Raw genomic sequence first — 45,437 nt, forward strand, 5'->3', positions numbered from 1 at the left:
CTTTTATATATCATTCCCCTATTAATTCTTTTAACTTTCTGTTTTAAAAGAATTGTTTTATTATGCATTTAGATGTGGAAATTCAAAGATATCAATATTTTTTATCTTTTTTCCTACGAATAATATCAAAATTTATAGATAACCAACGGAAGGTGCCCAAAAAAATGACCAACATTAAAACGCTTAATTTATTACTCGTTATAATATTCTTATATGGCTGTGGAGGCTCTGCTGACAAAGCGTCATCAACAGCGCCAGATACTTCAATTCCTGCTAATACACCACCTACCGCTATCGCTGGCGATGACATTGAAACTTATGTATCTACAACAGTGTTCTTAGACGGAAGTGATAGTTTTGACTCAGAGAGCGCTGAGCTTACATATAGTTGGTCAATTATTACGTCGCCAGAAAACAGTAACGCTGATATATATTATGCAGAGACTACTAAACCCCAGTTTATCTCTAGTATGGATGGTGATTATATTATACAGCTTACGGTAACCGATGAAGAAGGTGCTTCAAGCCAAAGAGATATTGTGATCACCCTTAATGCTATAGGACAAAAGGATGTCACATTATTAACGCAAGAGTTAATTGATAATAAGGCTAAATGGGAATCACAAAATATTAAGCATTATCAAATTGACCAACGTGTTTCTTGCTTTTGTTTTACTCCTCCGGTAATTCTGCAAGTTAAAGACGAAGATAAAAGTTTGGTTTATTATACAAATAGAAGCATTTGGTATGAGGAAGAATCATTAATTGATCGTGATATGATGGTTTCAGAGGAGAATAAGCAATCATTTAGAACCATCAATGAAGCGTTTTCTCTTATCGAGTCAGGGCTCAAAGACGCTGACAGTGTAATAGTTAGTTATCATCCTGAATTAGGATATCCTCAAAAAGTATACATTGACTGGTCTTTGTCATCTGCAGATGAAGAATCTAGCTTTAGTATCGCTAACCTCATTAATTTGAGCGATACGAGCTGTGATGATATTGATAATAACTACCCTAATTTACAACTTAATATTGTTAATGAAGATACGGCTGAGCCTATAAGTTGTAATGTTATTGTTGATTTGAAAAATTCAGATGGTGAAGACCAACAAGTTGTGAATGATGAGTATGTCAGCGTTGGTGAGTTTAACATTGTAGGTCTAATAAATTGCTCGGACAACCTCCCTGTGATTCTCGAAACAGAAACAGGTGGAACCTCTTTAAAAATAGCAAAAGAGGGTTATATAACAAAAACTGTTGAGCTAAATATTCCAGAAGGTGAAAGTTGTGGCTTAATCCCAACAACGATTGAGGTAATGTTAGATCCAGTGAATTAAAGTTTTTTATTGTTCATTTATCCTTTTATCACCATCATTACAGCACAGTGCTAGTTAAATAATAGCCGTTACAATTAACGGCTAAAATGAACAACTAACAATGAAGAATAAAGCTTAACTGCTATTTTGTTTGATAAGGCAGGGCGTTTTCATATTTACCCCAATTTGCCACTATTTCTTGAACAACTTTATTCCCAACTACATACGCTGCATTGAGTGCTGGAAAACCATCATCAGGGTAAGGAGCGGTGATACTCCAGCTTGTTTCTTTATCTGCTGGCGCCATCGTGTAATTACTTACCGTTCTTAGCACCATAACTCGACTAGGATCAACTTTATCAATACGAGCAAGGCGCATTAAAGACGTTAATGTACCTGAATCTTCCATGTTACTAGTCATGAAATTTGCAGACTCACCACCGTAGAGTTTTAACCAATCATTTGCCCATTGATTCAAATGTTTACCATGCCAGTATTTACTCGCACTTAAGGTATCACCCATAGTAACAAACGGAGGTTTTTGTGCATTTGGGTAAGTTTTGTATAATTCTCTAAATTCTTTAATGGCTGCTGAATCATCAATTTTTACATCTTTTGTTTGTGCATAAGCCCAATCAGCTAATTCACTATTTAACGCGAAAGAAACGGTGTCTAAAGACCAGCCTGTTGAGATATCTTCGGGTTTTTCAGCTGGCGCTTTTGCACCAAGTGGGATAATACCATAAGGCCATGACGCTGGTATTTCTCGAGCATCGACTTGATAAATAAGATCACCATCAACAATATGTTTAGCCCAAGCCGCACTCGCTAAAGATATATCTTGCGGATCGCCACCAGCGATACCCGTAATTAACCAATACGATTTACTAAGATCAAAGCGAGTATCAAGACCAAGCGCCATAATTGAAGCTGTTGCATTAGGAATACCACCACCAACACAAATAACTAATACGCCGTCTTTATTAAGGTATAAATCATACATACCTAAAGGAAAATCTAATTTAGTAGAGAAATTTCCTCGCTCTAACCATAGTTGTAATTCACCAGGATCATCGCCCATTGCTTCACCATCTTCAAACATGGTGACAACCACTGTTTTAATAGGAATAATCTCCGTAGAAGCAGCATTAGCAATTTGATTACCAAAGACACTTAGAGACAACAACACCAACAATGCCTTTTTGGCATATTTTAAACACGACATACGTAACTTACCCACCTAATCATTAAAAAGTTGAACATAGTGTCAGCAAATATCATGCCTACCAATTTATGGTAATACTGATTGCAAAATTTGTAGCTAATAACTCCTTGCAAGTCTATGTAATATGGCATTTGCGTTTCAATAGTAAAGATTTAAGTAACTTGCCCTTATTTTTATTTTGTACCAATAAGTAGCAAATGTTAGCACTAGTTTAGGGCGATTCTACTTTTTAGCCCAAGTAATAAGAGGTAATAACCAATAATTATAGGTTTGAATAGAGTTGTAAAATTATTAACTAGGCTTTATGTAAGACGAGCTGTTTTTATTGATTTTTAATTAAAAAAGCTGTGACAGAGTGAGTTAAACCGGGTGTTGATAGCGAACTTAATTTGTTGGTTATCTTATTTAGTCGTATTTCAACTTAGACATTTACTATTTAGATAGTAAGTTTGAGAATATTGCTTTAACTTATTATAATTATAATCAATTCAAATAAGTGGAAGTTGCTTTTAGCTATGAGTAAATATCAAAAACCATTTTTGATCATGTGTTTTTTACTCGTTATCGTGTTTATTGCTAACTATGTATATAAACAAAGTAGCGCGCCATTAAATGTTGACGTTTTACAGGTGAATGCTGGTAAAGCAGAATTAGTATTAGCCGTAGTGGGACGTGTTCGTACTAAAGATGTGGTGAATGTTAGAGTTGAATTTCCTGGTAAAATTATCCGCTTGTTAGCTGATGAAGGCGATAAAGTAAAAAATGGAGAAATCATTGCGGAATTACGCTCTGCCTCTCAACAAGCGGTACTTGCCGAAGCAGAAGCTAACTTGCACATGCTTGAAGCGCAATTGGAATTTGCCCAACAAGACTTTGACCGTATTACTGAATTATCAAAAAAAGGCTTAGTTGCTAATTTATTACTTGATCAATCTCGCACTAACCTAGCCACCGCTAAATCAAAATTAATTGGCGCAAAAGAAGCGCGTAATCAAGCCTTTATTCGTGTTAATGATTACCTGATAAAAAGTCCGCTTGACGGTATTGTGTTGTCTCGCTCAATAGATCAAGGACAAGTGGTTAGCCTCAGTGATACGCTTTTTCAAATAGGGTCGCTTGGTCCTGTTGAAATTGAAGCTGAAATTGATGAAGTTTATGCTTCAGAGCTCTCATTACAAATGAAAGCATTACTTGCCCCTACAGGTAAACAACACATTGAGCATGGTTTTATTTCTGAAATATCACCAAGGGTAAATTCGTTAAATGGCTCAAGACTTACCCGCATAATGTTAGACAAAGCGAATGCTGACTTTGTACCTGGGCGTTCAATTGATGTAAATATTTTAGTAAAATCTTTTGATAAAGCGTTAAGTGTGCCAAGAAGTGCACTGAAAAAAGAGGGAGAAACTTGGCTTGTTTACACTGTTGTTGAGCAGAAGATAAAACCTACAGTTGTCACTTTTATTGACTGGCCAGGAAGCTCAGTGGTATTAAAAACAGGGCTGAATTCTAAAGCGCTCGTTGTGCTTGATGCCACTATTGCCGCTCAAGCGTTAGCTGAAAATAAGCGTGTTAATCCTCGTAAAACTAATCTTCCTGATGCTCATGCGTCTAATACTGCTACACCCGATATTAATACCGCTGAAATGAACCCTAGCAAAGATAATCACTAATGCCATTTTCACTGATAGTCGCGTGGCGTTATATCACAGCCAACAGCCTACAAACACTGTTATTAGTGCTTGGTGTATCGCTTAGCGTTGTGGTGTTTGTATTTATCACCGCGTTAATTAACGGCCTAAGTATCTTTTTAACACAAGAAACTACCAGTAAAATTGCCCACATAGAACTAGAGCCAGCAAATAAAATAGCAAGTGTATTAACCAACGACAACCGCTTTGTAGCGCAACCAGTCTCTACTTTACAACGAAAACAAATACGAAATTGGCAGCAAGTTATCGATATTGCACAATCAACGCCGGGCGTGAGTGTCATCAGCCCAATTGTTGATGGCAATGCGTTCTTAGTTCGCGGTGAAGCAACTCAACCAATCGCTATTCAAGGCGTTGAGCCGAGCAAGGTTGATGCTATTACTAACATTAGCCGTTACATCATAAAAGGGACTGCTGAGTTAACTACGGGCGGTTTAATTATTGGTGCTGATTTAGCTGATGAATTAGGGCTACTTGTTGGTACACCGGTATTGTTGAAGTCGGAACGTGGTCCAGAACGTTTGTTGCCTATTACGGGAATTTTTAGAGTGAATTTAGCCAGTTTAGACAAACGAGTTGGTTTCTTATCAATTAATGTCGCAAGGCCATTATTCGAGTTGCCAGATGGCATCACGTCATTAGGACTAAAAGTGGATAATCCCGCTGACGCACCAGCGATTGCCATGGTATTACAAAATTCGACTCAGTTAAAATCGACCCCTTGGCAAGAAAAAAACAAAAGCTTGCAAGACGCTACCGATGCACAAGGGCGCACAGGTAATTTTATACAAGGCTTTGCACTGTTAGCCATTGTTATTTCTATTGCTAGCGCGCTTTTATTATCGACTTATCGCCGCCGTGCTGAAATAGGCATTATGCGAGCAACAGGAATATCTCGACAATTTGTTGCTACTGTCTTTATTTTACAAGGTGTTTTTATTGGCGCGTTAGGTGCTTTTTTAGGCGCAGCGGCAGGTTATCAATTATGCGTTCAATTAGCCTCTATTACCAAGGCTGATGGCAGTGCAATGTTACCAATAGCGCCAAGTGAGGGCAGTTATATGTTAGTTATAATATTGACCATTGTTGGCTCTGCTTTGGCGGCTGTATTACCTGCAAGATCGGCGTCTTCGGTAGATCCTGTTGAGGCTATTCAACAATGACAAACACACTGCTGTTCGCAAACAATATTATAAAAACTTTCCGTAATGGTGAGCACGAAACTTGTGTGCTTAAGGGCATTAATTTATCTATCCCGCACGGAAAAATGATGGCATTGCAGGGTGCTTCAGGCTCAGGTAAGTCAACATTACTTAATATTCTTGGTTTGTTAATGCGGCCAACATCAGGCGAGCTAAGGCTGTTAGATCATTCATTAATCAATTTATCTGATGCGCAGTTGTCTACTTATCGTAATCAACATCTTGGCTTTGTTTTCCAATATCACAACTTATTACCTGATTTTACCGCGTTAGAAAATGTCGCTTTTCCTGCAGCAGCGCCAACAGGGCGGTTAACCAGTGAGATTAAAAAACGTGCTTTATTATTACTTGATAAAGTTGGCCTAAGCCACCGTAGTCATTTTTTGGCAAGTCAATTATCGGGAGGACAAAAACAACGTGTTGCTATTGCCCGATCGCTGATAAATAACCCCAAACTTGTTTTTGCCGATGAACCCACGGGCAATTTAGATCAAGACTCAGCAAAGCAAGTAATGAATTTACTTCGTGATATAAACCAAACAGATAACACCACGTTTTTAATTTCTACTCATGACAACAGCGTTGCCGCAAACTGTGATGACATTGTACGAATAGTAGATGGAAAAATAGCAGGCGTGTAATTGACGGGTTGTTTTTATAACTGCGTTATAGATTAGCGTTAGGTAAAAAATAGTTGATGGAGACATAGTAAGTGTTTATTCGAAAATTTGAACAAAGCGATTACCCTTTTGTAAAAGACATATATCAGCAAGGTATTGATACTGGCAATGCAACATTTCAGCTGAAAGCGAAAACGTGGGACGAATGGAATAACTCCATGCACAGTCACTCGCGTATTGTTGCAGTAGAAAATAATACAATTCTAGGGTGGGCTGCGCTTTCACCCATATCAAATCGAGAAGTTTATGCCGGTGTGGCTGAAGTTAGTGTTTATGTTGCCATGAACGCCCAAGGTAAAGGTGTTGGCCAGAAGCTACTGTCTGCATTAATTGTAGCGTCAGAAGCCAATAATATTTGGATGTTGCAATCGGCTATTTTTCCAGAAAATAAAGGGAGTATTAAGCTGCATAAAAATACTGGTTTTCGTCAAGTAGGACTGCGTGAAAAACTTGGTAAAATGCATGGTGTTTGGCGCGATGTGGTTTTAATGGAAAGACGAAGTAAAACGGTGGGCACCTCTGATACTCCTGAACTAAACTAATAAAGCATTTGAAAGAGGCATTGATACATGAAAATAGCGAATATTTCAAAATGCTTCAGGTCGTATTACGTATTTAATTTGAAGTATGGTTTAACGCATAGACTGTTGTAAAGTAACGAAAGACTAACAAATACTACGATATTTAAGCCGTTTAATAGCTTGTAACGAATAATTATTAGCCTGCCTAGTTACAATCATGATTTGTGTTTTATGCTCAATTAAATAATTGATTTTTACGAGCATAAAACCACGTTAATATAAATAATAACAAGGTAGTAATAACGGCTACTGGTTCGAATGCACTACCTAATATTTCTCGGTATTTTTTTGCCCAAAACAAAGCGAAAAAACAATGGCTAGTTAAAATAAATCCACACCAAAAAGTGATATATTGCGCCCATTTAACCTGCTTAAAACCATACCAAGCCAAGTTGCCAATAAATATAGTGATAACCAATAATATAGTAGGAATAATAAAGTGTCGTCCAATAATAAAGGTTTGTAATACGGCAACAGATGCTAATAGTGTAAAAATGGCCATTAACCAATTAAGACCATGAGTAAGATTGAAGTTTTTCATTGTTTATCCACTTGTTTAAATTTAATTGTTTTGTAAATGAAATACGCTGAAAAATATATTACATGTATTTTGTTAGTAAATCCGTAAGAAAAAATTAATAGTTAAGTTCGATGTACTCTCAATATTCTTATTTATTCTGTTCTTACTTTTAGAACATTTGTACACCTATAAAATTTGATTAAATCACAGCTCCTTATTAGGGTTGAATAATAATCAGTAAAGAGGTGCTCAACATGGCTTAAAACACACCGTAAACAAGTTTCTTCCTTCAATATAACAGTTATTATCATTTGATTACTTGTTGTATTCGCCGCGACTATCTTTACCGCAATGATACCAACATCAAACAAAGGTATGAATACCGCAGACAATGGGGGGGACCGTATTCGCTTTTACTATTTTTTTCTTATTTTTTTAGCTGTTATTTGTTGTGAGTTATTTGATGAGATAAAGATTAAACCGCCTTACTAAATATTTAATTTATTTATATTTTTTAAATTTGAAGTTCCCAATTAAATAAAATTGAAATATGATAGTTATTTAATGTGCCACAAAAATATAACTCAGGATGAGAAAGTGATACTTAAAGAAGTCTTAAGCGTTTTATCAAAATCATCGCCATATGCAGTGTCTACTGAGCGTAATGACTCAATTTCAGTGCATTTGGATGAAGTCAAAGACTATCTATATATTACAACTGATATAGAGAGTGATTTCAAACAAGCACTTACATCATTATCCCAAACAGATAAAAAAATAATATTTTTATGTGGTAGTAGTGGTGATGGAAAATCTGAAATCTTAACTAAATATTGTAATAAGTTTAGTACCAGAGCCAATTTTCATCTCGATGCAACTCACAGTTTTAAGCCTAATGACTCCGCAATAGAGACGCTTGATAAACTATTTCAAGACTTTACTGAAGGCAGCAAGCCACTTGTTGTTGGTATTAATATAGGTATGTTAGGTAACTATGTTGAAGAAGGGAAGCATGAGCAAGTTAAGCAATCGATCAAGTATTTCTTAAATGACGATATGATGGAAGATGAGCATATTTTCCTCAACTTTGAAAAATATCCTAAATTTGAGCTTCAGCAAAGTGGTCATTCATCTAAGTTTGCTAAACAGTTATTACAACGAATCTGCGCAGTTGATAATAATATAATTCGCCAGTATTACGATAAAGAACTTATTTCTCCAAATAAGGATAAAAAGCTTTGTGCAAATTACGAATTACTTAGTATAGATGAAGTACAAGATGTCATTGTTGATTTATTATTTAAAGCAAGACTTATAAAAGATCAGTTTTTAACGACAAGAGCATTACTTGACTTTATTTTTCATCTGTTAGCAGGGCCTGGTTATTTACAAGATAATTTGTTTATTGATTGTGACAATGAACTGGTAAGTAAAATTGCAGAATTTGACCCTGCTAATACGCGCTCTAAAGCTATAGATAAGTTTATCCTTTCATACAGCTTAAAATTATCTGATCCAAACTTCGAACAGTACCTTACAGATTTAACGGCAAAAGGAATACGTAAGGGCCAAAAGCCTGAAACCTATTTACGCTTATTTTATATTTTACGTAACGCCGACTTCTCGAACAATTATCATCTTGACTTTAAAGCTGACTTTCACGAGCAGCTTATTGATAAATATTCAACTGTGTGGCATTTACATACTGCTTATGAAGGTTTACCTGAGCAACGCGCTGCGATAAAAACTTTTTATAAAGAAACCGTTATTGCAGCGATTCATAAATACAACAATCGAAATGCGCCGCAGTTAAATAAAGGCGAGTTTTTCATTTGTGAACGAAATGGTTACCAATTGGCAGCACATATCGAACTGAAAGCTGATATTAAAAGTATTGCTGGTTTTATGGAAGATCATGTTTCTCAATTTCATATGTTCTTTAAAATTGGAGAGGAAACGTTAAAAATGCCAGCCAATATTAATTTATTAAACTTAATGCAACGGATAGTGGATGGTTACCGACCAAACAAACACGACAAAAATACAGTTGTTATACTTGATGAAATTGTTGATAAAATTGCAGATGTAGCTAATAGCTCTAATACCCTATATATCTTGAAAAAAGATCAGCGGATTAAAATTACCAGTGATGGTGAAGATTTTGAAGTAAGTGGATTATAATTATGACGCTTTTAAGACCAGATTTACCTAAAATTTCTGATGAAGTTAACAGTAAAAATACATTGAATAGCTTCTTTCCTATCCGTACAAAAGATAGGCCTGGTGTATTTGATTGGGATAGTGTTTTAGGGCATGTAGTTAAAACATCTTATCGTAAAGACCTTGGAAAAGGAGGCATCGATGAATTCAAACAACGTTGTCAAAATACTTTCGTAGCAAAGCTTGATGAAGATGACTTTTGGCCGATTGTCGAGAAAATGTATTTTGAAGGCGAAGACTTATTCAAAATTGCACCCGAGCTTTTATTGTTTAAAGCACAAAAAACTACGGGTAGTACTCCAAATGCAAGACTTGGAAGTATGTTTTCAAGTCTACTTCAAAATTTTTTCTTTACTGATAAACCTGAGATAAAGCTAAATTTCATTGAAAACGAAATATATCAAGAGTTTGATAAGTACTTAATATCAGCCAAAAATAAAAATACTATTGTTAAAACGGCTAATGAATCACCTTATTTACCTTTTATGGCTGAACATTTTCAACAAGACTTATCTTTCTTAGGTAAGCGCCCTAAATACCTTCTAAGTGTATTTAAAGACTTTCTTCGGTTATATGGCTTTCTTTTTACCTCACAACTTGCCATTAATATTAAAGATTGGCGATCTGGTGAGCCCAAAGCTAAGCCTATGTACTTCATTTTAGATAATGAAAAAGCAAGTGACGAAAGAGCTATGGTGCATGAGTTTGGCTACAAGCCAATGAAAAATGCACTGTGGAATATATTTCCTTACCTTTCAATGAATGAAGGGTTACAAGATCCCAAAGCCATTACTCAACCGATTTGGGCTGTTGCTCAATCGGTACTTAATTATCCTGAAACTAGTGAATGGCTTAATACTTATGCCCAAGCATTTAAAGATCAACGCGAGCTTAAGCTTGAAATACCAGAATCTAGTGACCCTTTATCTGGGTTAGGCGCTTTACTAACATTATCAAAAAAACAATTCTCGCGAGGTGAATCACGACATGAAATTAATGGTCACTATGTTCGTACCATTGAAGCTGAACTCTGTGAGCATTTTATTCAAAGCCGAGGCAGGTCCGGACGTGTACTTGTTTTTAATCAAGATTATTTGGTGTTGTTAACAAACTTGGCTATAGGGGAATTGGATCGCTTGAGATTTAATGAATTAATAAAAGCATTTGAATCTAGGGGGGTATTTTTTGATAAACAGAGTCAACAAGTGTTAATTGAATTTTACGAACGTATCGGAAATGTTGAACGTATGAGTGATAGTGGAGATGCAGTTTATGTTAACAAAACCATTTGAGACATTTTTAACTGAGCATTTCCTTAAAGAAAGTGCTGACACTATCAAAGCAGGTTATAGATACCAATTTCAGTCACCAGATAATGAAAATAGTAAAAAGCTCTATGATGCATTTATCAAACTATCTCAATCTAGCGTAAGTGTTAAAGATATAGAACTACGAGTATTAACCTGTGGTGACGTAATATTACTTCCCGTTTTACACAATGAAAATGGTGAAGGTTTTTCAGAAAACTTTATTTCTCATTTGCGTGACGAGGTAGCGGGGCAACAGGGTAGCTTAAAGGGTTCCGCTTTACTTGTCATACATAATAGTATGTTAGACACTCTTATTAATTCTGCAGAAGATGTAGCACAGCCTGGTTGTGTTTGGCATGCTGAAGTTATAAAAGAGTCAATGAAGTCATTAATTAATTATCACGATGATTCACACCAAGTGTCTGAATGTTTACTTGAGCACCGCTTTAAACAAATTCAAGAAGATGGCGCAACCATGTTCGGTTTTGTTGAATTATATAAAGCATTACTTGATGGTGACTTGCAGTTTGGTGAATTAGGTTTACTTGAAGATAAAGCGATCCTTAATTGGAGCGGCAAACAAGAACAAATAAATGAACGACTAGATAAGAACAAAAAGCTTTATGAAAAATTAGACTTCATTACCCATCATTTCCCTAATGAGCTTGATGAAAAGCTAGCTGAAATCAACTTCAGTGAAAAGTTCATTAATAAAAACTTCGGCGGAGAACATCCTGACAGCTGGAGAACAGAGTTAGAATTGAGTGAGTGTTTTCAAGAGCAAGCTAAAAACCTTAATAACTCCCTTGAACTTGAAACCGAAACTCTGGCCCAAGGTGAGTTAATTACTCGCAATAAATCTGACTCTAAAACAGGTATGCGCGATAGACAGCTGATTTTAGTATTAGAGCCTGAGCAAACATCTTTCACCCTGGAGTTCAGTTTTTTAGGCGGAAAAATAGAGAAGAAAGAATGTGCAATTCAACATAATAATGTTGATGAGATTAACATTGCTAACCCAGATAATACTGGTGGTAAAAGAAGTCGAGTTAAAGTTTCTGGCAGTTTTTCACAACAACCAATTTATTTTACTTTGTCGCTAAAGCGTGAAAAAACCGCAGAGCGTTATAAATTTAGAGTGTTAGTACTACCTGCCAATGAATATTATCTTGACGCATTTAGGCATAGCTTCTTAATTGAACCTAATAAAAATCGCATTACACTTCAAACCGAAGATAATAATTTTATTATTGCCGAGCAAGGCAGTAAAGCAACACTTGAAGAAGTAGGGCAGGTATTTGACGCTACAGAAATTAGTGAAATAGATTTTGAACAAGTAGCTAATGAGTCTGACCGATTACATTTTATTGTAAAAGGTAGTAACTCAAGTTTAATGTTTAATGTTGAAGGAGCTATTGCAACTGACTCATTAACCTTGCCATTGATGTTAGACCAAGATCGCTTTGTACGTTTATATCAAAATGATTATTTCGGCACTTTTAAACGCTCAGAAAATAAGCTATCTAAAATAGTATTAGATAATAAAGAAGTGGCACCCAAAGGTCGAAGACTAACCTTGTTACAATGGGAAGTTGAATTAATAGATAACCAATTACTGACAAGAAAGACAGAAGAAGATGCTTGCGTTTACCTAGATGATATTAAAGATGAATACACAGAGTTGTACTCAGCGTATCGTGAGTTTTTTGATTATTGTGTGGAAAACAAAACACTACCAAGTATTTCAGGTTGGGGAAGTGACTTCAGATCTTTAGTTGGTAATGTTGTAAATGCATATCTACAAGCCATTGAATCCATAGGTATAGATATTATGTTAAGTAAATCGCAAAAGCGTTTAGTTAACATTGGCTTTGCAACTTTCGAAGACGAAGAGCTCTTAACACCATTTCATCCTTTAAACTTAGCGTATTTCCTCAATTTAGCTAACAAAGTTGTTGATGATGAAGAGGGAAGCTTTAAAGGTTTACCCAAAGTCACAATTAACCGATTAAATGCGCAAGGTTTACTGCCGTTTGTTTATCATCCGGTTCATGGCTTTTCATATAACCAGTTAGAAAAAGATAATTGCTTCTGGTTGAAACTGGTACCACAGCAAGAAACAAGTTACACCTATGTTCGTAAACTTGTTAAAGAAAAAGTAGGCGAGTTTAAAGATGCTTTCTCTGCTTTATTTAATGCAGGTTCACGTTCAACTCTGATTATTAATTCTGTGAATAATCAGCAGAATCATGAAGTATTCTTAGGTTTAATTGATTACGTTAAAGTGCAAAAAGATAAAGTTTGTCAAATACACGTAAATTTATACGATGATCAATTAACATTTACCGAATTTGATAAATTCGCTGAAACCGCCAGTTATGATGAAATTAAATCTTTATATAACTTAGACAAAGGCGCTATTCGTGAACAAGCAGACGCAATAATTGATTTACTAAGAACACGACTAACTTATAGCAAGTTTGAAAACCGAAAAACGACTGAACAAGCTTATGCTCATTTAAGCTTTTTTAGAAACAATAACAAAGTAGAGCCTACAGATGTCAACGTTGCTGAGGAATTAAGCGGTGTGGTTTGTCATGGCTTATTAGCTGGTGAAGCTGCAGCAAATAAAGAAGACAGTTACTTTACTGGCTTTGGTCTTAAAGATGTTGATATAACAGAATTACCGCATTTACGTGTTGCTAAAAGCTTAGCAAGTTTAATTAAGCCTTCTAGAAAAACCAACGAACAGCACAGTTTGTCTAAATCAATGGCATTGGCGGTTAGCGATAGCTTTAAAACATTATTAGATCGCTCGTACCAAAGTTCCATTTGGACAACCATCATTGACCCCAAAGTAACCTTAGACTTTTTTGATAATGCGAAAGATTTAGTGCTTATTCATTATTCAGATAATTACACCAACTCTGTTAATTACGACGCAATTACCGTAAGTAAACAAACAGATCTATACAAAAAAGTTTTAGAGCAAGATGAAGGTGGAATTACCGAAGAATTTAATGCGTTTAATGGTGAATGGTTATTAAAAATGATCAAAGCTGACGGCGATGCGCGTAAAAATGCAAACGACCGTAAAGAGAAAAAAGGCATTATAGGTGCGTATAAGTTTGTAAGCTGTTTACTCGCTAAATCAGATATTACTTGGGTGCCTTTATCGGTAGCTGAAATGATAAGAGTCGCGGGTAATATCGGCTTAAAAATGAGTGACAGCGATTTCTCTAGGCATGTACAAGGCTATAAGTCAGGTTTGATTTCTGACGATGTATTGTTTGTAGGTTTTAAAAATCAACAAATGTATTTATTACCGCTAGAAGTAAAAACAGGTGTTAAACAAACTCACAATAAAGGCGTACAGCAAGCTAAAGAGCTTAAACGTTACCTAACTGAAGATATACTGGGCAGACAAGATTTTGCAGGTGGATTATATAGAGGTTTATTTATTCGCCAAGTACTTATGCAAGTTGATAAATATAAACTTTATAATTTATACCATGACGATTATTTTACCGACTTTATTAATCAACGTGAGTGGTGGCTACAAGGTGATTACAGCATAGCTGAAATTAATAACTACCCTGAAGGGTTTCTAGTATCACATGTAGAAAACGATACCTTCTTTGAAGCTGATTTTTTAGAAGTAGAAAACATCTTAAAAATTCAATTACCGATTAGTTATTTAAAAGGATTTGTAAGTACGCCACTACAAACATTAATGACCGAAGTTTGCCCTGAAAAGCTGTGTTATATCCCTGAAAAGTATCTGTTAAGTGAAACTACAAATAAAATTAAGTTAGTTGATACCAGTGAACAATCAACATCAAGCACTCTTAGTGAAAAATTGGTTGATAAGGACACTGAGTACAGCATAGAAAAGCCTAAACATGTAGAAGTAGCTGATGGTAATTTAGGCTCAACTTCAACTCTTGAGGGGCAAGCGGCCACTGATACGTTAAAAGTATTAATTGGTCATAACGTACAAAATGAACAGCCCATTTTATGGGAGCCAACCAATACCGCTAAGTTCATGAATACCAACTCAGGTATTATTGGCACTATGGGTACAGGTAAAACCCAATGTACTAAATCTGTAGTTACTCAGTTATATCGTAATCAACATAATAATGTTGATGGAAAACCCATCGGTATTTTAATTTTCGATTACAAGTCAGACTATGTTGACGATAAGTTTATTGATGCAACACAAGGTAAAAAGTTTAACTTACATAAGTTACCATACAACCCATTAAGTCTGTTTGGTGACACACCTATGTTACCAGTACACACAGCACGTGGTTTTTCTGAAACCATGGGTAAAGCTTTTGGCTTAGGACAAAAACAAACACTGAAATTACGAAAGCTAATTGGCGAAGCTTACGACCTAGCGGGTATTAAAAAAGCCGATCCAAGCACTTGGCATAAACCAGCACCAACTATTGCCGATGTTTGGGCATTGTTTGAAGAAAGCGAACCTACTGAAGACTCGCTATACGCAGCATTAGAAAGCTTGCATGAGCTTGAAATCTTTGAAACTGATATAACCAAGTGCACATCACTTTACGAGCTTGTTGACGGTATTACCGTGATAGAGCTAGCGGGTTACCCAAGCGAAATACAAAACCTAGTAGTCGCACTTACCCTTGATTTGTTTTACTCGCAAATGCAAAAACAAGGTAAGCCAGAAGTACAAGGTGATTTCAGACAGGTTACTAAATTACTATTAGTTGATGAAGCCGATAACTTCATGTCACAAAACTTCCCAAGCCTTCGTAAAGTCCTAAAAGAAGGCCGAGAATATGGCGTTGGCGTTATTCTTTCTACACAAGATATTACCCATTTCAAAACCAACGAGAATGACTATTCAGCCTATATTTTAAGCTGGATCGTTCATCGCGTAGGCCAGATAAAAAATCAAGATATTAAATCTATTTTCAATAAAGATGATAAAACAGATCAAGAGCAGTTAATGAAAACAATACGTGAGCTTGATAAGCATTTCAGTCTTTATGTGGATGGCGATAAAAAAGTACAAAAAATTAAAGATAAAGCGTTTTGGGAACTTACCTGAATTTATAAAGTTTTAAGAGAGAAATATATATGTATTCCAATTTTTTAAATGAAAAAGAAGTATTGATTGATGACATTTTTCTAGATCCCAATAACCCAAGATTCTTTGAGGAAGGTAAACGTGTTGCTCTTAGTAAATATACTAACGATAAAATACAGAAAGAGTCACTAAAATCGATACAACAATACAATATTGAAGAACTTGTTAATAGTATTTTAATTAATGGCTTTCTTCCTATGGATAGGGTTGTAGTAAAAAAAATTGAGGGACAAGATAATAAGTATTTTGTATTGGAAGGGAATAGAAGAATATCAGCTATTAAAACTTGTATTAGTCGACATGAGAATGGAGAAATTGATGAGACAGAGTTCGATGATGATTATCTAGATACATTGATTGGTACTTTAAAGAAATTAAAGGTTTTAGAATATTCAGGTTCAGAAGAAGATATTTCTTGGATGTTGCAAGGAATTAGACATATTTCGGGCATTAAAGACTGGTCACCAACTCAAAGAGCAAAATTAATTCTTGATCAAATAGAGTCTAAAGGTAAAAACTTTACTGGTGTTGGTAAACAATTTGGGTTATCAGCAAAAGCAGTGGGTAGCTTATACCGTGGTTATAAAGGATTACAGCAAATGGAGCGACACCCTGAGTTAGGCTATAAAGCAAAAAATGACTATTTCTCCCTATTTGAACAAGCATATAAAAATAAAGATGTAAGGGTTTGGATGCAATGGAATGACAGTACTTATGCATACGAAAACGAAGATAATTTTCGTCAATTCTGCGAATGGATTAGCCCTGATGAAGATAATGTTGAATCAGGAAGTAATGGCCGAAGAGTTCACGATCCTAAACACGTACGTTATGTAGGTAACTTGGTAAACAGAAAGCGTGATGATTTAATCTCTGAAGTTGATAATTTTGAAGTTTCAATAGAACAAGCATGGGGGCGAGCAGAGGAAACGAAAGAATATGATTGGAAAACAGAAGTTCTTAGGGCGGAGAAGGCGATTACAAATATTCCTTACGCAACTATTTTGAAATCTAAAGAAGATGTGTTTTCAAGTTTGAAAAAGCTTAGGGATGTAATTGAAAGCATGATAAGTATTTAACTGGTATGTTGTTAAAAGACGTTATCACCCATATTGATAAAAAAACTGATGGTTTTGAAGTTTGGAGCTTAAAATCGTTTTCACCCCAAAGTCTTGTTAGAAAAATATTAAAAGATGATTTCTCTATTAATGCACTAGAAGCTGAGAAAATAGCAGTCAAATGTGAAAGATATATCGTAGATATAATCAATAAGAAGATAATTGAGTATGATTTGTTAGGAGTACATCCCCCTGTATTTTGGCTTCAAGATGGGGCATTGATAGGCACATATAATCATAAACAAAGTGATATTAAATTCGATTGGGTTGAATCTAAGGACTTATATCAATATATTAGGTTAGCATGCCCTAATAAAATGTTATTAATATCTGTGCTGTATTTAATATCTCGAGGCTTCTGTATGCAACATATAGTTGATGGAGGAAATGATGGTGGTATTGATATTATTGCTAAGTCGAAAGATAGGACTAAAGGGATCTATCTTGAAGAAAGAGTTTTATTCGTTCAATCGAAAAAATGTTCTAAAACACTTGATAAAAAAATTCTTATTTACGAAGATGCTTTCTTCAAAGATAATTTGAAAAAAGGAAGTGATTTTAGAAATGAATATCTAGAAAAATTAGGCATGAATACAAAGTCACCAACTTTAGACATCTCATACATATTTATTACAAACGGATTGATAACCTCGACTATAAGAGATTACTCTATTAGAAATAATATTCAATTACTAAACCCCCATGTACTGTCCCATACATTAATGTCTGTTTATAGTAAAGGTACTGTCATTGATAAAATAGAAAGATGGTTCAATCAAGAAAAATATAAAAGAGGGACATCTTTGTTTACGTAATATATTTACAAGAGAGTATTAAATTTACTCTCTATCAAAGGCCACATACTAATTTTTAATTGATTTAATATGTTTAGTTTAATAACTAAAGAAGCCTATAATTGCTTATTTTCTATAAATATAATTTTCGAATCTTTCTGAAGATGAAATTGTACTAATACTCGACCAGGATTTTAAGTGTTGCATATTATATTCTGATTCAAGAATAGCTCTAACGTCTTCGAATTGGTATTTGTAAAAATTTCTATTTGTATTCTTTGATTCATCAATGAATGATTTTAGTGAAAAGTAAATTACACCATTAGGCTTTAGGGCTCTGTGGAGCTTGTATAATGCATCCTTAAAATCAGGCTCATCTAAGTGTAAGAGAGATGCACACGCCCATACTAAATCAAAAGTTGGAGGGTATTTGATAGTGCTAAAGCTTTCGTGCTCACAAAATGAAAATGGGTATTCATTGCACATCTCAACCATTTTTGTAGATGCATCAAATGACACGACTTTAAATCCGTGCTGAATAAAATATTTCGTATCTCTACCAACACCACAGCCAGCGTCTAAAATAGAAGAACCATTAACTACAAACTCTCTCACAAGATCATAAGTAAACTTCATTGTATTAGAAGCACTGGTTTGATTGTAATAGTCCAGATAGTTTTCTTCATAAAACCGTATAGTTTTGTTTATTATTATTGATGATTCTTTTTTTCTATTAATAATGTTTATTAATTTTGATATTTCGCTGTTGATAGCACCATTTATTTCAAGAGGAAAAACTATATCTTCTAAAAAGTTAGCTTGGTCTGTTAATTTTCCTTCACTAGCTGATTTGATAACTCGGTAATGTGCCGCTAACTTCCCTAACAACGTATGCAATGAAGGATTGTCTACATGGCCACTATTCTCTTCAATTAACTTGATTATCTGATCTGAGATATTCAAAATATGGTTGAGTAACTCTTGATCGTGAGGCTTAAACCTTTCAATTCCTTTAATTGAATTGTCAGGTTCATTAGTCAAAAAACGGAGAGTTCTAAAGTAGTTACCTTTATTTTTTAGGCTTTTCTTTTCTTCTTTTGCAAAGAGTTCGTAGATTAACCTCGACTCTTCTAAATAAGCATTTAAAGGACCGTAAAATTTTTCAATTTTTAATTTAGCTTTTTCTATATCTTGGCCTTCTTTCAAATCCTTCCTTTGTTTTAATTGTAATTTATAATCTTTAGAGTATTTTTTTACCGTTGAAATAGCAACTATTACAGATAAAAGAGCTGTTAAAACTGAGCCAGCTGCAGTGACTTCCGAAGAGGTTATCCCAAGTAAAGTTGAATTCGAATTAACTTTTTCTCTAGATTTATTATCTATATAAATAAAAGTATTATTATTTTCATTTTTATTTGAAGTGGCCGAATTGAGTGTATTTGCAATTTTATCAGGTGTTTTTTTACCTTCGGGTAATTTCTCAATATAGCTGATAGTATTTCTATCCGTTAAATTATTAGATGTACCCACTTTCTAAAGCCTACTTACTAAATTGTAAAGAGATTTATGATTTCTCAAGGCTGCAATGCCATCTTCAACATGTGCTGCCCATGCTGATTGTAATGCTTTACCTTCCAATTCAGGATATTTTAATTTTAACACTTGCTCGGTGATTAATTGAGTTTCCCCGAGCCAAGTGATTTTATCTAACACTAAGCTACCATCAAGCTTCTTTTCATCAGATTTAGTAAAGGTAAAACCTGATTCAACCGATCGGAAAAAAGCAATACGCGCGGATACGTTAGGTGTAATGTCAGTATAAGTTTTTAAACGTTTAAGTTGGTCTTCAACTGTTTTTGTTAATTGCATGCGATTAGGTAGCATTATATTGCCTCCACGTAATTTACTGCTTTGCTAATTGTCTCGTTAGCCTTCTGATCCCAAAAGTAACCTTCGGCCAATTTAGAGGCTTTAGTTTCGCCATTAAATTGTATTTCGTAAGCGTGTGAAATACTGTCGCCAAATTTACCTTGGGTAAAGTAATTCTCATCAACTTCAGTATCAGTAGAAAGAATAATGACTTGATGACTAGCATCAGGGAAGTAGCGCTCTATTAATTTGTCTCTGTGGTGCGAATCTAATCGCCCTAAAGGCGTATCAATAATGATAGGTAGCTTACGACCAGATGTTTTACCTAGCGCCTCTAAAATAGCGATAGCGTATATTTGCTTTTCACCAGCCGAAAGCTCTTTACGGTTAATTGTATTACTGTGCTCGTCGATGAGTTCAACATCAAACGTTGTGGTGTTTATTCTTGCTGATATTTTTAAATCATTCTTGCGGGCAAGTTTTTGGTAGCTTTTAATAAATTCTGCTTCAAGTTGTTTCACTCTAATTTCGGTTAGCTCTTTAGCAAACTTTTCTAGTAACGAATTAGTGTTTTGAGCATTTTGTACAGCATCTGAAACATTAGTTGCTGTTTTATATTTATCGTGAATTTTTTGAATGTTTTTGGCTAATTCTATGGCCTTTTCTACAGCTGTTTTTGCATCGGTTAATTTGTTATTACGTGCTAATACAGCTTTTGTTTTAGTATCATTTAAGTGTTCTATTTCTTTTAATTTATCTGCCACACGAGATTCATCAGGAGCACGAGCAATGTTAATCGCGGCACCGTCTAAAGCAAACTCAATACCATTAAGCTGAGACTTTAATTGTTCAAACTCGGTGTATGATTTTTTAGAAGCAACTTCTATTTGGTGATCAATTTGGCCACGCTCTCGTTCAGATAAATCAAGTAACAATGTTTCAGTGTTATTTGCATTGTCCTTAGATTGATAATTGCTCAAACATTGCTCAATTGCAGATTCAGCGCTTTGTTTTGCTGATTCATCACCGCTTAGGCTTTCAATGAGTTGTGTTTTGTATTTCGAAAATTCATTTACAAATGCTTGTTTCTGCTTAATCTCAGATTCTATATCTAGTTGTTTAAGTAAATTCGATAGGGTGCTTTTAGCTAACGCAAGTGGAAGAGTACCTTCCATTTCTTTACGAATGTTGGCTTCTATATTCGCCTTACTAAGTTGTAGCTCTTTAACTTTTGCTTCTTCTTGGGCCTTAGTTTTTGCCCAAGCACCACCTAAACTCATTACGTCGTTTTGTGCTTTTTGAATATCGTCGTTAATTCCGTTAATTTGTGGAATATATTCATCAGCTTTATTAACTAAAGTGTCGTAATTTTCTTCATGCGCTTTTCTTTGTTTTTCTAATTGCGCAATTTCATTTTTAACTTTGTCAGGCATCGATTGGCTTTGGTGCGGCTTTAGGAATATGTTTAAGTCATTCTTTAAGCGTTCGATAACATCAATACCTAGCAAGCGTCGAACTGCTGTTTGCAATACGGCACCTGATTGATCTTCTGCTAGGTCAGCAATTTTTTCGCCATCAAAAAAGAATAAGTCAGCAATACCAATAGGGATTAATTCATTTAAAAAAGCTTGGCATTGTTCGTAGCCTAAAGCTGATTCTGGTACTTCATTTTTATATAATGCGAGTTTGTCTTTTTGATCTTTTTTCCAACTGCGTATAATTTTATATTCGCTTTCTACGCCTTGTTGGCTGTAGGTAAATACAAGTTCGATTGAGGCACTATTATGTTGTACGCCATTACCTTTATGTATTAGAGCTGAAAGTTGTTGTTGGTATTCGGTTGTTGTCATATTGAAACCGAATGCCGCACGACCATATAAAGCTACACGTACGCCTGTAAGGATTGAGGTTTTACCTGCACCGTTTAACCCACCAAATAATACGATAGGTTTGTTGTTAGCGTTTGGCGCTAAGTTAATATTATTAACACCGTTGAATACACGAAAGTTATTTAAAGTAAGGCTTTTGATTATCATGCTAAAATTCCTTCTTTAGTAGTTTTTCAACAGTCGATAGTTTGTCATTTAATGTACTTATTTCTTCTTGAAATACATCGTAGCCAGCTTTTGATTGTTGGCCTTGCTGTTTGTCTTTAATTTCTTCTAAGGTGCCCCAGTCTTGTTTTAAAATGGTAGCGACTTTATTTTGAACTCCACTTCTGCGGCTTAGACCTTCCATCGATATTTCAAGATCTAGTAACTTCATAACCATTTGTGGTATTACTTTATATTCTTGGCTTAATTCGGTAAGAATATGCGCACCTTGTTTATCAAACGTTGAATTGTCGTTATATACCCAATTAAGATCTTGACCGTATACTTCACGATAAATACCGGGTAAAGAGTCATCCCAGTCAGGTTCGTTAGGATCATTTAACCATTCTTGTCGAATTGCATGTAGCTCTGGTTTTGTAACTAGCTCTATTTTATGACCGTCTTCGTTAAATTGCTTTTCTTGTAGCAATAACTCTTTTAACCATTTTTTACGATATTTTAGCCAATAAGGTCCAGGTACGTGTGCACGCTCGACACTTATGTCGTCACCATCTTTTGCGCGTTGGAAGTTAACGCGACCAATTCTACGTTTGTAATTTCTGTATTCGTCTTTATTTTCAGGTACGTTGGTATGAGCTAATAAATCTCTGAACTTAAGAAGAGGTAGCATCCAATCTTCGCCATTACTAATCAGGCTTTGCATGGCTCTGTCTTTGGTCACTACGGTACACGTCCAGCAACCAAAACGTGAGTTACCACATGATGGTGTGCTATCATCAATAACCATTGGACATTCGCCTTGGTCTGAAGCATCTTTGTATAAATTCCAAAGGGTCAGGTTTTTAGCTCCCCATGGGTTTTCCCATTCAAGCTCGTAATTATTAGACCACTTTTTACCAATACCTAATGGTGACGTTGTTACTTCGAGGCTACAGGCTCTAAGTATTTTCCATACGTCATCCATACTCCATGTATCTATAGGGGTATAAATATAAGCATTAGCTAATGTGGTATGGCGAGCGAAACGTGAGTTTTCAATTTTATGTTTTGCTATAACCTGTGCACGTGAGGCACTTTCTTCGCTACGTGATCCTAAGGTAACAATGACTTCATCGTGTTGTGATATTTTGCTTTTAATGAAGTCGCTTACTGGATTGATTTTCATACGCTCGGTACACCATCTAAAGCTTTTAGTTGGCGCAGGGTAGCCTTTACCTAATAAACACGCCCAAAATGATTGGTTAGCTTCTGGTAATACTTTATGTGTAGTAATGGGCAAACCATCACGCTGTGCTTGTTTATGAATAACAGCTAATGAGTGATCGATATGATCTACAACTTTGGGTGTTTCGACTAAGGTATCTGATGCGACTAAATAAATACTTTTAGTACGATTTTCTTTCTTCATTGCTAACAATGATAAATACACTAATGTTGCAACAGCAGATGAGTCTTTACCACCGCTGTAGCCAATTACCCAAGGGCGATTATCAACAGTATAAGCAGAATGAACACGATGAATAATATCAATGAGTTTTTGACTGCAATGAGGTTCGTAATCAGGAACTGAATCGTTATCAAACGTTTGTTGATTTAAATAGGCTTCGCATTCTTGAACACTTCTGATGAATTTAATTTGTTTAAATTCATCAACTTCTTTTAAATCTACTTTAGTTTCTTTCGCTTCTTTTTCAATCTCTGTTGCTGATTTTCTGATCTTTTTGTAGCTAATACCTTCATAATCATCAATATATTGATTTACTAAATTTGTACATAAACTTAAGGTGTTTTCTGCTTGCCTTAAATGAGCTTCAGTATTTTGTGCATTATGATATTGTACTGTTAAATCATTAAATACCGCTTCAATTGTCGTTAGCTCTTTATTATTGCGTGTAGTAACACTTTGTGAATAATTCGATATTGCTGCCAGTTGCTGTTCGTTAAGTTTATTTTCTTTTGGAAAAGCCTTATAAATGGCACTTAACTCTTGTATGCAATCGTCAACTTTATCGTTTTTAGCGATCGCTGAAAACAAAGCGTAAACAATATTAATTAACGACTTTAACTTCTGTGTGTTTTGCTCTACTTTATTTTTTAATGTGTTTTTGTCTTCAATATATTTGGGAATATAAAGCTTTAATTTTGGTGGTAATGTCTGCCAATTTTTATATCGTTTAAAACCAGAAAAGTACTCATTATTTACATAATCTAGTTGTTCTTCATCTAAGTATTCTTCGTTGAATAAGTTATTCATTTTTGTGCCTGTAATTCTAATGCGCGTTCTTCAGGAGATAATGCTAAACCAAGTTCTATTTTCAGAGCATTGGCGACTAATTGTATATTGATAGTCGCTTTTGATAAACGACCTTGTTGGTTAATACAGCGGCTAGAGAATGTTGCATTTGATTTACGCCAGTCAGTTTTTTCTAGTTTTTTTACTGTTTCTTTCCAGTTGTCTGGCTGCTCAGTTAATAGAGTATGTCCCATAACACCTAAAGCATGCAGACCAATACCATGAGCATGTATAAATTCTTGTCTAAATTGTGAAGGAGATAACTCTTTATTACAAACCATTTTCCATTCAGGGCTGACACTATAAATAGTTTGCCAAAACTCGGCTGCTATTTGTATTTCTTGTTCGGTATAGGGTTCTTTAGGGCTTTTACCCATTAAAGAGCGGGTCGCTTGTTTAATACCACTTAATGTAAATAGCTTACCGCTTGTTGAGCTAATGTTAGATTTTTCCATTTCGGTAAAACCTTTAAACGGTAATATATTGGCAGAAAGGTAACGTGCTATTTCTGAGCTAGGATCGCGTTTGTCATAACAATCAGAAAGCGATGTATTGGGTTTAACCGCATATTTATTAAGATCCACAAACATTTGTTGGCTACGAGTTAAGCCTTCATCAACAAAAAATAAAACGGGTATGTTATCGGATCCTAAATCAGGGTTTTGTTTTAGCGCTTCTTCAATTGCTTTGCGACGATGTTGACCGTCGTTAATTAGTATTTGTGCATCAAGAGGAACTTTAAGAATACCTAAATTAGGTGTGTTTTCAGGGTCATTATCAGTAAATGTAATTGTTGTATCTACAGAAACCGTTAAGGCAGAGAAAACATAATCGTTAGGGTTCTCTACTAAGTACTTTACCATGGCAGGAATTCTAGATTTGTTTAATGTGCGCTGTGCCCTTAATTCTGGTGGAACTTCTTCCTCATCAAAAACGAATATTTTAGGTATCGTTCGTAACGGGCAAGTTGCAATATAGAAAGGTCGTCCTGCTTGAGTGCCTCTAACAGCGGGAAATGAAAAACAATAGCCAGAATCTTGATTATTACTCATAGTTACATACCAAACGTTAAATTATTACGTTTTTTAATTGTAGTACGTAATAATTATTACGTTATATTGTTTTGAAATATAAAACCTACCGTTATTATTGTTGGGAATAATAACGTTTTACTGTGTGTAAAACCAGTGATTTTAAAAGAAGTCTATTTATATAACGTTAGTTTGATTAAGAGTTAGTCGACTTGTAAAACTTATTTCCCTTTAATTTTACTCCTTGGTACTCAAATATTTTTTGCAGTAACTCCCAATCAGGTAATTGTTTAAGTGGTAAATCTTTTAATTGTTTAATAACTCTATTTTCAAACCTTTTTTGTTTTTTGTATTCACTACTATTACTTGATAAATAAACTGATTTATCGTACAGCGGAGGGTAAGGATAGTTTTCACCATAAAAAAAGAAATCTATATCTAAATCATGTAAACGAATTTTAGTACGCTCAGTAAGCAGTGGTAGCGATTTTTTTTTAAAATCATCGTATTTGAGTAATGTTACTTTGCCGGAGCGAATATGTAATTTAATCATGTCAATGTCATCTATGTCGCCGTAAAGCTGAATTGCACAACCCACATACACACGAAGAATTGCAGGCATTTGATTAAGTAATGTTTGATTAAATGTATAAGACTTATCATTTACTAATTTTCCACACTGAAAATTTTGAAATGCTTGGTTACAAGCTTCGTTGATATTTTCGGGTGTTCCAACTGAAAACAATAATGATTGTGCTAGCTCTATCACTTGATTATATGATTGAAATAACGCTTTTATATCACGCTGCAGTCTTGCTGGCATGTGAGACTTTATTTTACGCTTTTCAAATAAGCTAAGCGCAAAATATACAAGTACATGGCTACGACGATGTTTTTGGGATTGCTCAAAACTTGTTATATTCATTATGGGCGCCATTAACTCGAATGCTTTTTTGTGACTTCCTATTACGCGCCGTATATCGTCACTGCATTCAAATTCGTCATTGGCAGGAATGCGACCTAAAACTAGACATTGTTGCCAGAATTCATCAAATAGTTGATTGTTTTTTTGGTAAAGTGACTTTGCTTGTATTTTTGATGGTGTTTTTTCTGGTTTGGGTTTTGTGGTTAGTTGTTGCCAAGTAGCATTGCTATATTCTGAATTAGTTTTGTATTGTCTACTTAGATAAAATACTTCTTCAAGTGATTTGTCTTTAAAAATACCAAAAATTCCTTGTCCTAATGCAACAGCCTTAGTTTTAAGTACTTGTTCAATGTAAGATCTAATTTCTGCTTGGTTATAGTATTTTTGAAAGGTGTTCCACTTGGTAATCACACCATCTTTATAACGAGTAAATTGCTCTAGCTTTGCTGAACCTGCCAACATAACTGAAACAACAAGTAATTGGTTACTGAGTTGCCAGGCATTCTTAAGTGTTTCGGTTCGCTCGTTTATATCTTCAATTACGTTTAAAACAAAACCTAAATTGACTATATCACTGTTAACTTTATCACTCTTCGGTTTATGAACAGGATCCCAGCTGTGTATATTTAAGCCATGAGCTTCAAGCTCTTTCGCGTCGTCACCTTTGCCACAACCGTAATCAAAAATACTGTAATCACCGTTTAAAAAATTATGGTGTGCGAGTTTTTGAAAAGGGCTTGATAGTTTGTCTCGGTTTATAGCGGTTAAATGCCTGGCAATAGGCTTATCTTCATTATGTTTTATAAGTGTGTCTTCGTTAGGCAGCGCTGTAAATATTGCTAGTGGGTGAAGCCTTCCTTCGGTATCTAATTGGTAACCTTTACGCTGGATTAGTTTTTGCCACTGCTGTTTAAAGCCAATTGTTTTGGTGTTTTTATATAGCTCAATTGCTTCACCTTCAGCGGTTATTGCTTTGAATGACTCAATCAATGGGTAGTTAGCTAATACAAAGGTTTCTTTACGATGAAGTATTGGTGGGTTTTCTGATTTTTGATAGTTAGCTTTTCGTTTTGTTTGTTCTTCTATATCTATCGTTATGCTTGTATGAAGTGCAGGGTAGGCGTATGTATCAAACTCAGGGTAGTCTAGTAAGGTAATTTTAAAGTCACGCTTATATAGCTTTAATAAATTCCATGGTTCAGTAATATTTAGTGTTTTTATACTGTCGAAAATTAAACTTACTAAGGTGTTCGGTAATACGGAATCAATCGCTGTGCGATGCAGGTAAATTGCTGTAGGGAGCTGTTTACCTTGTCTAAGTGATTTTACAAGTTCGCGATACTCAATAAATTTCATTGTTAGATGGTTTTGTTTGGTTAACTTGGTTTTGGCTTACAAGATAATAATAAGCGTTGCCCTGTTTTTTAAACTTTAACTTACCGCTCACCCTAAGGTGCATTAGCTCGCAACCGGAAATTTTAAGCAACTTTTGTGTTTCATTGCTGGTATGCCAAGTAGAATCCATAATGGTGAGTTTAATTATTTTTTTGGTAGTTTGAATATTTAAAATTGTGAAGTAGTTGTAAGCTTAATGCAATTTAATTTACTATTAAACCTCATGATTTTTATTTATTCTTAGTTTAACTATGCATAATAAATGTCTATGTACCTATAAAAGGAGCTCTATTACCATGAATGGTGAATCCACATATCAACCTGATTTTGTTGTAGTTGATGAAGATAATTTAGAATCAAAAAAAGAAAATCCCTCTGATGCAAATAAGATAAATTCTCAAGAGATCGTGGATAACGACTTTAATCAACGCGAAATAGATTTCGTAAATAAGCAACGCCACAAGCTTAGAGTTATTAATCCTAAAGGAGTCTATTTTTTTAGGCATATCACAATATCTTATTTTCATTCTGCCATTCACCTACTTAGCTTGCTTATATCATTACTGTTGATTTTTTTATTTTGTCGAAAGTTGAATATTCAGAGTGAACAATTAATTTCAGGGGTAGGATATGTTAGCGATTGGAATGTTTTAGATCAGTTATTTCTTACATTTATTGTTATTTTCACGTTAACGAAGTTAAGAACGTTAATGATTACTAAAATAAATGGCACTAGTAAACGTTATAAAATAGCATTATGCGCTAATGCATTTAATAGTATTGTTTTTAATTATTTAAAGTTTCTTGTTTTGATTTTTAGTTTGATTTTTAGTTTGTTTTTTTTTGCAATTGATTTTGAAACAGGATTTTTAATTGAAGATGTAGTTGCAAAACTTACTAATGGAGTATTTGTAGATACGGTTAGTCCTATTGTATGGTGCGTTACCCTTGCTATTGTCATTCGAGGGTTTAGGTTTTTTGGTAAAGGAGAGGAGTAGTGAAATGAAATTTTTAGTAGGATTACTTCTTTGTTTATTGTTTCAAAATAGCTATGCCAAAGAAACCTTAATTGAAGATTGTCGGCATTTAGAAAACGCAACCGAAGCTGATTTTGTGTTATTTAGCAAAAAAGAGTTTATTCAGTTAGGTGAGTGTCTTGCAGTTAGTTTTATAAAGAAAAGAATAGAACTAGATTTGATTGAATCTTGCAATGAAGTTGATGAAGATAAAAGAAATTTTCTAGGAGTTTTATCTTTATCAAAACTTGAGGCGATTAAAATTGGGCAATGTATTGGAGTTATAAATTTTATATACCAACATTATGACAATGAGCCTGTTAATAGTTGGGGTAGCTATAAATATAAAACTTATCACTGCTTAAAAGGTAATCGAGCCGTAGATCGGATTATAAGAAGTAGAGCAACATTATTAAACAAGCAAGACATACGCAAGCTACTATGTGAGGTCTATTAATGTATGGAAATTGAATATTATTCTTTTAATGAACTAGCTCGAAGGTTTTTAGATACAGAGACTTTACCCAAATCAATACATGATGCGTTAAATAATGTATTGACTAAAACTCATAAAACTCAAAATTTAGATAAAGTTAAATTTAGATCTGAAATTGTTAATAGAAAAGCTGCTGATGAAACAACCACTAAGTATCCTATTATTAAAGGCAGAACAAACTCTATTTATAATATATTGATATTGATATATTTAATTGGAACAAACGGCACGAAAGAACTTTTACAATCTTACTATTTGTATAAACATCAAATAGATGATCAATTTTTAAATAAGCTATTTGAGCAAACAAAAAAGCAGTACTTAGAATTTTTTTGTTTGGGAGTAGTAAGAGAAAATATCGATAAAATTATTGGGTGCTTTAAATCTTCTGATTTCAATTTATTTGAAGACAAACTTCCATCACCATTTTCTAGTGACCCTAGTAAATTTAATGATATCAGCCCAATGCTTAAGTTATTTAGCCAAGACATTCCTTGGGAATATTATATGGAAGAATATCAAAAAGCGGAAAATTTGTTTTTAGGAAAAAATTATATTGAAGCGAAAGCTATCCTTCAGAGCTTAAATAAAGAAGCTTTAATTAGGCTACCCGTAATAGAAGTTTTGATTAGAAAAATTAATGTAGAGGAGTCTGAATCAAAAGAGGCTTGGGATTATTTAAAAAAAATATTAAATTAATCCTTGGTTGTGCCGCGCACAAATTCATTATTGCTGTAGTTCATAAACAGGAGCAATAAGATGAAAACTAACACTACAATTTTTAAAGGTTATCCAGCATTAACTAATAGCTGTTATTTTATAAAAGCGTGCAAAATACAAAATAGCCTTGAGCAAGGTATAGAATATCAAAAACTAGGAGGTTTAAAACTTCGAAAAACTAAAGATTTAATTCGCTTTAAACTTGGTGAATATCGTTTGATATTTAAACGTGCTCAATATGGCTTTATACCTGAAACTTTAATTCAGCGTAAAAACTTGCCTTTATTTCTTAAACGCAGGTAACGCATTCAGCGTTACCGTATTTAAATTATTAAGGAAAAGTTATGAATTCAAAAATAAAGCCAGAAGATAATCAATCAAACCAAAAAAATTCCAATAAAGGTACATCGGGGACAAATCGTCAGTACGATCAAGTGCATGGAAATCGCAGTAAACAAAAACAACAAGGAGATAAATAAGATGAACTTACCTTCACAAATTTTAGAGCATACAGCTAATACCAAACATTTTAACCATCAAAGTTTACAGACGGTTGATATATCAATTCATCCGTTAGTAAAGTCAATTAACTTTGATAAACTTAAATGGAAATTAACAAAGTCTGCGGAAGCAACGTGGACTGACAAACTGTGTGATTTAGCTGAGCTGGAATATCAAAAGTTTCTGTCTTTAAAATTGCTCTATCCCAAAGTATCTCTAGTGCCGAGTAAATTAGTTGATAAATTTTGGCATGAACATATATTAGATACCAAGTCCTATGAAGATGATTGCAATAAAGTATTTGGTTACTTTGTTCATCATTATCCCTATTTTGGTATTTATGGGAAAGATGATCAAAACGCTTTACAAGTATCGTTTGATAAAACAATAGAACTTTACGAAATGCATTTTGGTAAATACCCTACAAAGGCATTATTTGGAAGTGAAGCTCAGCAAGCTTCCCGTTGTGGAGGGCATGCTTGTCATGTTCCATCTACTTGTGCTTGTCGTACGCCTAGTGCTTGTAAGTAATATCAGCAGAGTGAGTTATGTATTAAATTAATTCACTCTGTTACACATCTATGCTTGTTGTTAGATAATGTATTATTCTACAGTATGAAGTGACAGTTATCTTGTGTAGAGATAACCCTTATCTTAGGATAAAATATAATTCAGTGTTGTTAGTTATATGTTTAAAAACAATGCTGAATTATTCATACATAAATATTTAGTATCAAACGTAGTCCCTATAACTGATTCATATGTACAATCAATTGTTCTAATAGGTCATCATTGATCTACCATTGAATGCAGTGCAAATATAATTATTATTGTAGGGTGGTAACAAGCTATTGCTTAACTAACTAGAAATTACAGGCAATAAAAACCCGTAACATTATATCTCTATAATATTACGGGTTTCTTGGGTTCTTAATGAACCTGAATATGGTGCTCGCTACTGGACTCGAACCAGTGACACCTTGCATGTCATGCAAGTACTCTAACCAACTGAGCTAAGCGAGCAAAATGCTTGATTGAATTAATCAACGGGCGCTATGTTAGCCGTCAACTTATGTCCTTGCAAGCGCTTTTGCTTAAATTCGCTGAAATAAAGTTTAATTGATTGTTTTTAACGCAAGACGGCCTTGAACTACCTTTAAACGCCATGCAAGTAAGATGGCTGCAGTAGATAAACCGACGATAAAACCTATCCAAAAACCATAAGGACCCATTTTGTCAGTAACCCAATCTGTAATGCCTAATACTATCCCTACAGGTAAGCCAATTAACCAATAAGAAACAAACGTGATATATAAAATAGATTTGGTATCTTTATAGCCACGTAATGCACCGGCAGAAACCACTTGTACTGTGTCTGAAAATTGATACAGGGTTGCTAAAAGCATAATGTTTGCTGCAAGCTCTATAACAGGAAGTTCATCAGTATAAATGCCAACAATAGGTACTCTAAATACTAAGGTGATTATTGCGGTAAAAACAGCAAGTAGTAAGCCTAGAATAATTGCGTGTGTGGTATACGCTTTAGCTTGTTGATGATTTTTATCACCTAATGCGTTACCAACTTTTATCGTAGTCGCCATAGCTAAACTTAATGGCACCATAAAAATTAAGCCACTAAAGTTAAGCGCTATTTGATGACTTGCAACGGTTTCAGCACCAAAAGGAACTAAAATAATAGCAACAACGGCAAATAAGCTAACTTCAAATAATAAGGATAAAGCGATAGGTGTGCCTAAGCTTAAAATATTTTTAATTTTAGACCAGCTTGGCCAAAACCATTTATCGAAAAGCGATGATTTTTTTAATGTTTTTGAATAAAAGGCATATAAGAACATACCAAGAAACATTGCCCAGTATACAATTGCTGTGGCAACACCACAGCCAGCACCACCTAAAGCAGGCGCACCAAATTCTCCGTAAATAAAGATATAATTAGCCGGAATGTTTACCAACAAGCCAATAATACTAATTACCATGGTTGGTTTGGTATAAGAAAGTCCTTCGGCGTAATTTCTTAATACTAAATAAAGGCAATAACCAGGCGCGCCCCAAACAATGTATCGTAAATAATCAAACAATAATGGCTTTAAGTTACCTTCTAATTCAATGGCTGGCGCGATCATGGGGGCCAGTAGATAATACAACCCAATAAGTGATAGGCCTAATGCGAGTGCAATCCAAGCGGTTTGATAAGTTTGCTCACTAATGGCTAAATAGTCTTTTGCTCCTGCAAGCTGGGAAACAATGACTGCAAGCGCCATAACTAAACCATAAATGGTTAATATTAATGGTAACCAAATACTATTTGCTACAGCGACTGCTGCCATATCGATAGCGCTAACTCGACCAGCCATTACAATATCAATGAATCCCATTAAATTTTGAATAAGCTGTGCGATGAGAATAGGGTAAGAAAGTTTAGCTAAACTTTTAACATTTGTGTAAAAGGGAGTTAGGTTCATTAAATTTTGACTGTAGGCTATAAAATAAAAGGACTAAAGGTAGGCCATCATATTGAAGAAGCTAAACACAGGCAACCATTACAGCTAACTATTCAAAAAATGTTTACTGTTAGCTATATTATTAGTGAACAATTACTTAAATAGACACAATAATAGTCAGTTATCATTAACAATTATTTTTTATGCGCCAAGTTTCTGGCTTACCAATTCTACTAACTGTGCCTGTAGTCCGGCTAATTCAGCATTTAATATTTTGGCTTTTTCTTGTGAGCTTTCATCATTGGTATTAAGTTGGGCTATTTCTTGTGTTAATTCTACTATTTGCTCTTCTAATTCTTCTATCATTTGGTCTAACGGATCTTCTTTTTCTTCACCTTCTTCTGTTTTTAATATTTTTTGAAGTGCGGCAGAGTTTACTTCCTCTAATTGTTTGTCTTTTGCTTCTTGGGAAATAGTGACTTCATCCGTTTTGCTAATTTGAGTAGAAGCAAGGGGGTTAGTATCTAATGCTTCATCATCTTTTATTGTAGAAAACTTGTTTATTTGATTCGATTGATGATTTGGTGTTTTTATATTAACAGTCATGTTATCCATAACGACGTCCTATTTTATAACATTGATGAGCTGATAAGGTCTTTGTAATTTTTATCAGTGAGATTGCCTCAGTTATTTTATATCGGCCTTTACGTGGATATCTTGAATATATAAATATTTATTAATCTTCAATTTTTAAAAATTTTAATTTATTCTCAACACCATCCCATTCCTTTGCATCTTCAGGAGCAGGTTTAACGTCGGTAATTCTAGGCCAAATTTGTGAAAGCTCAGCATTTAGTTTAATAAATTCTTGTTGATCTTCGGGGACTTCATCTTCTTGATAAATAGCACCTGCAGGGCATTCAACTGGGCATAAATCACAGTCAATACAATCGTCTGGGTTAATAACAAGAAAGTTTGGACCTTCAAAAAAAGCGTCTGCCGGACATACCGCAACACAATCTGTGTATTTACAACGAATACAATTATCGGTAACAACAAAAGCCATAATTTATTTACTCTTTAATCAATTTTGTGTGGATCATACCTTGCTTTATTTTAAATTCAATCTCTTGTTTTAATTGGTATGCGTCTTACTATCAGGTAAAATGCCGCCATATTTATATACAGCCCTTATTTTTGGATCTCAGACCATGTTGCGTTTAACCGATATTAAATTACCTTTAGATCATCCAGCTGATGCTATTGAGCAGGCAATACTTGACAAACTTGCCATAACTAACGCTGAATTAGTTAATTTTACCGTATTTAAACGTGGTTACGACGCTCGTAAAAAAAGTAATATTTTCTTAATTTATACCTTAGATGTTACTACAACTAAGGATGAGGCATTACTTGCTGTTTTTGCTAAAGATTCACATGTGAAATTAACACCTGACATGGCTTATAAGTTTGTCGCACAAGCACCAGAAAAACTAACGCAGCGTCCTGTGGTTATTGGCATGGGACCTTGTGGTTTATTTGTTGGTTTAGTTTTGGCACAAATGGGTTTTAAACCGATTATTCTAGAGCGTGGTAAAGAAGTAAGAGAGCGCACTAAAGACACCTTTGGTTTTTGGCGTAAAAAAATATTAAATACAGAGTCAAATGTACAGTTTGGTGAGGGTGGGGCAGGTACGTTTTCTGATGGAAAACTCTATAGCCAAGTAAAAGATCCTAAACATTATAGCCGTAAAGTTTTGCATGAGTTTGTTGATGCGGGCGCACCAGAAGAAATTTTATATGTAAGCAAGCCTCACATTGGTACGTTTAAACTAGTGACTATGGTTGAAAAAATGCGTGCTAAAATTTTTGAATTAGGCGGCGAAGTGCGCTTTGGTGAAAAAGTTGAACAAATTCATTTTGAAAATGATGATAGTGTTATTTTTGATGAAGAGGAATTAAGCGACTGTACGGCTAAACAAGTAACAGGGTTAACGTTAGCCAGTGGTGAGCATATTGTAACAAGCCACATTGCTTTAGCGATAGGCCATAGCGCCAGAGATACCTTTAAAATGCTGTTTGATGAAGGTATTTATATTAAAGCTAAGCCTTTTTCAGTTGGATTTCGTATCGAGCATGAACAATCTGTTATTGATGAAGCACGTTTTGGTAAAAATGCCGGTAATGAAATTTTAGGCGCAGCCGATTATAAACTTGTGCATCATGCGAGTAATGGTCGCAGTGTTTATAGTTTCTGTATGTGTCCAGGTGGTACGGTAGTAGCAGCAGCATCAGAAGAGGGCCGATTAGTTACTAATGGTATGAGCCAATATTCTCGCCATGAACGTAATGCAAACAGTGCTATTGTGGTCGGTATAGAGCCAAAAGATTATACCTCGGGTAAATTTGCTTCTAAAGATAACTCGGTATTAGCAGGTATTGAGTTTCAACGTCGATTAGAAGAGCAAGCCTTTAAGATGGGCGGTGAAAATTATGATGCACCTGTGCAGCTTGTTGGTGATTTTTTAGCTGGAAATAAAACCGGCGAGCACGGTAGTGTTATACCTTCTTATAAACCCGGTGTGGTTTATTGTGATTTAAGTGAAGCATTACCTGATTATGCTGTTACTGCCATTAGAGAAGCGTTGCCTGCTTTTGAACGTAAGATTAAAGGCTTTTCAATGAAAGATGCTACGTTAACTGCTGTTGAAACACGTACGTCATCACCTATTCAAATAACGCGTGATAGAACAACATTGCAAAGTTTAAATGCTAAAGGTTTATACCCAGCAGGTGAAGGTGCAGGTTATGCTGGGGGAATTTTATCAGCAGGCATTGATGGTATTAAAATAGCTGAAGCAATGGCGTTATCAATGCTTGAATCGTCGTAATAGTTGCTAAAAAAATTGCAAATTAAGCTAAATTGCCCTATATTGCTGACCTCGAATTATTCTTTGCGCTTTTATAGTGAGTTCAATGCGTTAGAATAATCTTCAATATTTATCGATTTTTCATTTACTTTAAACATAATAAACATCAAGCGGCACTTAGTGTGTGTCGCCACTGACAAGGAAATTTAATGCCTGTAATTACTCTCCCAGATGGTTCACAACGTTCATTTGACAATGCAGTATCTGTAATGGATGTAGCACTTGATATTGGCCCAGGTTTAGCGAAAGCAACAATTGCTGGTCGTATCGATGGAAATCTTGTTGATGCCTGTGAATTAATCACCCAAGATGCCGCTTTACAACTTATTACCAGTAAAGATAGCGAAGGGCTTGAGATCATTCGTCATTCATGTGCGCATTTATTAGGACATGCTATTAAGCAATTATACCCTAATGTGAAAATGGCTATAGGCCCAACCATTGATAATGGTTTTTATTATGATGTTGATTTAGAAGAATCAATCACTGAAGATGATTTAGTGAAATTAGAAAAACGCATGACTGAATTAGCCCGCACTGGTTATGAAGTTGTGAAAAAAACCGGTTCTTGGCAAGATGCTTACGATGCCTTTACTGAACGTGGTGAAACTTATAAATTAGAAATTCTTGATCAAAATATCGAGAAAACAGACACACCTGCGCTATATCATCATCAAGAATATATTGATATGTGTCGTGGTCCTCATGTACCAAGTATGCGTCATTGTCATCATTTTAAATTAATGAAAGTTGCGGGTGCATACTGGCGCGGTAATTCAGACAACAAAATGTTGCAACGTATTTACGGCACTGCATGGGCTGATAAAAAACAACTTAAAGCGTATATCGTGCGTTTAGCTGAAGCTGAAAAGCGTGATCACCGTAAAATTGGTAAAACACTCGATTTATTCCACTGGCAAGAAGAAGCGCCAGGCATGGTGTTTTGGCATAACGACGGTTGGACAATTTATACCGAATTAGAAAAATTTGTGCGTGAAAAACTTCATGAGTATGATTACGACGAAGTTAAAGCGCCAATGATGATGGACAGAAGTCTTTGGGAAAAGTCAGGTCACTGGGATAAATATGCTGATGGCATGTTTACTACTGAATCTGAAAAGCGTGAATACGCAATAAAACCAATGAACTGCCCAGGTCATGTGCAAATATTTAACCAAGGTTTAAAATCATACCGTGATTTACCTTTACGTATTGCTGAGTTTGGCTGTTGTCACCGTAACGAACCGTCAGGATCTTTACACGGCTTAATGCGTGTTCGTGGTTTTACGCAAGATGATGCACATATTTTCTGTATGGAATCACAAGTTCAAGATGAAGTGAAAAAATGTATCGAAATGGTATATGACGTTTACGGATCATTTGGCTTTGAAGATATTGTTGTTAAATTGTCTACTCGTCCAGAAAATCGTATTGGTAGTGATGAAGTTTGGGATAAAGCGGAAGCTGGTTTAGCGCAAGCATTAACTGACAGTAATATTAAGTTTGAATATTTACCTGGTGAAGGTGCTTTTTACGGTCCTAAAATTGAATTTACCTTAATGGATTGTTTAGGTCGTGCTTGGCAATGTGGCACAGTGCAATTAGATTTTGCTTTACCAGAGCGTTTAGGCGCAACTTATGTTGGTGAAGATAACGAACGTTACATTCCGGTGATGATTCATCGTGCAATTTTAGGTTCACTTGAACGTTTTATTGGTATTTTAATTGAAGAGTTCACTGGGAAATTCCCAACGTGGTTATCGCCAATTCAAGTGACATTAATGAATATTACGGACAAACAGAGCGAATATTGTCAAAAAGTAGTGAAAAAACTAAAAGAAAATGGATTTAGAGCAAAGTTAGACTTGAGAAATGAGAAGATAGGCTTTAAGATCCGCGAGCACACTTTAAAGAGAGTTCCATATTTGTTAGTAGTTGGTGATCAAGAAATGGAATCTGGCGAAATTGCAGTACGAACTCGAAGTGGTGAAGATTTAGGTAAAATGTCTGTTGATAGCTTTATTTCGAAACTAAGTGAAGAAGTTAGTTCTCGTACTTAGCGTTAAAATTACTTATAATAGAGTATAAAACAAACATAAAAATATTTTTTAATCTGAGTAATCGCTAAATTTTAACAACGTCGATTACTTGGAACAAAGTTCTTTGGAGGAACATGGCTATTAAAGGTGGACAACGAGGCGGGCAAAAAGAGCCAGCACATCGTTTAAATGAGTTAATCACAGGTATTCCTGATAACGAAGTTCGTTTAATTAAGTTTGACGGCGAAGCAGGTGGCATAGTTACATTAGATGAAGCTATGAACCAAGCTGACGAAGCAGGTGTTGATCTTGTTGAAATAAGCCCAACGGCGAAGCCTCCGGTACTCCGTGTTATGGATTACGGCAAGTTTCTTTATGAAAAATCTAAAGAACAGAAAGAGCAACGTAAAAAGCAGAAACAAATACAGGTTAAGGAAATTAAATTCCGTCCTGGTACAGATGAAGGCGATTATCAGGTGAAATTACGTAACCTGAAACGCTTTTTAGAAGGCGGCGACAAGGTCAAGGTAACATTACGTTTCCGTGGCCGTGAAATGGCCCACCAAGAGCTTGGTTTAGAGCTACTAACTCGCGTTAAAAACGATTTAGCAGATTTAACGGTTCTAGAATTCTTTCCGCGTAGAGCAGAAGGACGTCAAATGGTGATGGTTCTAGCCCCTAAAAATAGATAATCTTTGGTTTGACAAGTAATTAAGTTTTCATTCTTTTAAATAATACTGAGAACTTAATTCACCAATTTTATCTTTACGCTGGTAGTACAGGCTTGCAAGTAAATTGTTTATTATCATTTTTGCTGATAACAATTTCGCCCTCGCTACTTAATATTTGGCATATACCTACCATTTATGGTTAAGGTATACATTTGAGAGTTATTCACATGCCTAAAATGAAAACCAATAAAGGTGCTGCAAAGCGCTTTAAAAAAACAGCTTCTGGCTACAAGTTCAAACAAGCTGGCCTTCGTCATATCTTGACTAAGCGTCGTACTAAAGTTAAGCGTCATCTTCGTGCTAAGCACATGATTGCTGCATCTGACATTAAGTCAGTTAAAAAACTTTTACGTCACGGTTAATTAGGAGATATAGAAAATGGCTAGAGTAAAACGTGGTGTACAAGCTCGTGCACGTCACAAAAAAGTTCTAAAGCAAGCTAAAGGTTATTACGGAGCACGTAGTCGTGTTTATCGTGTTGCTTATCAAGCAGTAACTAAAGCAGGTCAATACGCTTACCGCGATCGTCGTCAACGTAAACGTCAATTCCGTCAGCTTTGGATCGCTCGTATTAACGCAGCAGCTCGTCAAAATGGTTTATCTTACAGCAAATTCATCAATGGCTTGAAAATAGCTTCGATTGAAATTGACCGTAAGATCCTAGCTGACATCGCAGTATACGATAAAGCAGCATTCACATTCTTAGTTGAAAAAGCGAAAGCTTCTTTAGCTGCATAAGAATTGAATTAGCTTTACTAGATAAGGACGCCTATTGGCGTCCTTTTCTTTTTTAAGTAATTAATGAAACTGGTATTAATACCAATCTCACTAACTATGTGATCATTCCTACTTGCTAAAATCACCAACGACATCGTTATTTATTTAATAATTAGAACAACTAGTTATTGAAATAAATGCCTTGTATTTGGCAATTTTTTCTACGCATAAAATTGTTCACTTAATTAATGAAACTGGTATAAGCTGATTTCTACATTAAATATACTTAATAAGTAAGTATAATCCTCGTACATTTATTTTTGAAATTGAACTAACGTGTAAAAACTACTTTAAATTAATTCAATTAGATTAAATCGCAATTGTATAATTCAACGGCATAAAAGCTGTTATGTAACACTAAATGATATTAATAAACAAAGATTAAGGTAATAAATACTATTTTATTTGCTCCTAATAAATACTAAAGATATTATTCATTACAATTATTTTTAAGTCTTAATGTTAAGGTCTACCTCCATGAATTTAGCTGATAAAGTTTTAGCGATAAATAATGATTTACCTATTCGTACCGATGCCCCCGTTCATAGCGGTAAGGTTCGCTCTGTTTATTGGTTAACTGAAAGTGACAGTAAGCGCTTAATTGAAGAAAAGAACTATAATGTGCCTAGCGATACACCATTAGCTATTATGGTTATTAGTGATCGAATTTCTGCTTTTGATTGCATTTGGCAAGGTGAGGGTGGTATGAAAGGTGTACCTGGTAAAGGTGCAGCTCTTAATGCTATTTCAAATCATTGGTTTAAGCTGTTTAAAGAGCAAGGCCTTGCAGATAGCCATATTCTTGATATTCCTCATCCATTTGTGTGGATAGTACAAAAAGCTAAGCCTGTGATGATTGAAGCCATTTGCCGTCAATATATTACCGGCTCTATGTGGCGAAGTTATGTAAAAGGTGAACGCGATTTTTGTGGTATTGAATTACCTGAAGGTTTAACGAAAGATAGTAAGTTACCTGAGTTATTACAAACACCTTCAACTAAGGGTATTCTAAAAGGAATACCAGGTGTGCCAGAAGCCGATGATGTTAATATCACTCGTAAGAATATTGAAGACAACTTTGCAGCATTTAATTTCAAATCTAAAGACGATATTAGCTTATATGAAAAACTGCTTACGGAAGGTTTTAATGTTATTTCTACGGCGTTAAACAAAATAGATCAAATTTTTGTTGATACAAAATTCGAGTTTGGCTATGTAAAAGACAAAGCAGGTAATGATAAGTTAATTTATATGGATGAAGTTGGTACACCTGATTCATCTCGTATTTGGGATGGTGAGCAGTATCAGGCTGGCAACGTTGTTGAAAATTCAAAAGAAGGTTTTCGCCAACTATTACTGCAACATTTTCCTGATGCCGATATATTATTAAATAAAGAGCGTATGCCTGAGCGTGAAGCGTTGGCACGTGATAATGAGTTGCCGTTATCAGTATTGATGGATGTTTCTAAAACCTATATTGATATAGCAGAAAAAATTACCGGTGAAAAAATTGTATTAAGTGATAACCCAAAAGCTGAGATCGTCAGTATATTACGTGAGCAATACCAGTTGATTGATTAGGTGATATTTATTCACTTTTATTAGCGTTATTATTAAAAATATTAAGAGGTTATCATGGCACAAGAACAAAAAATGACGGTTGAACAACAGCAGCAATGGATTAGAGACCAATATCAAATAGCAACTAAGTATTTAGCGAGTCAAGGGCTGGTAACGAATAGTGTTTCAGCCGAAGAGAGTCGTTATTTTATGAATTTTATGTCGGTGTGGAAACTAAAAGCACTTGACGGTAATTATTATTGGGTTATTTGTGGTGATTTGCCAAGTGATTACAATGCTGTCAATGTTGCTGGTAGTGCTAGAGATGCAGCACGCCATTTTTCATTAAAATGGCAAATGCAAGCCGAAGGGTTATTGCAAACTGGCGAAAAAGAACAAGAAAAATTTGCTCAAGTATTAATTAGTAAAGCGGAAGTTTTATATGATCTTGTTGCACAAGATAATCTTTGGGAAATTAAGCCGTAGTAACAACCAATTAGCAAGTACAAGTAATAATAGCTAACCCATAACAGCTAAGTCATAACATATTAATGACGTTGTTTACTCTATGTTAAATCATAAGAAAATAACGTCGTTAATACACCTCTCTTTTATTCCTCTGTTTATATTTCGGTATAACAAACCACTATTTTTCCTAAATTACCTCAAGTGTAAAGGCTTTAAATTTATAAATTGTGTGGTAAAGCATAAACCTATCTTCTACACTTATTCTTTTAATGGATAATATGTTTAATGTGGCTTTACATTAAATACGACTCAGGGTGTAGAGTATGTAATTAAAAATAATCATTATTAGGGTAAAATATATGTTATTTGGTAAAAGTAAGCTATTAGCACGAATAGAAGAGTTAGAACACGAGTTAAATTGCTTTCATGATATTCAAGATGATCTTCAATGTGAAATGGCGTTTTTTTCCTTAGACTTTCAAGGAAACATTACCGAAGTTAACGACATTTTCTTAAAATCATGTGGCTATGCAGAGCATGAAATCCTTAATAAGCCTATTGAAATGTTTCTGTCTCCTAAGATACAAGACAGTGATATTTGTAAAAAAATGCTTGAGTCTATTAGAAAAGGTGTTCATTGGCATGGTGCAATGCATCTAATGTCGAAATCTAATAATAGCATTTGGTATCGAACAATTATCCAACCTAAAACTTGCTCAAAAAAGCTTGCCGTGTACTCTGCTGAGCTTACTCAAACCATTACAGAATACCGATCACAAAAAGATATGCTTGCCGCATTAACGCGTTCTTCGGCTGTTATTGAGTTTAATCTAGATGGTATTATTTTATACGCAAATGAGAATTTTCTTAAAGGTACTAAATATAAACAGAATCAAATTCTAGGTAAACATCACAGTATTTTTTGTGAGCCAGAGCTTGTTAAGTCTCAAGAATATAAAGTCTTTTGGGAACGACTAAAACGAGGCGAGTTTGTTTCAGATAGATTTAAGCGCCTTGATAGTAATGGAGATGTTGTTTGGCTTGAAGCATCTTATAATCCTATTCATGACGATAGTGGTGACTTATATAAAGTGGTCAAGTTTGCAACTGTGATCACAGAGCAAATAAATAGGGAAATAGCGATAGCTAAAACGTCTGAAATTGCCTATGACGTTTCTCGTAAAACAGATGAAGACACATTAAATGCTATCAATGTTATTAACTCTACAATTGAGACTATGGGTCAACTTTCACAACAGATGAGTGAAGCCAGTAAAGGGATATTTGAATTAGATGAGCAATCACAGAAAGTATCTCAGCTTGTAGATAATATTCGTGGCATTGCTGATCAAACTAATTTACTTGCGCTTAATGCCGCAATTGAAGCTGCTAGGGCAGGTGAACAAGGTCGTGGCTTTGCTGTTGTTGCAGATGAAGTAAGGTTATTGGCTTCGCGCACAAGCACCGCAACCGAAGAAATTATTAGTGTTGTCGCTAAAAATAAGCAGTTAACTGAAAATGCAGTGGCAATCATTGAAACCAGTATGAATGAAGCAGAAAAAGCATTAGAACTGTCAAATAATGCCGGTAATGTCATGAATGAAATTCAAGTAGGTGCAAGAGAAGTGGTCGATGCCGTTGCATCGTTTAACAAAAGCTTGTAATGCGTTGTATTAACAGTTAGCGATAATGGGTTATTGCTAACTGTTAAGGATAAGTTAAGGCGCTATATACATGAATTACTGAACTTTAATTTTCTGAGATTTTAAGCCGATTTTTGTAATAGCTTTTCTATTGCTTTACTCACGGCAAAAAAGGCAAAAGTCGCGGTAACATGTGTGGTTGCACCAAAGCCGCCACTGCAATCTAGTCGCATAGAACTATTATTTCCCTCACTAACATCCGGTTTTGCTAAGCAAACGTCTCCAATTTCTGTTGGATAGCGTAATTGCTCTGTGGAGAATACGGCATCAATAGAAAACTTTCTTTTACTGGCCTTTTTAATATCTGAACGAGGAAAGTTAAACTCTCGGCGTAATTGGTTTTTCACTTTGGCCAGTAAAGGATCTTGATACGTTTTACTTAAGTCTGTAATTGCTATTTTGCTAGGATCAACTTGTCCACCTGCACCACCAATAGTAATTATTGGTAATTTATTACGTTTACAAAAAGCAATGAGCCGGGTTTTTATATCGACCGAATCAATAGCATCGATGACATAATCATAACCTTTGCTTAGTAATTCAGATAAGTTCTCAGTAGTAATAAAGTCTTCAATAACATTAATTTGGCAATCTGGATTAATTTGTTTAATACGTTCAGCCATTACTTCAACCTTACTTTCACCAATGGTGTCGCTTAAGGCGTGTATCTGACGGTTGATATTAGTAATACATATATCATCAAGGTCAATTAACGTTATATTACCAACACCGTTTCTTGCTAGTGCTTCGGCTACCCAAGATCCAACGCCACCGATGCCGATAACGCAAAAGTGTGATGCTTTGATAACTTGTGCGCCTTGTAAACCATAAAGGCGGGCAATACCACCAAACCTTAGAGAGTAATCAGACATTTTGTTCTTAAAAAGTGATACGAAATTGGCATTATTATAACGTCTTAAGCTTTATCGTTAAAACTAATTTGGTTAGTAAAGCGTAATGAAAGAAATTTTTGAGCGGTATTTTGTTAATGATTTATAGTGAAGTGATAAATTTAAGGCAAAAATATAAGAGAAATTTATATTGAAACAATACTTTTTAGACTAAAAACTCTACTTTCTTCATAAGTTGTATGAATAATTAGTATTGTTACTGTGAATGACTAGAGTAGAGTATTTACTCCTTTTTTGTTTTAATTTTGTTTAAAAAATAGACTTTTTTGACTGGGTTGTTATCGTAATAAAAAGGTATTTTTTAATTATTAACAATAAAAAAAGGTAGCAAATGCTACCTTTTTTCGTATTTTACATCTTCTATTTTGGCTATATATTAGCCATCAATAATACTTTTATTTAGATAAAGGTGTAAATTTACGATCAATTTCACCGGTGTATTTTTGACGAGGACGACCAATTTTTTGACCTGGTTGAGATAACATCTCATCCCAGTGAGCAATCCAACCAACAGTTCTAGACATAGCAAATATAACAGTAAACATGCTTGTAGGGATGCCGATTGCTTTAAGAATAATACCTGAGTAGAAATCTACGTTAGGGTAAAGTTTTCTTTGAACAAAGTATTCGTCTTCTAATGCCACTTTTTCAAGTGCCATAGCAACGTCTAACAATGGATCATTGATGCCTAATTCAGCTAGTACTTCATGACACGTTTCACGCATTACTGTAGCGCGTGGGTCGAAGTTTTTGTAAACACGATGTCCAAAGCCCATTAAACGGAATGAATCGTCTTTATCTTTAGCTTTTAATACATATTCATCAACGCGAGAAATATCACCAATTTCTTCAAGCATAGTTAAACATGCTTCGTTAGCGCCACCATGTGCAGGGCCCCATAAAGAAGCAATACCCGCTGCAATACATGCATAAGGGTTAGCACCAGAAGAGCCAGCTAAACGTACTGTAGACGTTGAAGCGTTTTGCTCATGGTCTGCATGTAAAGTAAAAATTCTGTCCATTGCTTTAGCAATGATAGGGTTTACTTTATATTCTTCAGCAGGCACAGAAAACATCATGTGTAAGAAGTTTTCAGCATAAGTTAAATCGTTACGTGGATAAACAAAAGGTTGTCCTACGCTATACTTATAAGCCATTGCCGCAATGGTAGGCATTTTAGCAATTAAACGGTGAGCACTACGATGACGTTGTTCTGCATCATTAATGTCTAAATCACTGTGATAGAAAGAAGATAGAGCACCAACTACACCACAAAGCATAGCCATTGGGTGAGCGTCAGGTAAGAAACCATGGAAGAAATGAGCTATTTTTTCATGAACCATTGTATGGTTAGTAATGATTACTTTAAACTCTTCATATTGTTCTTTGTTTGGCGCTTCGCCATTAAGAAGGATATAGCAAACTTCTAGATAATCAGCTTCTTTAGCAAGGTTATCAATAGGATATCCGCGATGCTGCAAAATACCTTTGCCACCATCAATAAATGTGATTGATGACTCACAAGATGCCGTAGCTAAAAAGCCAGGGTCATAAGTGAAATAACCGTGACTACCTAAGGTTCTAATATCTATTACATCGGTACCTGCAGTGCCTTTAAGAACAGGCAGTTCAGCAACTTCTTTGCCGTCAATACTTAGCAAGGCTTTAGATTCAGCCATATGTTTATCCCCTATAATTTTTAAAATTTACAATTTTGAGTTCCGATCATCTTCTTAATTATTTTAAATAA

General features: G+C 34.9%; 36 protein-coding genes, 1 tRNA gene and 2 pseudogenes. 25 read left to right on the top strand and 14 right to left on the bottom strand.

Annotated features, from left to right (window positions below; genetic code table 11):
* Positions 1 to 164: 164 nt before the first annotated feature.
* The gene (locus KO509_RS13725) at positions 165 to 1,340 is read left to right on the top strand and encodes a DUF6174 domain-containing protein (protein WP_215973819.1); all 1,176 of its coding nucleotides are present in this window, start codon (positions 165 to 167) and stop codon (positions 1,338 to 1,340) included.
* A 121-nt stretch (positions 1,341 to 1,461) separates the two neighbouring features.
* Here the strand turns inward: KO509_RS13725 and KO509_RS13730 are convergent, their stop codons facing one another.
* Entirely contained in the window at positions 1,462 to 2,544 is a 1,083-nt protein-coding gene (locus KO509_RS13730) for a purine nucleoside permease (protein ID WP_215973820.1), read from the bottom strand.
* A gap of 515 nt (positions 2,545 to 3,059) precedes the next feature.
* Between KO509_RS13730 and KO509_RS13735 the strand changes: the two genes are divergently transcribed.
* The 4 genes from KO509_RS13735 to KO509_RS13750 all read left to right on the top strand — a co-directional run bounded on the left by KO509_RS13735 (position 3,060) and on the right by KO509_RS13750 (position 6,680).
* A complete protein-coding gene (locus KO509_RS13735; RefSeq protein ID WP_215973821.1) occupies positions 3,060 to 4,217 on the top strand; it encodes an efflux RND transporter periplasmic adaptor subunit in 1,158 nt (385 codons plus the stop codon).
* The gene (locus tag KO509_RS13740; RefSeq protein WP_215973822.1) at positions 4,217 to 5,419 is read left to right on the top strand and encodes an FtsX-like permease family protein; all 1,203 of its coding nucleotides are present in this window, start codon (positions 4,217 to 4,219) and stop codon (positions 5,417 to 5,419) included. The genes KO509_RS13735 and KO509_RS13740 overlap by 1 nt, the downstream gene beginning before the upstream one ends.
* Positions 5,416 to 6,099, top strand: coding sequence for an ABC transporter ATP-binding protein (locus KO509_RS13745; RefSeq protein ID WP_215973823.1), 684 nt, complete (start codon positions 5,416 to 5,418; stop codon positions 6,097 to 6,099). Before KO509_RS13740 ends, KO509_RS13745 begins: the two co-directional genes overlap by 4 nt.
* Before the next feature lie 71 nt (positions 6,100 to 6,170).
* On the top strand, positions 6,171 to 6,680 hold the full coding sequence (locus tag KO509_RS13750) for a GNAT family N-acetyltransferase (RefSeq protein WP_215973824.1): 510 nt from the start codon (positions 6,171 to 6,173) through the stop codon (positions 6,678 to 6,680).
* 214 nt (positions 6,681 to 6,894) lie between these two features.
* Here the strand turns inward: KO509_RS13750 and KO509_RS13755 are convergent, their stop codons facing one another.
* A complete protein-coding gene (locus KO509_RS13755; RefSeq protein WP_215973825.1) occupies positions 6,895 to 7,260 on the bottom strand; it encodes a hypothetical protein in 366 nt (121 codons plus the stop codon).
* Positions 7,261 to 7,836: 576 nt separating this feature from the next.
* On the opposite strand from KO509_RS13755, the gene dptF reads away from it, so the two are divergent.
* From dptF to KO509_RS13780, 5 genes are read left to right on the top strand one after another with little or no spacing between them, the layout of a single operon-like run.
* Entirely contained in the window at positions 7,837 to 9,420 is a 1,584-nt protein-coding gene (gene dptF / locus KO509_RS13760; RefSeq protein ID WP_215973826.1) for a DNA phosphorothioation-dependent restriction protein DptF, read from the top strand.
* Positions 9,421 to 9,422: 2 nt separating this feature from the next.
* Entirely contained in the window at positions 9,423 to 10,751 is a 1,329-nt protein-coding gene (dptG, locus tag KO509_RS13765) for a DNA phosphorothioation-dependent restriction protein DptG (RefSeq protein ID WP_215973827.1), read from the top strand.
* Positions 10,732 to 15,855: a DNA phosphorothioation-dependent restriction protein DptH gene (gene dptH, locus KO509_RS13770; protein ID WP_215973828.1), complete on the top strand. Its 5,124-nt coding sequence runs from the start codon at positions 10,732 to 10,734 to the stop codon at positions 15,853 to 15,855. The genes dptG and dptH overlap by 20 nt, the downstream gene beginning before the upstream one ends.
* A 29-nt stretch (positions 15,856 to 15,884) precedes the next feature.
* Complete coding sequence (locus KO509_RS13775) at positions 15,885 to 16,973, top strand: hypothetical protein (protein ID WP_215973829.1); 1,089 nt, start codon at positions 15,885 to 15,887, stop codon at positions 16,971 to 16,973.
* Positions 16,974 to 16,978: 5 nt separating this feature from the next.
* A complete protein-coding gene (locus tag KO509_RS13780; protein WP_215973830.1) occupies positions 16,979 to 17,827 on the top strand; it encodes a hypothetical protein in 849 nt (282 codons plus the stop codon).
* Positions 17,828 to 17,932: 105 nt separating this feature from the next.
* Here KO509_RS13780 and KO509_RS18315 read toward each other — a convergent pair whose 3' ends face one another.
* The 6 genes from KO509_RS18315 to KO509_RS13810 form a co-directional block, all read right to left on the bottom strand.
* Positions 17,933 to 19,336, bottom strand: a complete 1,404-nt coding sequence (locus tag KO509_RS18315) for a class I SAM-dependent methyltransferase (RefSeq protein ID WP_215973831.1) — start codon at positions 19,334 to 19,336, stop codon at positions 17,933 to 17,935.
* Positions 19,337 to 19,339: 3 nt separating this feature from the next.
* The gene (gene dndE / locus KO509_RS13790; protein WP_215973832.1) at positions 19,340 to 19,690 is read right to left on the bottom strand and encodes a DNA sulfur modification protein DndE; all 351 of its coding nucleotides are present in this window, start codon (positions 19,688 to 19,690) and stop codon (positions 19,340 to 19,342) included.
* Complete coding sequence (dndD, locus tag KO509_RS13795; protein ID WP_215973833.1) at positions 19,690 to 21,711, bottom strand: DNA sulfur modification protein DndD; 2,022 nt, start codon at positions 21,709 to 21,711, stop codon at positions 19,690 to 19,692. The genes dndE and dndD overlap by 1 nt, the downstream gene beginning before the upstream one ends.
* Before the next feature lies 1 nt (position 21,712).
* A complete protein-coding gene (locus tag KO509_RS13800) occupies positions 21,713 to 23,983 on the bottom strand; it encodes a DNA phosphorothioation system sulfurtransferase DndC (RefSeq protein WP_215973834.1) in 2,271 nt (756 codons plus the stop codon).
* Positions 23,980 to 25,074: a DNA sulfur modification protein DndB gene (gene dndB, locus KO509_RS13805; protein WP_215973835.1), complete on the bottom strand. Its 1,095-nt coding sequence runs from the start codon at positions 25,072 to 25,074 to the stop codon at positions 23,980 to 23,982. The genes KO509_RS13800 and dndB overlap by 4 nt, the downstream gene beginning before the upstream one ends.
* Positions 25,075 to 25,249: 175 nt before the next feature.
* Positions 25,250 to 27,334 carry a DNA phosphorothioation-associated putative methyltransferase gene (locus KO509_RS13810; RefSeq protein WP_215973836.1) on the bottom strand — a complete coding sequence of 695 codons (2,085 nt, stop codon included), beginning with the start codon at positions 27,332 to 27,334 and terminating at the stop codon, positions 25,250 to 25,252.
* 335 nt (positions 27,335 to 27,669) lie between these two features.
* Here KO509_RS13810 and KO509_RS13815 point away from each other — a divergent pair, with 335 nt between their 5' ends.
* From KO509_RS13815 to KO509_RS13835, 6 genes are read left to right on the top strand one after another with little or no spacing between them, the layout of a single operon-like run.
* Positions 27,670 to 28,371 carry a hypothetical protein gene (locus KO509_RS13815; protein ID WP_215973837.1) on the top strand — a complete coding sequence of 234 codons (702 nt, stop codon included), beginning with the start codon at positions 27,670 to 27,672 and terminating at the stop codon, positions 28,369 to 28,371.
* A gap of 4 nt (positions 28,372 to 28,375) precedes the next feature.
* The gene (locus KO509_RS13820) at positions 28,376 to 28,846 is read left to right on the top strand and encodes a hypothetical protein (RefSeq protein WP_215973838.1); all 471 of its coding nucleotides are present in this window, start codon (positions 28,376 to 28,378) and stop codon (positions 28,844 to 28,846) included.
* Between the two features lie 3 nt (positions 28,847 to 28,849).
* On the top strand, positions 28,850 to 29,584 hold the full coding sequence (locus KO509_RS13825; protein WP_215973839.1) for a hypothetical protein: 735 nt from the start codon (positions 28,850 to 28,852) through the stop codon (positions 29,582 to 29,584).
* A 60-nt stretch (positions 29,585 to 29,644) separates the two neighbouring features.
* The gene (locus tag KO509_RS13830; RefSeq protein WP_215973840.1) at positions 29,645 to 29,908 is read left to right on the top strand and encodes a hypothetical protein; all 264 of its coding nucleotides are present in this window, start codon (positions 29,645 to 29,647) and stop codon (positions 29,906 to 29,908) included.
* Positions 29,909 to 29,949: 41 nt separating this feature from the next.
* Complete coding sequence (locus tag KO509_RS18220) at positions 29,950 to 30,084, top strand: hypothetical protein (protein WP_289847549.1); 135 nt, start codon at positions 29,950 to 29,952, stop codon at positions 30,082 to 30,084.
* 1 nt (position 30,085) lies between these two features.
* The gene (locus KO509_RS13835; RefSeq protein ID WP_252727579.1) at positions 30,086 to 30,637 is read left to right on the top strand and encodes a hypothetical protein; all 552 of its coding nucleotides are present in this window, start codon (positions 30,086 to 30,088) and stop codon (positions 30,635 to 30,637) included.
* 415 nt (positions 30,638 to 31,052) lie between these two features.
* On the opposite strand, the gene KO509_RS13840 is transcribed toward KO509_RS13835, so the two are convergent.
* The 4 genes from KO509_RS13840 to fdxA form a co-directional block, all read right to left on the bottom strand.
* Positions 31,053 to 31,129 (bottom strand) — tRNA-Val (locus KO509_RS13840).
* Between the two features lie 92 nt (positions 31,130 to 31,221).
* On the bottom strand, positions 31,222 to 32,589 hold the full coding sequence (locus KO509_RS13845) for an MATE family efflux transporter (RefSeq protein WP_215973841.1): 1,368 nt from the start codon (positions 32,587 to 32,589) through the stop codon (positions 31,222 to 31,224).
* Positions 32,590 to 32,769: 180 nt separating this feature from the next.
* The gene (locus KO509_RS13850) at positions 32,770 to 33,183 is read right to left on the bottom strand and encodes a V-type ATPase subunit a family protein (protein WP_215973842.1); all 414 of its coding nucleotides are present in this window, start codon (positions 33,181 to 33,183) and stop codon (positions 32,770 to 32,772) included.
* Positions 33,184 to 33,304: 121 nt separating this feature from the next.
* Entirely contained in the window at positions 33,305 to 33,634 is a 330-nt protein-coding gene (gene fdxA, locus KO509_RS13855; protein WP_215973843.1) for a ferredoxin FdxA, read from the bottom strand.
* Positions 33,635 to 33,779: 145 nt separating this feature from the next.
* Here fdxA and KO509_RS13860 point away from each other — a divergent pair, with 145 nt between their 5' ends.
* The 9 genes and pseudogenes from KO509_RS13860 to KO509_RS18325 all read left to right on the top strand — a co-directional run.
* A complete protein-coding gene (locus KO509_RS13860) occupies positions 33,780 to 35,459 on the top strand; it encodes an NAD(P)/FAD-dependent oxidoreductase (RefSeq protein ID WP_215973844.1) in 1,680 nt (559 codons plus the stop codon).
* Between the two features lie 188 nt (positions 35,460 to 35,647).
* A complete protein-coding gene (thrS, locus tag KO509_RS13865; RefSeq protein ID WP_215973845.1) occupies positions 35,648 to 37,558 on the top strand; it encodes a threonine--tRNA ligase in 1,911 nt (636 codons plus the stop codon).
* 113 nt (positions 37,559 to 37,671) lie between these two features.
* Positions 37,672 to 38,229, top strand: coding sequence for a translation initiation factor IF-3 (infC, locus tag KO509_RS13870; protein WP_215973846.1), 558 nt, complete (start codon positions 37,672 to 37,674; stop codon positions 38,227 to 38,229).
* 206 nt (positions 38,230 to 38,435) lie between these two features.
* The gene (gene rpmI, locus KO509_RS13875; protein ID WP_159820909.1) at positions 38,436 to 38,630 is read left to right on the top strand and encodes a 50S ribosomal protein L35; all 195 of its coding nucleotides are present in this window, start codon (positions 38,436 to 38,438) and stop codon (positions 38,628 to 38,630) included.
* Positions 38,631 to 38,646: 16 nt separating this feature from the next.
* The gene (rplT, locus tag KO509_RS13880; protein WP_159820908.1) at positions 38,647 to 39,006 is read left to right on the top strand and encodes a 50S ribosomal protein L20; all 360 of its coding nucleotides are present in this window, start codon (positions 38,647 to 38,649) and stop codon (positions 39,004 to 39,006) included.
* A 516-nt stretch (positions 39,007 to 39,522) separates the two neighbouring features.
* A complete protein-coding gene (locus tag KO509_RS13885; protein ID WP_215973847.1) occupies positions 39,523 to 40,626 on the top strand; it encodes a phosphoribosylaminoimidazolesuccinocarboxamide synthase in 1,104 nt (367 codons plus the stop codon).
* Between the two features lie 54 nt (positions 40,627 to 40,680).
* Positions 40,681 to 41,091, top strand: coding sequence for a DUF4826 family protein (locus KO509_RS13890; RefSeq protein ID WP_252727581.1), 411 nt, complete (start codon positions 40,681 to 40,683; stop codon positions 41,089 to 41,091).
* Between the two features lie 437 nt (positions 41,092 to 41,528).
* Positions 41,529 to 42,197, top strand: a pseudogene (locus KO509_RS18320) (PAS domain-containing protein); the annotation flags it as partial.
* Positions 42,198 to 42,299: 102 nt separating this feature from the next.
* Positions 42,300 to 42,737: pseudogene (locus KO509_RS18325) on the top strand (methyl-accepting chemotaxis protein); the annotation flags it as partial.
* 101 nt (positions 42,738 to 42,838) lie between these two features.
* Here KO509_RS18325 and tcdA read toward each other — a convergent pair.
* On the bottom strand, positions 42,839 to 43,648 hold the full coding sequence (gene tcdA, locus KO509_RS13900; RefSeq protein WP_215973849.1) for a tRNA cyclic N6-threonylcarbamoyladenosine(37) synthase TcdA: 810 nt from the start codon (positions 43,646 to 43,648) through the stop codon (positions 42,839 to 42,841).
* Between the two features lie 434 nt (positions 43,649 to 44,082).
* On the bottom strand, positions 44,083 to 45,366 hold the full coding sequence (locus tag KO509_RS13905) for a citrate synthase (protein ID WP_215973850.1): 1,284 nt from the start codon (positions 45,364 to 45,366) through the stop codon (positions 44,083 to 44,085).
* Between the last annotated feature and the right edge of the window lie 71 nt (positions 45,367 to 45,437).

The organism is Colwellia sp. C2M11 (assembly GCF_018860915.1).
Taxonomy (GTDB): Bacteria; Pseudomonadota; Gammaproteobacteria; order Enterobacterales; family Alteromonadaceae; genus Colwellia.

Excerpts from the sequence above, each read along its gene's own strand:
- KO509_RS13725 (WP_215973819.1), top strand. The coding sequence starts at position 165 with ATGACCAACATTAAAACGCTTAATTTATTACTCGTTATAATATTCTTA.
- KO509_RS13730 (WP_215973820.1), bottom strand. The coding sequence starts at position 2,544 with ATGTCGTGTTTAAAATATGCCAAAAAGGCATTGTTGGTGTTGTTGTCT.
- KO509_RS13735 (WP_215973821.1), top strand. The coding sequence starts at position 3,060 with ATGAGTAAATATCAAAAACCATTTTTGATCATGTGTTTTTTACTCGTT.
- KO509_RS13740 (WP_215973822.1), top strand. The coding sequence starts at position 4,217 with ATGCCATTTTCACTGATAGTCGCGTGGCGTTATATCACAGCCAACAGC.
- KO509_RS13745 (WP_215973823.1), top strand. The coding sequence starts at position 5,416 with ATGACAAACACACTGCTGTTCGCAAACAATATTATAAAAACTTTCCGT.
- KO509_RS13755 (WP_215973825.1), bottom strand. The coding sequence starts at position 7,260 with ATGAAAAACTTCAATCTTACTCATGGTCTTAATTGGTTAATGGCCATT.
- dptG (WP_215973827.1), top strand. The coding sequence starts at position 9,423 with ATGACGCTTTTAAGACCAGATTTACCTAAAATTTCTGATGAAGTTAAC.
- dptH (WP_215973828.1), top strand. The coding sequence starts at position 10,732 with ATGTTAACAAAACCATTTGAGACATTTTTAACTGAGCATTTCCTTAAA.
- KO509_RS13775 (WP_215973829.1), top strand. The coding sequence starts at position 15,885 with ATGTATTCCAATTTTTTAAATGAAAAAGAAGTATTGATTGATGACATT.
- KO509_RS13780 (WP_215973830.1), top strand. The coding sequence starts at position 16,979 with ATGTTGTTAAAAGACGTTATCACCCATATTGATAAAAAAACTGATGGT.
- dndE (WP_215973832.1), bottom strand. The coding sequence starts at position 19,690 with ATGCTACCTAATCGCATGCAATTAACAAAAACAGTTGAAGACCAACTT.
- dndD (WP_215973833.1), bottom strand. The coding sequence starts at position 21,711 with ATGATAATCAAAAGCCTTACTTTAAATAACTTTCGTGTATTCAACGGT.
- KO509_RS13800 (WP_215973834.1), bottom strand. The coding sequence starts at position 23,983 with ATGAATAACTTATTCAACGAAGAATACTTAGATGAAGAACAACTAGAT.
- dndB (WP_215973835.1), bottom strand. The coding sequence starts at position 25,074 with ATGAGTAATAATCAAGATTCTGGCTATTGTTTTTCATTTCCCGCTGTT.
- KO509_RS13810 (WP_215973836.1), bottom strand. The coding sequence starts at position 27,334 with ATGAAATTTATTGAGTATCGCGAACTTGTAAAATCACTTAGACAAGGT.
- KO509_RS13815 (WP_215973837.1), top strand. The coding sequence starts at position 27,670 with ATGAATGGTGAATCCACATATCAACCTGATTTTGTTGTAGTTGATGAA.
- KO509_RS13820 (WP_215973838.1), top strand. The coding sequence starts at position 28,376 with ATGAAATTTTTAGTAGGATTACTTCTTTGTTTATTGTTTCAAAATAGC.
- KO509_RS13825 (WP_215973839.1), top strand. The coding sequence starts at position 28,850 with ATGGAAATTGAATATTATTCTTTTAATGAACTAGCTCGAAGGTTTTTA.
- KO509_RS13830 (WP_215973840.1), top strand. The coding sequence starts at position 29,645 with ATGAAAACTAACACTACAATTTTTAAAGGTTATCCAGCATTAACTAAT.
- KO509_RS18220 (WP_289847549.1), top strand. The coding sequence starts at position 29,950 with ATGAATTCAAAAATAAAGCCAGAAGATAATCAATCAAACCAAAAAAAT.
- KO509_RS13835 (WP_252727579.1), top strand. The coding sequence starts at position 30,086 with ATGAACTTACCTTCACAAATTTTAGAGCATACAGCTAATACCAAACAT.
- KO509_RS13845 (WP_215973841.1), bottom strand. The coding sequence starts at position 32,589 with ATGAACCTAACTCCCTTTTACACAAATGTTAAAAGTTTAGCTAAACTT.
- KO509_RS13850 (WP_215973842.1), bottom strand. The coding sequence starts at position 33,183 with ATGGATAACATGACTGTTAATATAAAAACACCAAATCATCAATCGAAT.
- fdxA (WP_215973843.1), bottom strand. The coding sequence starts at position 33,634 with ATGGCTTTTGTTGTTACCGATAATTGTATTCGTTGTAAATACACAGAT.
- KO509_RS13860 (WP_215973844.1), top strand. The coding sequence starts at position 33,780 with ATGTTGCGTTTAACCGATATTAAATTACCTTTAGATCATCCAGCTGAT.
- thrS (WP_215973845.1), top strand. The coding sequence starts at position 35,648 with ATGCCTGTAATTACTCTCCCAGATGGTTCACAACGTTCATTTGACAAT.
- infC (WP_215973846.1), top strand. The coding sequence starts at position 37,672 with ATGGCTATTAAAGGTGGACAACGAGGCGGGCAAAAAGAGCCAGCACAT.
- rpmI (WP_159820909.1), top strand. The coding sequence starts at position 38,436 with ATGCCTAAAATGAAAACCAATAAAGGTGCTGCAAAGCGCTTTAAAAAA.
- rplT (WP_159820908.1), top strand. The coding sequence starts at position 38,647 with ATGGCTAGAGTAAAACGTGGTGTACAAGCTCGTGCACGTCACAAAAAA.
- KO509_RS13885 (WP_215973847.1), top strand. The coding sequence starts at position 39,523 with ATGAATTTAGCTGATAAAGTTTTAGCGATAAATAATGATTTACCTATT.
- KO509_RS13890 (WP_252727581.1), top strand. The coding sequence starts at position 40,681 with ATGGCACAAGAACAAAAAATGACGGTTGAACAACAGCAGCAATGGATT.
- tcdA (WP_215973849.1), bottom strand. The coding sequence starts at position 43,648 with ATGTCTGATTACTCTCTAAGGTTTGGTGGTATTGCCCGCCTTTATGGT.
- KO509_RS13905 (WP_215973850.1), bottom strand. The coding sequence starts at position 45,366 with ATGGCTGAATCTAAAGCCTTGCTAAGTATTGACGGCAAAGAAGTTGCT.